Annotated in this window: 51 protein-coding genes and 3 tRNA genes (2 of these 54 cut by a window edge); 21 read left to right on the top strand and 33 right to left on the bottom strand. The window is 70.3% G+C overall.

Going from position 1 to position 57,671, the window contains the following annotated elements:
- Window positions 1–471, top strand: the 3' portion of a protein-coding gene (locus tag FCG67_RS13360) for an AMP-binding protein (RefSeq protein WP_342775485.1). It extends 1,260 nt beyond the left edge of the window; 471 of the gene's 1,731 nt are visible here — the last part of the coding sequence; the start codon falls outside the window, past its left edge; it ends in the stop codon at window positions 469–471.
- Window positions 472–533: 62 nt separating this feature from the next.
- Here FCG67_RS13360 and FCG67_RS13365 read toward each other — a convergent pair whose 3' ends face one another.
- Entirely contained in the window at window positions 534–2,408 is a 1,875-nt protein-coding gene (locus FCG67_RS13365) for a helicase HerA-like domain-containing protein (RefSeq protein ID WP_136910231.1), read from the bottom strand.
- A 117-nt stretch (window positions 2,409–2,525) separates the two neighbouring features.
- Here FCG67_RS13365 and orn point away from each other — a divergent pair, with 117 nt between their 5' ends.
- Both orn and FCG67_RS13375 read left to right on the top strand, forming a co-directional pair.
- The gene (gene orn, locus FCG67_RS13370; protein ID WP_136910232.1) at window positions 2,526–3,125 is read left to right on the top strand and encodes an oligoribonuclease; all 600 of its coding nucleotides are present in this window, start codon (window positions 2,526–2,528) and stop codon (window positions 3,123–3,125) included.
- A gap of 89 nt (window positions 3,126–3,214) precedes the next feature.
- Window positions 3,215–3,287: transfer RNA gene (locus tag FCG67_RS13375), tRNA-His, on the top strand.
- Between the two features lie 149 nt (window positions 3,288–3,436).
- On the opposite strand, the gene FCG67_RS13380 is transcribed toward FCG67_RS13375, so the two are convergent.
- On the bottom strand, window positions 3,437–4,582 hold the full coding sequence (locus tag FCG67_RS13380) for a L,D-transpeptidase (protein ID WP_425467835.1): 1,146 nt from the start codon (window positions 4,580–4,582) through the stop codon (window positions 3,437–3,439).
- Window positions 4,583–4,948: 366 nt separating this feature from the next.
- Here FCG67_RS13380 and FCG67_RS13385 point away from each other — a divergent pair.
- A tRNA-Lys gene (locus tag FCG67_RS13385) sits at window positions 4,949–5,021 on the top strand.
- A 92-nt stretch (window positions 5,022–5,113) separates the two neighbouring features.
- Here FCG67_RS13385 and FCG67_RS13390 read toward each other — a convergent pair.
- Complete coding sequence (locus tag FCG67_RS13390) at window positions 5,114–5,599, bottom strand: SRPBCC family protein (RefSeq protein WP_136910233.1); 486 nt, start codon at window positions 5,597–5,599, stop codon at window positions 5,114–5,116.
- Between the two features lie 8 nt (window positions 5,600–5,607).
- A complete protein-coding gene (locus FCG67_RS13395) occupies window positions 5,608–5,829 on the bottom strand; it encodes a DUF3618 domain-containing protein (RefSeq protein WP_136910318.1) in 222 nt (73 codons plus the stop codon).
- A gap of 127 nt (window positions 5,830–5,956) precedes the next feature.
- Here FCG67_RS13395 and bcp point away from each other — a divergent pair, with 127 nt between their 5' ends.
- Window positions 5,957–6,430, top strand: coding sequence for a thioredoxin-dependent thiol peroxidase (gene bcp, locus FCG67_RS13400; protein WP_027499805.1), 474 nt, complete (start codon window positions 5,957–5,959; stop codon window positions 6,428–6,430).
- A 14-nt stretch (window positions 6,431–6,444) separates the two neighbouring features.
- Here the strand turns inward: bcp and FCG67_RS13405 are convergent, their stop codons facing one another.
- From FCG67_RS13405 to FCG67_RS13420, 4 genes are all read right to left on the bottom strand, one after another.
- Window positions 6,445–7,791 carry a dipeptidase gene (locus tag FCG67_RS13405; protein ID WP_136910234.1) on the bottom strand — a complete coding sequence of 449 codons (1,347 nt, stop codon included), beginning with the start codon at window positions 7,789–7,791 and terminating at the stop codon, window positions 6,445–6,447.
- A 34-nt stretch (window positions 7,792–7,825) separates the two neighbouring features.
- Window positions 7,826–8,302, bottom strand: coding sequence for a hypothetical protein (locus tag FCG67_RS13410; protein ID WP_136910235.1), 477 nt, complete (start codon window positions 8,300–8,302; stop codon window positions 7,826–7,828).
- The gene (gene gadC, locus FCG67_RS13415) at window positions 8,302–9,771 is read right to left on the bottom strand and encodes a glutamate/gamma-aminobutyrate antiporter GadC (protein WP_136910236.1); all 1,470 of its coding nucleotides are present in this window, start codon (window positions 9,769–9,771) and stop codon (window positions 8,302–8,304) included. The genes FCG67_RS13410 and gadC overlap by 1 nt, the downstream gene beginning before the upstream one ends.
- Window positions 9,772–9,942: 171 nt before the next feature.
- Window positions 9,943–10,686, bottom strand: a complete 744-nt coding sequence (locus FCG67_RS13420) for a TetR/AcrR family transcriptional regulator (RefSeq protein ID WP_136910237.1) — start codon at window positions 10,684–10,686, stop codon at window positions 9,943–9,945.
- A gap of 102 nt (window positions 10,687–10,788) precedes the next feature.
- Here FCG67_RS13420 and FCG67_RS13425 point away from each other — a divergent pair, with 102 nt between their 5' ends.
- The 3 genes from FCG67_RS13425 (at window position 10,789) to FCG67_RS13435 (ending at window position 13,318) form a co-directional block, all read left to right on the top strand.
- On the top strand, window positions 10,789–11,760 hold the full coding sequence (locus tag FCG67_RS13425; protein ID WP_136910238.1) for an ATP-binding cassette domain-containing protein: 972 nt from the start codon (window positions 10,789–10,791) through the stop codon (window positions 11,758–11,760).
- Window positions 11,757–12,536: an ABC transporter permease gene (locus tag FCG67_RS13430; protein ID WP_169310516.1), complete on the top strand. Its 780-nt coding sequence runs from the start codon at window positions 11,757–11,759 to the stop codon at window positions 12,534–12,536. Before FCG67_RS13425 ends, FCG67_RS13430 begins: the two co-directional genes overlap by 4 nt.
- A gap of 92 nt (window positions 12,537–12,628) precedes the next feature.
- Window positions 12,629–13,318, top strand: a complete 690-nt coding sequence (locus FCG67_RS13435; protein WP_245220990.1) for a TetR/AcrR family transcriptional regulator — start codon at window positions 12,629–12,631, stop codon at window positions 13,316–13,318.
- Between the two features lie 8 nt (window positions 13,319–13,326).
- Here the strand turns inward: FCG67_RS13435 and FCG67_RS13440 are convergent, their stop codons facing one another.
- From FCG67_RS13440 to FCG67_RS13460, 5 genes are all read right to left on the bottom strand, one after another.
- The gene (locus FCG67_RS13440; RefSeq protein ID WP_136910239.1) at window positions 13,327–14,073 is read right to left on the bottom strand and encodes a MerR family transcriptional regulator; all 747 of its coding nucleotides are present in this window, start codon (window positions 14,071–14,073) and stop codon (window positions 13,327–13,329) included.
- 20 nt (window positions 14,074–14,093) lie between these two features.
- Window positions 14,094–14,573, bottom strand: coding sequence for a DUF6194 family protein (locus FCG67_RS13445; protein WP_211243190.1), 480 nt, complete (start codon window positions 14,571–14,573; stop codon window positions 14,094–14,096).
- Between the two features lie 111 nt (window positions 14,574–14,684).
- Window positions 14,685–15,101, bottom strand: a complete 417-nt coding sequence (gene acpS / locus FCG67_RS13450; RefSeq protein ID WP_077042191.1) for a holo-ACP synthase AcpS — start codon at window positions 15,099–15,101, stop codon at window positions 14,685–14,687.
- A complete protein-coding gene (locus FCG67_RS13455) occupies window positions 15,101–24,400 on the bottom strand; it encodes a type I polyketide synthase (protein ID WP_136910240.1) in 9,300 nt (3,099 codons plus the stop codon). Before FCG67_RS13455 ends, acpS begins: the two co-directional genes overlap by 1 nt.
- 610 nt (window positions 24,401–25,010) lie before the next feature.
- On the bottom strand, window positions 25,011–26,510 hold the full coding sequence (locus FCG67_RS13460; protein WP_246045044.1) for an MFS transporter: 1,500 nt from the start codon (window positions 26,508–26,510) through the stop codon (window positions 25,011–25,013).
- A gap of 141 nt (window positions 26,511–26,651) precedes the next feature.
- Between FCG67_RS13460 and FCG67_RS13465 the strand changes: the two genes are divergently transcribed.
- Together FCG67_RS13465 and FCG67_RS13470 are read left to right on the top strand one after the other, a co-directional pair.
- Window positions 26,652–27,278, top strand: a complete 627-nt coding sequence (locus FCG67_RS13465) for a TetR/AcrR family transcriptional regulator (protein WP_136910242.1) — start codon at window positions 26,652–26,654, stop codon at window positions 27,276–27,278.
- A 13-nt stretch (window positions 27,279–27,291) separates the two neighbouring features.
- Window positions 27,292–27,376 (top strand) — tRNA-Leu (locus tag FCG67_RS13470).
- Between the two features lie 148 nt (window positions 27,377–27,524).
- Here FCG67_RS13470 and FCG67_RS13475 read toward each other — a convergent pair.
- The 4 genes from FCG67_RS13475 to FCG67_RS13490 form a co-directional block, all read right to left on the bottom strand.
- A complete protein-coding gene (locus tag FCG67_RS13475) occupies window positions 27,525–27,893 on the bottom strand; it encodes a hypothetical protein (protein WP_246045045.1) in 369 nt (122 codons plus the stop codon).
- Between the two features lie 89 nt (window positions 27,894–27,982).
- On the bottom strand, window positions 27,983–28,627 hold the full coding sequence (locus FCG67_RS13480; RefSeq protein WP_136910321.1) for a DNA alkylation repair protein: 645 nt from the start codon (window positions 28,625–28,627) through the stop codon (window positions 27,983–27,985).
- A gap of 14 nt (window positions 28,628–28,641) precedes the next feature.
- Entirely contained in the window at window positions 28,642–29,034 is a 393-nt protein-coding gene (locus FCG67_RS13485) for a VOC family protein (protein WP_136910243.1), read from the bottom strand.
- Entirely contained in the window at window positions 29,031–29,315 is a 285-nt protein-coding gene (locus FCG67_RS13490) for an ArsR/SmtB family transcription factor (protein ID WP_136910244.1), read from the bottom strand. The genes FCG67_RS13485 and FCG67_RS13490 overlap by 4 nt, the downstream gene beginning before the upstream one ends.
- A 163-nt stretch (window positions 29,316–29,478) precedes the next feature.
- Between FCG67_RS13490 and FCG67_RS13495 the strand changes: the two genes are divergently transcribed.
- The 3 genes from FCG67_RS13495 to FCG67_RS13505 all read left to right on the top strand — a co-directional run bounded on the left by FCG67_RS13495 (window position 29,479) and on the right by FCG67_RS13505 (window position 31,578).
- Complete coding sequence (locus tag FCG67_RS13495) at window positions 29,479–30,735, top strand: MFS transporter (protein ID WP_136910245.1); 1,257 nt, start codon at window positions 29,479–29,481, stop codon at window positions 30,733–30,735.
- A gap of 91 nt (window positions 30,736–30,826) precedes the next feature.
- Complete coding sequence (locus FCG67_RS13500) at window positions 30,827–31,222, top strand: transcriptional regulator (protein WP_077043785.1); 396 nt, start codon at window positions 30,827–30,829, stop codon at window positions 31,220–31,222.
- Window positions 31,219–31,578: a DUF3817 domain-containing protein gene (locus tag FCG67_RS13505; RefSeq protein WP_027499786.1), complete on the top strand. Its 360-nt coding sequence runs from the start codon at window positions 31,219–31,221 to the stop codon at window positions 31,576–31,578. Before FCG67_RS13500 ends, FCG67_RS13505 begins: the two co-directional genes overlap by 4 nt.
- Before the next feature lie 243 nt (window positions 31,579–31,821).
- On the opposite strand, the gene rdgB is transcribed toward FCG67_RS13505, so the two are convergent.
- From rdgB to clpS, 10 genes are all read right to left on the bottom strand, one after another.
- The gene (gene rdgB, locus FCG67_RS13510) at window positions 31,822–32,439 is read right to left on the bottom strand and encodes an RdgB/HAM1 family non-canonical purine NTP pyrophosphatase (protein WP_136910246.1); all 618 of its coding nucleotides are present in this window, start codon (window positions 32,437–32,439) and stop codon (window positions 31,822–31,824) included.
- On the bottom strand, window positions 32,432–33,220 hold the full coding sequence (gene rph, locus FCG67_RS13515; protein ID WP_136910247.1) for a ribonuclease PH: 789 nt from the start codon (window positions 33,218–33,220) through the stop codon (window positions 32,432–32,434). The genes rdgB and rph overlap by 8 nt, the downstream gene beginning before the upstream one ends.
- Window positions 33,221–33,246: 26 nt before the next feature.
- Window positions 33,247–34,005, bottom strand: coding sequence for a cyclic nucleotide-degrading phosphodiesterase (locus FCG67_RS13520; RefSeq protein WP_136910248.1), 759 nt, complete (start codon window positions 34,003–34,005; stop codon window positions 33,247–33,249).
- A gap of 107 nt (window positions 34,006–34,112) precedes the next feature.
- On the bottom strand, window positions 34,113–34,778 hold the full coding sequence (locus FCG67_RS13525) for a rhomboid family intramembrane serine protease (RefSeq protein WP_136910249.1): 666 nt from the start codon (window positions 34,776–34,778) through the stop codon (window positions 34,113–34,115).
- 15 nt (window positions 34,779–34,793) lie between these two features.
- Window positions 34,794–35,756, bottom strand: coding sequence for a cysteine synthase (locus FCG67_RS13530; protein WP_136910250.1), 963 nt, complete (start codon window positions 35,754–35,756; stop codon window positions 34,794–34,796).
- Window positions 35,757–35,762: 6 nt separating this feature from the next.
- Window positions 35,763–36,035, bottom strand: a complete 273-nt coding sequence (locus tag FCG67_RS13535; RefSeq protein WP_072753433.1) for a MoaD/ThiS family protein — start codon at window positions 36,033–36,035, stop codon at window positions 35,763–35,765.
- Between the two features lie 8 nt (window positions 36,036–36,043).
- Window positions 36,044–36,478, bottom strand: a complete 435-nt coding sequence (locus tag FCG67_RS13540) for a M67 family metallopeptidase (RefSeq protein WP_281282334.1) — start codon at window positions 36,476–36,478, stop codon at window positions 36,044–36,046.
- A gap of 26 nt (window positions 36,479–36,504) precedes the next feature.
- Window positions 36,505–37,584 (bottom strand): P1 family peptidase, encoded by a 1,080-nt coding sequence (locus FCG67_RS13545; protein ID WP_246045046.1) that lies wholly within the window; start codon window positions 37,582–37,584, stop codon window positions 36,505–36,507.
- A complete protein-coding gene (gene aosR / locus FCG67_RS13550; protein ID WP_136910251.1) occupies window positions 37,581–38,156 on the bottom strand; it encodes an oxidative stress transcriptional regulator AosR in 576 nt (191 codons plus the stop codon). Before aosR ends, FCG67_RS13545 begins: the two co-directional genes overlap by 4 nt.
- A 47-nt stretch (window positions 38,157–38,203) precedes the next feature.
- Window positions 38,204–38,539: an ATP-dependent Clp protease adapter ClpS gene (gene clpS / locus FCG67_RS13555; protein WP_077043788.1), complete on the bottom strand. Its 336-nt coding sequence runs from the start codon at window positions 38,537–38,539 to the stop codon at window positions 38,204–38,206.
- Between the two features lie 96 nt (window positions 38,540–38,635).
- Between clpS and FCG67_RS13560 the strand changes: the two genes are divergently transcribed.
- Genes FCG67_RS13560 through FCG67_RS13570 form a run of 3 tightly spaced genes read left to right on the top strand, consistent with a single transcriptional unit; the run spans window position 38,636 to window position 42,641 of the window.
- Complete coding sequence (locus tag FCG67_RS13560; RefSeq protein ID WP_136910252.1) at window positions 38,636–39,964, top strand: nicotinate phosphoribosyltransferase; 1,329 nt, start codon at window positions 38,636–38,638, stop codon at window positions 39,962–39,964.
- 9 nt (window positions 39,965–39,973) lie between these two features.
- Window positions 39,974–40,582 (top strand): isochorismatase family protein, encoded by a 609-nt coding sequence (locus FCG67_RS13565; protein ID WP_169310518.1) that lies wholly within the window; start codon window positions 39,974–39,976, stop codon window positions 40,580–40,582.
- Between the two features lie 25 nt (window positions 40,583–40,607).
- Window positions 40,608–42,641 (top strand): ATP-dependent DNA helicase, encoded by a 2,034-nt coding sequence (locus tag FCG67_RS13570; RefSeq protein WP_136910253.1) that lies wholly within the window; start codon window positions 40,608–40,610, stop codon window positions 42,639–42,641.
- A gap of 6 nt (window positions 42,642–42,647) precedes the next feature.
- Here FCG67_RS13570 and FCG67_RS13575 read toward each other — a convergent pair whose 3' ends face one another.
- The 3 genes from FCG67_RS13575 to glgP all read right to left on the bottom strand — a co-directional run bounded on the left by FCG67_RS13575 (window position 42,648) and on the right by glgP (window position 48,060).
- Window positions 42,648–43,970 carry a diacylglycerol/lipid kinase family protein gene (locus FCG67_RS13575; protein ID WP_136910254.1) on the bottom strand — a complete coding sequence of 441 codons (1,323 nt, stop codon included), beginning with the start codon at window positions 43,968–43,970 and terminating at the stop codon, window positions 42,648–42,650.
- 1 nt (window position 43,971) lies between these two features.
- Entirely contained in the window at window positions 43,972–45,381 is a 1,410-nt protein-coding gene (locus FCG67_RS13580; protein WP_425467828.1) for a DUF2252 domain-containing protein, read from the bottom strand.
- A 90-nt stretch (window positions 45,382–45,471) separates the two neighbouring features.
- Window positions 45,472–48,060 (bottom strand): alpha-glucan family phosphorylase, encoded by a 2,589-nt coding sequence (gene glgP, locus FCG67_RS13585; RefSeq protein WP_136910255.1) that lies wholly within the window; start codon window positions 48,058–48,060, stop codon window positions 45,472–45,474.
- A 130-nt stretch (window positions 48,061–48,190) separates the two neighbouring features.
- Here glgP and FCG67_RS13590 point away from each other — a divergent pair, with 130 nt between their 5' ends.
- The 3 genes from FCG67_RS13590 to FCG67_RS13600 are packed head-to-tail and all read left to right on the top strand — an operon-like array spanning window position 48,191 to window position 53,831.
- The gene (locus tag FCG67_RS13590; protein WP_136910256.1) at window positions 48,191–50,197 is read left to right on the top strand and encodes an alpha-1,4-glucan--maltose-1-phosphate maltosyltransferase; all 2,007 of its coding nucleotides are present in this window, start codon (window positions 48,191–48,193) and stop codon (window positions 50,195–50,197) included.
- On the top strand, window positions 50,194–52,398 hold the full coding sequence (gene glgB, locus FCG67_RS13595; RefSeq protein ID WP_136910257.1) for a 1,4-alpha-glucan branching protein GlgB: 2,205 nt from the start codon (window positions 50,194–50,196) through the stop codon (window positions 52,396–52,398). The genes FCG67_RS13590 and glgB overlap by 4 nt, the downstream gene beginning before the upstream one ends.
- Window positions 52,398–53,831, top strand: coding sequence for a neutral zinc metallopeptidase (locus tag FCG67_RS13600; protein ID WP_136910258.1), 1,434 nt, complete (start codon window positions 52,398–52,400; stop codon window positions 53,829–53,831). Before glgB ends, FCG67_RS13600 begins: the two co-directional genes overlap by 1 nt.
- A 70-nt stretch (window positions 53,832–53,901) precedes the next feature.
- Here the strand turns inward: FCG67_RS13600 and FCG67_RS13605 are convergent, their stop codons facing one another.
- The 3 genes from FCG67_RS13605 to FCG67_RS13615 form a co-directional block, all read right to left on the bottom strand.
- Window positions 53,902–54,795, bottom strand: coding sequence for a tetratricopeptide repeat protein (locus tag FCG67_RS13605; RefSeq protein WP_136910259.1), 894 nt, complete (start codon window positions 54,793–54,795; stop codon window positions 53,902–53,904).
- 83 nt (window positions 54,796–54,878) lie between these two features.
- On the bottom strand, window positions 54,879–55,241 hold the full coding sequence (locus FCG67_RS13610) for a DUF3817 domain-containing protein (RefSeq protein WP_136910260.1): 363 nt from the start codon (window positions 55,239–55,241) through the stop codon (window positions 54,879–54,881).
- Window positions 55,242–55,326: 85 nt separating this feature from the next.
- Window positions 55,327–56,520, bottom strand: coding sequence for an acetyl-CoA C-acetyltransferase (locus FCG67_RS13615; protein WP_136910261.1), 1,194 nt, complete (start codon window positions 56,518–56,520; stop codon window positions 55,327–55,329).
- A gap of 90 nt (window positions 56,521–56,610) precedes the next feature.
- Here FCG67_RS13615 and mce point away from each other — a divergent pair, with 90 nt between their 5' ends.
- Window positions 56,611–57,090: a methylmalonyl-CoA epimerase gene (gene mce / locus FCG67_RS13620; RefSeq protein ID WP_077042211.1), complete on the top strand. Its 480-nt coding sequence runs from the start codon at window positions 56,611–56,613 to the stop codon at window positions 57,088–57,090.
- A gap of 84 nt (window positions 57,091–57,174) precedes the next feature.
- Window positions 57,175–57,671: the 5' portion of a coiled-coil domain-containing protein gene (locus FCG67_RS13625; RefSeq protein WP_136910262.1), read on the top strand. The gene runs 469 nt beyond the window's last position; only the first 497 of its 966 coding nucleotides appear in the window; the start codon lies at window positions 57,175–57,177; the stop codon falls past the right edge of the window.

Here is a 57,671-nt window from a genome sequence, read left to right on the forward strand (position 1 = left end):
GTGCCGCACGGCACCGTCGGCCGTGTCTTCGTCGGCAACGGAATGCTGTTCGAGGGCTACACCCGCAGCGGGAGCGAGAAGGAGATCAGCGGCGGGCTGATGTCCACCGGCGACCTGGGGCACTTCGACCCGACCGGCCTGCTGTTCCTCGACGGGCGCAGCGACGACATGATCGTCTCGGGCGGCGAGAACGTCTACCCGCGAGAGGTCGAGAACCTGCTCAGCGAGCTGTCCGGGGTGCTGGAGAACGCCGTCGTCGGCATCGACGATCCGGAGTTCGGCGCGCGGCTGGCCGCCTACGTGGTGCGCACCGACGACCCCGACGGCGCGGGCCTGACGGAGGATGGGATCAAGTCGCACGTGAAGGCGCACCTCGCCCGGCACTGCGTCCCTCGCGAGGTCGCGTTCCTCGACGAACTCCCCCGCAATCCGGCGGGCAAGGTGGTTCCCCGCCTGCTCCCGAAGGCCTAGGCGGCTCCGCCGCCTGTGCGCGGTTGACGAGTCCAGGGACTCGTCAACCGCGCACAGGTGCGTCAGCGCTTGCGGCGGCGGCCGGTGCCGAAGATCGAGCGCGAGATCTCGCGTCCGGCGACGGTGGCTGCCGACCGCAGGAAGCTCTTGACCGCGCTGTTCTCCATGATCCGCTCCACGGCGCTCGGCTCGTCCGGCGGCGGGGGCGGCAGGTCCGGCAGATCCGGCAGGGCGGGCGGCAGGTCGATGCCGTCCGCGTTCGGCGCCCCGGACACGCTGGCCGTCAGCTTCTCGTAGGCCGATTCCCGGTCGATGGTCTGGCCGTACTTCGCGTGCAGCGGGCTGGCCGCGGCCGCCGCCCTGATCGCCGGCTCACCGATGGTGTCCATCAGCGACCGCGGCGGCGGGATCTTCGCCCACGCCACCGGCGTCGGCGCGCCCTTCTCGGACAGCACGGTCACCACCGCCTCACCGATGCCGAGCGAGGTCAGCGCCTTCTCCAGGTCGTAATGCTCCGTCTTCGGGTAGGTGCGAACCGTCTTGTTCAGCGCCTTCTGATCGTCCGGGGTGAACGCACGCAGGGCGTGCTGGATCCGGGCACCGAGCTGTGAGAGCACGTTGTTGGGAACGTCCGTTGGCAGCTGGGTGCAGAAGAACACACCGACGCCCTTCGAGCGGATCAGCTTGACGGTCTGCTCCACCTGCTGCAGGAACGCCTTCGACGCGTCCGTGAACAGCAGGTGCGCCTCGTCGAAGATGAAGACCAGCTTCGGCTTGTCCACGTCGCCGACCTCGGGCAGCGTCTGGAACAGATCGGCGAGCACCCACATCAGGAAGGTGGAGAACATCACCGGGCGGGCCGCCTGCGCGCCCAGCTCGAACAGCGTGATGATGCCCTTGCCGTCCGGCCCGACCCGCAGCAGATCCTCGGTCTCCAGCTCCGGCTCGCCGAAGAAGGTGTCGCCGCCGCCCGCCTCCAGGTTGACCAGCGCGCGCAGGATCACGCCCGCGGTGGCCGAGGAGACACCGCCGATGCCCTTGAGGTCGGCCTTGCCCTCGTCGGAGGTCAGGTGCGCGATGACCGAGCGCAGGTCCTTGAGGTCGAGCAGCGCGAGGCCCTGGGTGTCCGCCCAGTGGAAGATCAACCCGAGCGTGGACTCCTGGGTTTCGTTGAGCCCCAACACCTTGCTCAGCAGGATCGGCCCGAAGCTGGTGATGCTCGCGCGCACCGGGATGCCGATGCCCTCGGTGCCGAGCGAGAGGAACTCGACAGGGAACCCCGTCGGTACCCAGTCGGTGATGCCGGTCGAGACGGCCCGCGCGACCATCTTCTCGCTCGACTCGCCTGGCGCGGAGAGCCCGGATACGTCGCCCTTGACGTCGGCCATCACCACGGGCACGCCGGCGGCCGAGAGCTGCTCGCAGATGCCCTGCAACGTCTTCGTCTTGCCGGTGCCGGTCGCGCCCGCGACCAGTCCGTGGCGGTTGATCGTGGCGAGCGGGATCCGTACGCGCGCAGCGGGATCCACGACACCGTCGACGATCACCGTGCCCAGCTCCAGCGCCGCGCCCTCGAACGCGTAGCCCGCGGCGATCTCCTGCGCGGCCGGGCTCGGAGCGGCGGCGGTCTCGACCGGGGCGGGGACGGCCTCGGCGGGAGCCGCTGCGGCGGGAGCCGCTGCGGCGGGCGTGGCTTCGGCCGCAGCAGCGGTGGCGGGAGCGGCGTCGACCGGGGCAGGCTTGGCCGGGGTCTTCGCCGCCTGGACCCGCGCTGCCTCCGCTGCGGCCTGCTCCGCGGCCTCTGCCGCCGCGAGCGCCTCCGCGGCCACGCGGGCGGCCTCTTCGGCAGCGGCCTTGGCGGCCTTGGCCTTCTCCTCGAGCGATACCGAGTCCACCTGTGGAGCGGATTCACCGGATGAGGTTGGATCCACCGTCATTCATGCCCTCCTCGGAGCGACAACGTCTGCGAATGTGTCCGCCGCCGCCCAGCCGACCGGGCCCGCGAAGCGACCAGTTGACCTTAACCCGGTCTTCGGCTGACTACTGTGTTCCTGGTGCAGGACAAACTTGTGTGGATCGATTGCGAAATGACCGGACTGCGGCTCGGCACCGACAAGCTGATCGAGGTGGCCGCGCTGGTCACCGACAGCGATCTGAATGTGCTCGGAGAAGGCGTGGACATCGTCATCCACGCCGACGACGCCGCGCTGGCCGACATGCCCGACGTCGTCAAGAGGATGCACGAGCGCTCCGGACTGACCGAGGAGGTGCGCCGGTCGACGGTGACGCTCGAGGAGGCCGAGCAGCAGGTGCTCGCCTACATCCGCGAGCACATCCCCGCCGCGGGCACCGCCCCCCTGGCGGGCAACTCGATCGCCACCGACCGCGGCTTCCTCGCCAGGGACATGCCCGCACTCGACGAATACCTGCACTACCGGATGATCGACGTCAGCTCGATCAAGGAGCTGTGCCGCCGCTGGTATCCCCGGATCTACTTCGGCCAGCCGGAGAAGGGGCTCGCGCACCGGGCGCTGGCGGACATCCAGGAATCCATCCGCGAACTCAAGTACTACCGACGGACCGCATTCGTCGCGGAGCCCGGTCCCACCACCGACGACATCGCCGCGGTCGTCGAGGATCTGGTCGCCGAATAGATATCGATTGGCATTCCGGCGACGAGTCAGGCTAATATCGTGCACGCCGATACGGAGCAGCCCGCGAGGGTGAAACCATGCCGGCAATGGTGACTGTAGTTCAGTTGGTAGAGCACCAGGTTGTGATCCTGGCTGTCGCGGGTTCGAGTCCCGTCAGTCACCCGAAGAGAAAGCCCCCCCGACTCCGGTCGGGGGGGCTTTCTCCGTTTCCGGGGCAGGCAACGGCCCCTGCGACCCGGCACACCGGTCCGTACAACGCGAAGGGCCCCGCACCCTGTTGTGGGTGCGGGGCCCTCGCTACGGCCGCGAGATCAGGCGTTGCCGGCCTTCCAGGTCGCCCACGGGATGTTCCAGTCACCGAGTCCGTCGGTGCCGGACAGCGTGCCGCCCACCGTGTTCTTCACGATCGTCAGGTCGCCGCGCTTGGTGTTCTCGAACACCCACCGCGCGTTGGCCGGGCTCAGGTTCAGGCAGCCGTGGCTGACGTTGGCCGAGCCCTGGTCCCCCACCGACCACGGCGCGGAGTGGAAGAAGATGCCGCTGTAGGACATTCGGGTCGCGTAGTCCACGGGGGTCTTGTAGCCCTGCGGGGAGTTCACCGGGACGCCGTACGTGGACGAGTCCATGATCAGGTGCTCGAAACGGTCGCCGATGATGTAGACACCGTTGTCGGTGGGCGAGCTGTCCTTGCCCATCGACGTCGGCATCGTCATGACCACCTGGCCGTTGCGCTCGAACGTGACCTGCTTGGTGTTGTCGTCGGCGTACGCGATCATCGAGTCGCCGATCCGGAACTCACGGTGCTCGTTCGCCTGGCCGAACAGGGTGCCGCCGAGGTTGCGGCCGAAGACGTTGACGTCCACCGTCACCGCGGTGCCAGGGGCCCAGTAGTTCTCGGGACGCCAGCGCACCTCGCGGTCGTTGACCCAGTAGAAGGCGCCAGGCACCGGCGGGTTGGTGACGACGGTGATGGCGTCCTGCGCGGCCTGGCGGTCGGGGATCGACTCGTCGAACTGCACCGCGACGGGCTGGCCGATCCCGACGACGTCCCCGTCCCCCGGCATCACATACGGCTTGGTGAGGTTGCCGGGCGAGCTGGTGGTGAAGCTCGACACCGTCGTGCTCGCACCGCCAAGCCCGAAGGCGTCGGCCTCCAGACGGTATTCGCCGTTGTACTTGAGCGGCTGCGTGTTCACCCAGGACTGACCGTCCGGGGCGATGGCGCCTGCCACGGGGTCGCCGGACGCGTCGAGCAGCGTCACCTTCGACAGCTTGCCGTCCGCGACCCGGACCGCGACGGGGTCGCCGGGCGAGTGCCCGACCGCGCCGTCCGCCACGACCGACGTCACCTTCGGCTTGATCAACTCGAACACCGGGTTCAGGTCGATGGCCGCCTGTGCGGGCGCCGCCTCGGCATCCTCACCGAACTGCACCGTGCACCCTGTCGCCACGAGCATCGCCGCCGCCGCGAGAGCCACCGCACTCAGCGTTCCCCGTATGGTCGCCACCCTGATCCCCACCCTCATGTACTCGAAGCCACTACACACACCATCCACAACCGGCCGCCACAGGGCGCACACCGGACGCGCAGAGCTGTGAACTGCCATGATGCCAGGCTCGGCGCCATGCCAGCCAACAGCGTCCCGGCCGACCCAATAACGTTCACATTCCAATCGCCGCCCGGGCCGCGAGCGTTACCCCGTACAGGCCCCTGACCAGCCCGTCGAGTGCCGATGGGGGGCTGATTTGCATTCGCTCGGATCGCTCGTCTAATGTTCTCCACGTCGCAGAGAGCGGGGCGCGAGTCCCGAGCGAGTGACAATGCGCCTATAGCTCAGTTGGTAGAGCAAGTGACTCTTAATCACTGGGTCCGGGGTTCGAGTCCCTGTGGGCGCACACGAGAAGGCCCCGACCGTCACGGTCGGGGCCTTCTTTGTCGTTGCAGAGTTCGACATCGTTGCGTGGGAGGGCCGCACGGGGCTCGGTCCTCAGTTCGCGAAGTGCCGTCCCAACTTTCGGTGCCGGTGCGCGAAGAACCGGCCGATCACCCGCTCCAGCAGCCCGGGCAGCCCGGGGACGGCTGCGATCGGACCCCGCGGCTCGAAACGCACCCGGTCGTGCACGAGGGTCCGTCGCGCGCCGTCGGCGGTCAGGGTCCGCTCGTGCTCCCATGTCCGCATCGAGGCCATCGTCGAGCGCTCGAGGAACCGGTGGCCCGGCTCCAGTTCGGCGAGCATCAGGTCGTCATGGTCGAACGGGACGATGCCGAACAGGTACAGCCGGCATCGTCCGACCTTGCGGCCGACCTCCACGGTGTCCACCGTCAGCCCCCGCGCGCCCCTGGGCATCGCCATCCGCAGCAGCGGCATCATCTCGTCGTTGATGCCCCGCGGGGTGACGATCCGCGCCCAGACGGCCTCGCGCGGCGCCTCGACGACCGAGGTCCGCTCGAAGGTGCGGAATCGGGTGGACACCGCGTCGATCAGCGGAAGATCTTGCGCAGCACCAGTACCGCGACCAAGGCGCCCGCGCCGATCAGGGCGAACTTGACCGGCGGCTCGTTGACCTTGGCGACCAGGCCGGCCTTGGCGTTCTCGACCAGTCGCTTCGGGTTGGTGCGGACGCTCAGTTCGTCGAGCGTGCTGGCGAGCTGGTTGCGCGCCTGCTCGATGTCGCGCTCGATGCTCTCGGTGTCCCTGGGCACGTGGATCCCACTTTCTCTCATCGTCGATCTTGCTTGGTCATGACCGTACCGGTGCGGCGCGCGTGGGCGCAGGGAGGAACCGCCGAGGTCCGGTGTCACGGCCGGGGGTGCCAGTAACCTGGTCGGCGTGACCGAGAACATCAGACTCGCCGCCGGGGACACCGCGCCCGGCTTCACCCTGCCCGACGCCGACGGCAAGGAGGTCTCGCTCGCCGACTACCGCGGACGCAAGGTGATCGTGTACTTCTACCCGGCGGCCAGCACCCCGGGCTGCACCAAGCAGGCCTGCGACTTCCGCGACAACCTGGCCGAGCTGAACGGCGCTGGCCTGGACGTCGTCGGCATCTCCCCCGACAAGCCCGCGAAGCTGGCCAAGTTCCGCGACAACGAGGAGCTCACCTTCCCGTTGCTGTCGGATCCGGAGCGCGAGACGCTCAAGGCCTGGGGCGCGTTCGGCGAGAAGACCATGTACGGCAAGACCGTGCAGGGCGTGATCCGCTCCACCTTCCTGGTCGACGAGCAGGGCAAGATCGAGGTGGCCCAGTACAACGTCCGGGCCACCGGTCACGTCGCCAAGCTGCGCCGCGACCTGTCCGTCTGAGCCCGACCCCGCAGTCAGCGGGTAGCGGCGAACCGTCCGAGGAACAGCGCCTCCGCGACCGCGAGGTTCTCGATCTCGGACGGGTCGACGCTCTCGTTGGGGGCATGGATGAGGCAGCGCGGCTCCTCGACCCCGAGCATCACGATCTCCGCACCGGGGACCATGGTCGCGAAGACGTTGCAGAGCGGGATGGAGCCGCCCTGCCCCACCGTGCCGAGCGGCTTCCCGAAGGCCTCGGCCATGGCGTCGGCGAGGGCCGCGTAGCCGGGCCCGTCCGTTTTGGCGCGGAACGGCGATCCGATCTGCTCCGGTTCGACCGTCACCCGCGCGCCCCACGGCGCGGCGGCCTCCAGGTGTGCGATCAGCGCGTCCTGCGCCTTCTGCGGGTCCATCCCGGGCGGCACCCGCAGGTTCAGTCGCGCCGACGCCCTCGGCTGGATCGCGGCGGCCGACCCCACGACCGGCGGGCAGTCCATCCCGAGGATCGTCAGCGCGGGCCTGGCCCACACCGAATCCGCGACCGAACCCGATCCGGGCAGGCCGACCCCGTCGAGCACCCCGGCGTCGGTGCGGAACTGCGCCTCGGCGTATTCGGCACCGTCCCACCGCTGCCCGGAGTCCAGACCCTCGACCACGGTGTTGCCGTCCTCGTCGCGGAGCGTCGCCAGCATCTGCACCAGCGCGGCGAGGGCGTCGGGCGCGGGCCCGCCGAACATCCCGGAGTGCACCTCCCCTGCCATCGTCTCGACGTACACGACGACATTCGCCATCCCACGCAGGGTGATCGTCGCCGTCGGCTCGCCGACCTCGGCGTTGCCGGTGTCCACCACCAGGATCATGTCGGCCTCGAACAGTTCGGGGCGCTGTTGCACCAGCTCCTCGAGGCCACCGGTACCCATCTCCTCGGAGCCCTCGGCCACCACCCGGATGCCGACGGGGAAAGGCGTGCCGAGCGCGCGCAATGCGAGCAGGTGCATCACGATGTTGCCCTTGCAGTCCGCCGCACCGCGCCCATACCAGCGGCCGTCGCGTTCGGTGAGCTCGAATGGCGGGGTGTGCCACAGCTTCTCGTTGCCCGGCGGCTGAACGTCGTAGTGGCAGTAGAGGAGAACCGTCGGCGCGCCCTCGGGCCCCGGCTGGTGCCCGACGACGGCGTTCGAGCCGTCCGGGGTCTCGATCAGCTCGACGTGGCCGATTCCGGCCGCAACGAAGGCGTCCCGCACCCAGTTCGCCGCGTCCGTGCACCCCTGCGGCGGGAACTGACGGGGATCGGCCACCGACTTGAAGCCCACCAGCGTGGCGAGCTCCGTGCGCGCCGTGGGCATCAAGTCCCTTACCTTGGAGCGAATCTCGTCTGGCATTGCCACCTCCTTGGCTGTCACCGACGGCTGCCGCTCAGCTGCCGTCGACAAGTTTCAGATCGTTCAGGGTTTCCTCGAACTCGGCCGACTGGTCCGGGCAGTAGACCTCGATCACCAACCGCGCCCCATCCACCGCATCGTGGGTCGCGAGAATGGGGCGCTGGCCGGGGCCGGCTGCGCCGCTGACGAGTTGCTGATTGAGCACACCGGTCCTGAGCGCGTTGCCCGGGTCGGTGCACGCGGCACCGCCGTCCGATCCGAGCACCCGCGCGGTCGCCTCGACGTCGAGAGCGCCGAGGCCCGCCGCCTCGAACTGCGCCGCGAGCTCGGTGGCCTTGGCATCCGCCTCGTCGGAGCGTTTGTTCTCGTTGAAGGTGACCAGACCCCAGGCCGCCAGCCCGACGAACACCGCGAAGGCCGCCAGATAGAGGATCCAGTGCGTGTTCTCCGGCCGCTTGTGCAGATCGTCGACGGCGGCCACGTTGACCTCGCCCTTCTCCGGTGTGGTCATCACGCCTCCTCCGCCAGCGGGTCAGCCGAAATATCCTGCTTCCAAGACGGTTTGCGCATGGCCAGGATCAGGAGCGGGACCCCGATCCCGACGATCCCGAACCCGCCACCGACGATGAGGATGTAGACGAAGACGCTGCCGCCTCCGAACTGTGAGGGCGGCACGAACCCGATGCAGAACGCCGCGAGGCTCGAGATGATGCCGACCCAGCAGAGCAGGAACAGCGCGGGCGCGCGGTAGCCCCGCGGCTGGTCCGGCCGGTTCTTCCGCAGCCGCATCGCCGCGACGAACATCAGCACGTACACCACGAGATAGACCTGGGTGGTGATCACCGACAGGATCCAGTAGGCGCTGGAGACCTCCGGGATGAAGGCGTACAACAGCGCGATGAGGGTGGTCACCACGCCCTGTGCGACCAGGATGTTCTGCTGGACCCCGTGCTTGTTCAACCGCTGCAGGATCGGTGGCAGGAACCCGTCCTGCCTGCCGATCATCAGCAGCCCCTTGGAAGGCCCGGCCAGCCAGGTCAGCATGCCGCCCAGCGACGCGGCGATCAGCATCAATGCCAGAATCGGTGTCGCCCATCCGAATCCGAAGTGCGCGAAGAAGATGTCGAAGGCCTGCATCACGCCCGCGGTGAGCGAGAGCTTCTCGGCGGGCACCACCCAGCTGATCGCGATGGCGGGCAGGATGAAGATGGCGAGCACCAGGCCCATCGCGACGAACATCGCGCGCGGGAACTCCTTGGCCGGCTTGCGCAGGCTGGAGACGTGGACGGCGTTCATCTCCATCCCCGAGTACGACAGGAAGTTGTTGACGATGAGCACCAGGCTCGCGATCCCGGTCCACGCGGGAAGCAGCGCGCTGAACTCCATCGGCGCCGCGGAGGGGTTGCCCTGCCCGAGGAACACCACGCCCATGACGATCAGCAGCACGCCCGGGATCAGGGTGCCGAGAACGAGTCCGGCGCTGGAGAGTCCGGCCACGGCCTTCATCCCTCGCGAGGAGACGAAGACCCCGGTCCAGAACAGGGTGACGATGATGATCGCGGTGTAGAGCCCGTTCGAGGCCAACGCCGGATTGATCACGTAGGCGAAGGTGCTGGCCACGTAGGCCAACAACGTCGGGTAGTAGAAGATCGTCATCGCGAACTGGCACCAGACGGCGAGGAAGCCCGCCTTGTCGGAGATGCCCTCGCCCACCCAGCGGTAGACCCCTCCAGACCAGCCCGACGCGAGCTCGGCCGCCACCAGCGAGGTCGGCAGCAGGAACACGATCGCCGGGACGATGTAGAGGAACACGCACGCGAGGCCGTAAATCGCCATCGACGGCGCGGAGCGCAGGCTGGCGACCGAGCTCGTGGTCATCATCGCCAGCGCGATCCAGGTGATGTACTGCTGCCGGGGGGCGACGGGGAGTCGCCTCGGCGTCGCGGCGCCGTCCGGCGGACCCTCTGTGTCAACGCTCATCGGTTCCCACCAATCGACGTCGGACCGGGTCACCGACGCGACCGCGGGCTTCCCCTTGCACTATTCCCCCGGCGCAACGGATTTGCAGCGGATCACGCGCTTCCCTGGCGCGAATTCACCCGGTTCGGATGAGGGGTGCGCGCCCGCAAACGACGGCGGAGCACCGGCCCCTCAGCGGTGCGCGTCGACCAACTTCTCGATGCCGTCGAGCAGCAGGTCGAGGGCGAACCGGAAATCCGCGTCCGCCCACCCGAGGTCCTCGTCCTGGGGATCGTCCTCGAACGCGCCTTCCGACACCGCCCGGAGCAGGTGCGGAAACCGGTCCGGGTCGAGCAGCGCGGGCAGGATCGAGGCGTACTCGCCGTCCTCGGCTGCGGCTGCGGCCGCGATGTCGCTGGAGAACCGGGCCCGGCCGACGACGTAGAGCGAGGTGTTCAGCACCACCTTCACCCTGAGCGCCTCCGGGAGCGGGGTCTCGCTCAGGCGCGCCAAACCCGCGTCGAGCCACAGCATGTTGTTCGGGCCGGTCGGCGGCGCGACGATCGGCAGCTGCAACCACCACGGGTGCCGCAGCACGCCCTCGCGCTCGGCGATCGCCCACTGTTGCAGGCCTTCCCGCCACCCCAGCCCCTTCGCGAACTCGGGCGGCGGACCGAGGGCCCGATCCGAGATCAGCTCGATCAGCTCGTCCTTGCTCTCGACATAGCGATACAGCGACATGGTGGTGAACCCGAGCGCCTTGGCGACCCGGCTCATGGACAGCGCGGCCACCCCCTCTCTGTCCGCGAGTTCGATTGCCGCATCGAGTATCTGCTCGAGGCTCAGTCCGCGGCGCGGTCCCCGACTCCCCGGTTCGGCCAGCCCCCACGCGAGCTTGATCTTCCGCGGAAGCTCCGGGCCGCCACTGGTTTCCATCCGCGCTGTGCTCCTGTCCTCGAACTCTTGCGCCCATCCTAAAACTGTGTATGGTCTACACAACGGTATACGACATACACAGTTTTACGAAGGGCGGATCCCATGACCAGACCCGAATCCACCGGCGCGATCTCCGTCGCCGGGCTCACCAAGTCCTACGGCGACCACACCGTGCTCGACGGACTCGACCTGTTCGTGCCCGAGGGCGGGGTGTTCGCCCTGCTCGGCGCCAACGGCGCGGGCAAGACCACCACCGTCCGGATCCTGTCCACCCTGCTGCCCTTCGACTCCGGCACCGTGAGGGTGGCAGGGCACGACCTGCCCCGATCGGCCCAGGAGGTGCGGCGCAGCATCAGCGTCACGGGTCAGTACGCGGCGGTCGACAAGCTGCTCACGGGCCGGGAGAACCTCGCGCTCATGGCCGAGCTCCATCACCTCGGCAGGCGCGAATCGCGGCGCCGCGCCGCCGAACTCCTGGACCGCTTCTCGCTCACGGACGCGGCGGACCGGCGGTCCGAGACCTACTCGGGCGGCATGCGACGGCGCCTCGACCTGGCGATGAGCCTGGTGGCGAACCCGAAGGTGGTGTTCCTCGACGAGCCGACGACCGGACTGGACCCGCGTAGCCGCCGCGACATGTGGATCGTCATCCGCGAACTGGTCGCGAGCGGAGTGACCATCTTCCTCACCACCCAGTACCTCGACGAGGCCGACGAGCTCGCCGACCGGATCGCCGTCATCGACGGGGGCCGGATCGTGGCCGAGGGCACCGCCGACGAGCTCAAGCGGCTCGTCCATGGCGGCCACATGGAGCTGCAGTTCACCGATCCCGCCCAGTTGGACCGGGCCGCGGGCGCGTTGCCCGGGTCCGTCACGCGCCCCGAGACCCTCACCGTCGAGGTGCCAACCGACGGCAGCATCGCGTCACTGCGGGCCCTGCTCGACCGCATCGACGACGACATCTCGGTCGAGAAGTTCGCCCTGCACACGCCCGACCTCGACGACGTCTTCTTCGCCCTCACCGGCTCGCCCCGCGACGCCGACGCCCCGACCACGAAAGCAGCAGCCCGATGAGCACCCAGACCCTGCCCCGCACCGCCGTCGCCGCCGACTCGCTTGCGATGCTGCGCCGAAGCCTCAAACACCTGCTGCGCAGCCCGGACTCGATGATCATGGCGGTCGCGCTGCCGATCATGCTGATGCTGCTGTTCGTGTACGTCTTCGGTGGCGCGATCGACACCGGCACCGCGTACATCAACTACGTGGTGCCCGGAATCATCCTGCTGTGCGCCGCCTTCGGCGCCTCGACGACCGCGGTCGGGGTCTCGTCCGACATGACCGAGGGCATCATCGACCGGTTCCGGACGCTGCCCATCGCCCAGTCCTCGTTTCTGACCGGGCACGTGCTCGCCAGCGTGGTTCGCAACCTGCTCACCACGGCGATCGTCTTCGCGGTCGCCCTGCTGATGGGCTTCCGCCCGACCAGCGACCCGATGAAGTGGCTCGGCGCGATCGGGATGATCGCGGCCTTCGTCTTCGCCCTGTCGTACCTGTCGACGGCCCTCGGCCTGCTGGCGAAGAACCCGGAGGCGGCGGGCGGGTTCACCTTCGTCATCATGTTCCTGCCATACGTCAGCAGTGCCTTCGTGCCGGCCGAGACGATGCCGACCTGGCTGCGGTGGTTCGCCGAGAACCAGCCGATCACCCCGATCATCGAGACGGTCCGCGGCCTGTTGATGGGTACCCCGATCGGCAACAGCGCCTGGCTCGCGGTGGCCTGGTGCGCGGCGATCGCGGCGGTGGGATTCGTCTGGGCGAACGTCCTGTACCGCAACCGCGTCACCCGGTAGCTCCCCAGGTATCCGGTACCCCGGGAAACACCCAGAACCCGGGGTTCATCGGATCCGGCGACAAAGACGGATAACCTGGACAAGTGGAGTCCATGACCAGCAGCCGAACCTCGCGCCGCGCGGACCCGGCCCTGGAGGCTGGTGCCGACCCAGCCGCGCTGGAGGAACTGCTCCCCCGCAAGCGGCCGACCCAGGAGCGCAGCCGACGCAAGTTCGACGCCCTGCTCGCCTCGTCGCGGGACCTGCTCACCGATGTCGGGTTCGAGTCGTTCACCTGCGAGGAGGTGGCGTCGCGGGCCGATGTCCCCATCGGCACGCTGTACCAGTTCTTCGCCAACAAGTACGTGATCGTCTGCGAACTGAACCGGCAGGACTTCACGTCGGTGCGCGACGAACTCGAGCAGTTCAACGGCGAGGTGCCCTCACTCGACTGGCTGCGTTTCCTGAACAATTTCGTCGATCACCTGGCGAAGCTGTGGACCTCGGACCCGTCGCGGCGCGAGGTGTGGCTGGCGATGCAGTCCACCCCGTCGACGCGGGCCACCGGAAAGATCCAGGAGCGCCAGCTCGCCGAGCAGATCTCCCGGATGCTCGCCCCACTGACCCCGCGCACCGAACGCGACCGCCGCACGATGATGGCCGAGGTCCTCGTCCACGTCGTGTACTCGATGCTCAACTTCTCGGTCCAGGACGGGCAGAGCCACGCCGACGCCGTCGACGAGCTGAAGCGGCTGATGGCCGCGTACCTGCTCGTCGCCGAGAAGGAATCACGCTCCACCTGAGCGGGCGGTCACGAACCGGCGCGGTCGGCGTTCGCCACGATCGCGTCGTGCACGTACCACGCGAACCCCGGTGCGATCTCGTCCCACTGCGCGACGGTCGCCGGGTCGGACACGTAGTGCGCGGCCACCTTTCGGTGCTGCCGATGGCTGCAGGGGAAGAACCAGCGCGCCAGGTGCATCCGGTGATCCTCGGCGGCCCGCATCGCGGCCTCGCCGTCGGCCGGCTCGCCCGCGGCCAGCGCCGCCGCGAAGGCCGCGATGTCGGCGTCGGCCTCCGCCTTGATCGCCGACCAGTCCTCCTTCGTGTAGGCCGCCGCGTGGGCGTCGACCCCCCACTGCTCCTCGACCTCCGCGAGGGCATCGCCGAATCGGTCGGTGTCGAAGATCTCGAGCTGCTCGGCGGCCGTCAGCGCGATGCCCGAGCCACGCGCCCGCAGTTCGTGTTCGACGGCGTCGAGCAGGCCGTCGATGCGGGCCCGGCGCTCGCGCAGCAGCCGGTGCTGCCTGCGCAGGTGCGAGTCCGGGCGCACCGCGGGATCGGCCAGGATCTCCGCGATCTCCTCGAGGCCGAACTCGAGCTCCCGGTAGAACAGGATCTGCCGCAGCCGCGCGACATCGGCGCCTGAGTACCGCCGGTGGTTGGCGGTGCTGCGCGCGTGCGGCGTCAGCAGCCCGATGGCGTCGTAGTGGTGCAGGGTCCGCACCGAGACGCCGGACAGCCGCGCGAGCTCCCCGACCGTGTACCCGTCGTCCATCACCCGATCATCCGCTTACGTCACCCGGTCCGGCGGCGGCGCGCGGCGTGCGCGTGGGCCCGGTCGAACAGGTCCTCCACCAGCGGGAGGCTCGCCCGCGTGGGACACACGATCGACACCCAGGACTGTGCGGCGTACGTCGGGTGCGGCAGCAGCCGGTCGCCGACGGTGAAGTCGATCCCGTCCGCGTGCGCGGCGTGCACGGCCGGCGGGTAGCCGAGCAGCTCCTCGAACCCGGCCCGACCGACGCCGAAGTTGACGCGGAAGGCACCGTCACGATCCAGCGCCGAGTAGGTGTCCCAGCCGGGCACGTCCTGGGTGACGATCGTCGCGAAAGGGAACTTCCGGTCCGGGTCGAGGTGGGCGAACGAGTCACCCCAGGAGGCTTCGGGCGCCCCGCTCGGCTCGTCGGCGGTCACCACGACCACCCCCGGCAACCGCGTCGCCGCGTCGATCACGTCCTGCTCCGTCAACATCTCGACGTTCTCGTCTGCGCTCATGCCGCCACGCTAGGACCTCACGCCGCGTCAGGTGCAAGGCCGCCGAACAGGGACGAGGCCGGCCCGCGGATCGCTCCGCGGGTCGGCCTCGTCAATCCGTCGTCCGTTCGCCTAGTCGGCGACCGGCACCACCAGGTCGGGTTCCTCGATGACGACCATGGCGCCCGCCATGTCGCCGTCGTGTGTCAGCGACAGGTGGATGATGGCGCCGGGCAGGAACTCCGCGGCCTCGTCGTGCAGCTTGATGCTCGGCCGGCCCCACGCGTCGTTGACCACCTCGATCTGCGCGTAGGCGTTGTCACCCACTGACGGCGGACGGGCGAACCGGGACGACGCCCAGGCCTTGATCACCGCCTCCTTCGCCGCCCAGCGCACCGCGTAGTGGCGGGCCGGGTCGGGGCTCTTGGACTCCGCGTAGCGGCGCTCCCCCGGCCGGAAGCTGGACAGCATGGCAGTTCCCGGACGGTTCATCTGCTCCGCGAACTCGGTGACGGTGACCAGGTCGTATCCGATTCCCAGGATGGCCATCACTTGCACCCCGGCAATCCGGATCGGTAGACATCGTCGGCGCCGAGCCGGGCCTGCTCGTGCAGCAGCATGTCCGCCTCGAGCTGACGAGCCGCCTTCGCGGGCACCGCATCCCCGCCGAAGCGACGGTCCGCGGGCCGCTCGTACAGGTCCGCTCCCCCGCACATCGCCGACGCGAGTCGACGCTGCCCGGCGATCGTGCGCTCCTGAGCCTTCGCCAGGTAGTCCGCACGCGCGGCCGCCGGGATCGACTCGACGAACGCCTGCGGGTGCACCACCGCGATCAGGCCGGACACGTGACCGAAGCCGAGGCTGGTCAGCAGGCCCGCCCGGAGCGGGAGCCGCTCGCCGAAGCGAAGCGGTTCGCGCGGCCAGACCAGGTGCGAGAACTCGGCCATCTTGTCGTCCACGCAGTCCAGGCTGCGGTTCGGCGGAATGACGCCCTGGGCCAGCACCTGGCACAGGCCGATCAGCTGGAACGCCGCGGCGCCGCCCTTCGCGTGCCCGGTCAGGCTCTTCTGCGAGACCACGAACAGGGGGGCTCCCGCGCTGCGACCCAGCGCCGCCCCGAGCCGCTCGTGCAGCTCGGCCTCGTTCGGATCGTTTGCGGCCGTGGAGGTGTCGTGCTTGGACACCACGGAGATGTCGTCCGCGGTGACACCGAGCGCGTTGAGCGAGAGCGCCAGCTGCGAGTCCTGGCCGCCGCGTCCGGCACCGAGCGCGCCGATTCCGGGGGCCGGGATCGACGTGTGCACGCCGTCGGCGAACGAACCGGCCCACGCGACCACGCCGAGCACCGGCAAGCCCATCTCCAGCGCCAGGTCGCCCCGCGCCAGCAGGATGGTGCCGCCGCCCGCGGACTCGACGAAGCCGCCGCGACGACGGTCGTTGGCGCGGGAGAACCGACGCTCGTCGATCCCCTTCGCCAGCATGTCCTCGGACTTCGCCGTCGCGGACATGTCGCCGAAGCCGACGATGCCCTCGATGCCGAGGTCGTCGAATCCGCCCGCGACCACCAGCTGCGCCTTCCCGAGCCGGATCTTGTCGACGCCCTCCTCGACGGACACCGCCGCCGTTGCGCAGGCCGCGACCGGGTGCACCATCGCGCCGTAGCCGCCGACGTAGGACTGGACGACGTGCGCCGCGATGACGTTCGGCAGGGCCTCCTGCAGGATGTCGTTCGCGCGGGACTCGCCGAGCAAGGTGTCGATGTAGAGCGAGCGCATGGACGTCATGCCGCCCATGCCGGTGCCCTGCGTGTTCGCCACCGAGGAGGGGTGCACCCAGCGCAGCAGCTCCGACGGGGTGAAGCCCCCGGTGAGGAACGCGTCCACCGTGGTGACCAGGTTCCACAGGCCGACCCGGTCCACCGATCCGGCCATGTCCGCGGGGATGCCCCACTTGGTGACGTCGAATCCGGTCGGGATCTGCCCGCCCACCGTGCGGGTGAGCTTCGCCTTGCGCGGTACCCGGATCTCGGTGCCTGCCCGGCGGGTGACCTGCCAGTCGCCGCTGTCGGGCACGGCCGCCGCGACGGTGTGCTCGGGGTCGGACTCGACGAAGGCCTTGGCCTCCGCCTCGCTGCCGACCACGAAGGTCAGGTCGTTGTCCAGGAACACCGACGTCAGCAGCGGCGCGGTGTTGTCGACCATGGCGCCCTCGTCGACGTAGGTGCGGATGCCGCACCGCTCGACGACCGCGTCGTGGTAGCGCTCGGCGATCTCCGCCTCCGGCACGAGTTCACCGGTCTCGGTGTCGTACCAGCCCGCGACCGGGTCGTTCTCCCAGGTGACCAGACCGGTGTTCCATGCCAGCTCGAGAACGCCTGCCGCCGAGAGCTGCTCGTCGACCTCCATCTCGAAGCGGGTACGGGACGAGCCGTAGGGTCCGAGCTCACCGGCACCGACGATGACCACCAGGTCGGACGGGTCTACGTCCAACTCGGGCCACGACGGCGCGGCAGGGGCGTCCCCGATCCGCGGCGGCGCGGGCAGCGCGTCGACGGTGTCGGCCGTGTCCTCCTCGGGCTCCTCGGCCGCCGCCTTCTCGGCGTCGGCTGCCTCGCGGGCAAGGGCCACCAGGTCGAGGTCGACCTCCGCCAGGCCGCCGGTCAGGTCCAGCTGGACCGGCGCCGCGGCGGCCGCGGTGACGGTCTCCTGCGTGCAGGCGGCCAGCAGCTGCTCGGCCATCTCGTCGGTGGACCAGGTGCGCACACCCTTGGCCTCGACTGCCTCGACCATCGGGTCGTTGCCGCCCATCAGCCCGGTGCCGCGCACCCAGCCGATCAGCGCGTGCACGAGGGTGACGCGCTCGGCCCAGGTCCGCTCCGCGTTCCAGCGCATGACCACCGCATCGAGCGCGGCCTTCGACTCGCCGTAGGCGCCGTCACCACCGAACAGGCCCCGGTTCGGGGAGCCCGGCAGCACCACGTGCAGGTGGGTGTCGACGTCGCGGTCGTAGCCGATCTTCGACAGCCCGCCGATCAGCCGCTCGACCGACCACAGCAGGACCCGCATCTCCATCTCGGCGCGGGCGCCCGCGTCGGAGAGCTCGCCGCCGACCCGGGGCGCGGCGAACGGGAAGAGCATCGTCGGGGTGACGGCCTCCTTGACCAGCTTCTTGGCTCCGCCTGCGGTCTCCGTCTGCTCATCGCCGATCCAGGAGATCAGCGCGTCGACGTCCGCGTAGGACGCCATGTTGGCGGGCACCACCCAGAGGGCTGCACCGGCACGGGCGTTGGCGCGGTACAGCTTCCGGTAGAAACCGAGCCGCTCGGAGTCCAGGCGCGAGGTGGTCACGAAGACCGTCGCGCCGCCGCGCAGCAAGCCACCCGCGACCGAGGCCGCGATGGAACCCTTGCTGGCTCCCGTGACGACGGCCACCTGGTCGGCCCAGATGCCGGGCTGGTCGTCGGCGACGGCGGCCGCCGTCGCGATGTCGGCGTACGCCTGGACGAGTTCCTCACGGCCCTCGGCCTCGGCGCGCTGACGCCACCAGTCCGCATGTGCGGCCACGGCGCTGCCCGCGCCGGTGAAGTCCGCCTCGGTCACGGAGACCACGGTCGCGTGGTCGCCGATCCACAGCCGGGCCAGGTCCTCGCGGGCGGTCGCCCACCGGTCATCGATCAGGACGGCCTTGCGCGCGTCGAAGGCAGGCGCGACCAGTCGCGGCCAGTCCGAGCCCAGCTCGGCGGACACCAGGTCCACCAGCTCGGAGTCGGTGTCGGCGGGGCCGGAGGCGACCTCGTCGACCAGTCCGAGCTGCTCGAGCACCAGCCGGGCCGCGGAGGCGAGCACGCCGTTGCGGCCGGTGATGTGCTCGGTGAACTCGCCGAGCGCGGCGGCGTCCACGGTGCCGCCTGCCCCGCCACCGGTGGCGGGCAGCGACACGGCGACGCCCCGACGGGAGGCGACGGACTGGACGGCGGCGTCGATCACCGCGTCCACCGCGGCGCCGTCGGAGAGGGCGCCCTCGTGCAGGCCGCCGAGCGCCCCACCGCGAACGCTCGACCCGTCGCGGGTGCCGAGCGCCACCTCAGCGGTGACGTGGCTGGCCCAGCCGGATCCGAGCTCCCACACCTTCGCGACCCGCTCCGCGATGGCGGCGGGGCGACGGCCCGAGGGTCCGAACACCTTGCGCAGGTGGTCGTTCACCGAGTCGGTGAGCACCGGGCCGAACGGCTTGTAGGTGCGAGCCAGCTTGTTGACGGTGACCGCGAGCGAGCCCATGTCGGCATCCGCCGCGCCGTCGATGGCGCCGAGGGACAGCTCCGCGCCGAGGTCGACGAGCAGCTGGTTGCGGCGCGAGGACACGCCGTCGCAGAGCGCCTCGATGGTGTCGACGGGGCCGATCTGGTCGGGGCGCAGCTTGGTCCACAGCCCGATGAGCACGGCGGTGGCGTCCGAGGCCGAGAACGCGATGTCGTCGGGGCGCGGGCCGCCGGTGGCTGCCGCAGGGGCGGCGACGGGTGCGGGGACCGCTGCGGCGGCGGGTGCCTCCGCGGCCGCTTCCGCAACCGGCTCGTCGTCCTCGACGGGCGCCGGGTCGGTGTCGGTCGAGAAGACGATGCCCGCCTCGCGCTCGATGTTGAGCACCTCGACCGGGTTGCCGAAACGACCGGGCAGCTTGAGGGTCTGCGAGGCCAGGTTCGCCACGGTGGGCACCGCGCCGAGACCGATCTCGACGAAGCGCTCGACCCCGAGGCCGCCGTCGGCCTCGTCGCGGAAGAGCAGGTCCTGCGTCTCGATCCACCGGACCGGGCTGGCGAACTGCCAGGCCAGCAGCTCGGCGAGCACCACGCGGGTCAGCGCGGACGGGTCGGCGGCGTGTGCATCGAAGTCGGCGAGCACGACGGCCAGCTGCTCCGAGGGCACCAGGTCCGCGATCTCCTGCACGAACTCACGCTCGAGCGAGAAGGGCTTCGGCACCAGGTTCGGGATGTACCGCCCGATCAGGATCGCGGGATCGATCTCCTGCGGCAGCAGCGCGAGCAGCCGTTCGCGGAAGTCGTCCACGCCGCCGCGCAGCACCGTGGAGTGGAACGGCACGTCGATGCCGGGGATCTGGATGTAGGCCCGCTTGCCGCCGAAAGCCTCACGGAGGGTGTCGATCTCGACCTCGAGGGCGTCCAGACCGGCGACGGTGCCTGCTATCGCGTACTGCGAGCCGCGCAGGTTCAGGTTCACGATCTCGAGGAACTCGCCGGTCTCCGAGGCGACGCCAGCCACGAACTCCGCGAGGTCCTCGTCCGCGACGCCGATCTGCGACGGCCGGATCGCGGCCAGCCGGTAGTTCGAGCGCCCTGCCTCGTCGCGGGGCACGAGGGCGTGCATCGCGGACCCGCGCTGGAAGACGACCTCGAGCACCGCCTCGAGCGGCAGCACCCCGGCGACCGCCGCGAGCGCGTTGTACTCGCCGACGGAGTGGCCGGCCAGCAGCGAGTCCTCCACGAAGGCGCCGGCCTCGCGCAGCTCCGCCACCTGGGCGACGCCGAGCACGGCCATGGCGACCTGGGTGAACTGGGTCAGGTGCAGCACGCCGTCCGGGTGCTTGTGGGTGACCCCACGCGCCTTGAGAACGGTCGGGTTGTCGCGGACAACGGCCAGGATCGAGAAGCCGAGCGCCTCACGGGTGTGCTTGTCGGCGCGGTCCCAGATCTCCCGCGCGGCCTTGGACCGGGCACGGGCGTCGAGGCCCATGCCGGGGCGCTGGATGCCCTGGCCGGGGAAGGCGTACACGGTCTTCGGCGCGGCGGTGCGGCCGGAGGCGACCATCACCAGGTCGCCGTCCACCCGGCAACCGACCTCGATGACCTCGGCGCCGCCGTCATAGGCGATGCGGTCGACGCGGACGTCGATCTCGGCGCCGGGGCGGACCATGCCGAGGAAACGAGCGGTCCACGCGGTCAGCCGGCGCGGCGGCACGACCGCCGACGGGTCGATGGCGGTGACGACCTGCTGGGCCGCGGCGGAGAGCCACATGCCGTGCACGATCGGGCTACCGAGCCCGGCGAGCAGCGCGGCCGCGTCGGAGGTGTGGATCGGGTTGTGGTCTCCCGAGACGCCAGCGAAGGCGCCCATGTGCCGCGGCGCGACGATCGTGGCCTGGCGGCGACGGCGACGCGGGGTGTCGGTGGCCGCGTCGGTCAGCGCGCCGCCTGCCCGCGCCGGGTCGGCAAGCTCACCGGCACCGGTGCGGCCGCGGATCGCGAAGCGCTCCACCAACTTTGCGAAGGTCGGCGCGGCGGTGCCGTGCTCGCGCATGGCCCCCACCTCGACGTGCACCTCGACGACGCGACCCATGTCGGTGTCGACGACGGCGACGGACTCGGCCTTCACGGTGAGCACGCTGGTCTCGGTCGGGATCGCCCCGACGAGGTCAACGCCGTGGTCGAGGTGGACCAGGTCGAGCATGCCCTCGATGACGTGCGCGCCCTCGGCCGTGGTGGCGGCACCGAGCACCGCGAACACGGCGGGCCAGCAGGCACCGACGACGACGTCCGGCACCGCGCTGGTGCCGATGGCGAGCGACTCGGGCAACCCGGCGCCGGTGACGCCCGCGTGGTCGGCGACCCGGTCGGGCACCCAGGCGAGGTTGACGCGCGCCACACCGTTCTTGACGGCGGGCAGGTCCTGGCCTGCCGCGACCCCGAGCAGCGCCGACATGGCGGCCTCGGCGTCCGCCGCGGTCACCACCGGGGCGCCGCCGTCGCGGGTCGAGGCGGGCACGGTGATCCGGATCCGCACGGCGCGGCCGGCGAGCAGCGGAACGGTCAGCTCGGCGTGCTCCGCGTCCACGGCGTGCAGGGTGGCGCCGGTCCGGGCGTGCGTGGCGCTGTCGCCGTCGACCGTCCAGTCGGCGAGGTCGCCGAGCCGGTGCACGGGGTTGCGGGTCAGGCGCGAGGCCCACAGCACGTCGGGCGCGGACAGCACGACACCGAGCAGACCGCGGGCCGTGGCCGCGTGCCTGCGGCTCGCGACGGCGGTCGGCGCGGCACCCTCGGCCAGCAGCTCATCGGTGGTGGCCCGCTCGAAGCGGTCGAGCAGGTCACCGACCGGCTCGTCCACCTCGGTGATGCCCGCGACGGCGACGGTGCCCGGGATGATGCACACCTGGTCGGCGGTGTAGCGCGGGTCGTGCGCCTGCCACAGGGAATCCGATCGCCACCAGCGGCGGACGTCCTTGTCGATGACCGGCACGAAGTTGACCGGCTTGCCCGGGGTCTTGCACAGGGCGGTGAAGAACGGCACGTCGGCCGGGTGCAGCACGACGGAGCCCGCGTCCGGGTAGGCGGCCTTGAGGGCGCACAGCGCGGCCTCGGGGCGCTCGAGGACCAGCTCGTCGTTGAACAGGGTCCGGATCGGGCCGCGGTCGTTGCGGTGCAGCCGGGCCTCGGCGCGGCGCAGCATCTCGGCGAAGCGGTCGCGCCAGGTGCCGTCGAGCCAGACCGACTCGGTCGCGTCTGCGTACGCCTCGGCCCAGTCGGTGCCGCAATCGAATGTCTTGGCCGAGTCGATCCCGACGGCCAGCTCCAGGTAGCGACGCAGCCAGCGCTCGTAGGTCATTGTGGCGACGTCGCCGAAGTACGGCTTGGCCGTGATGTCGAGTGCGGCGATGATCTCGTCGCGGCGCTGCGCGACCGCGTCGGCGTCACCGGCGACCTCGTCGAGCAGGCGGCCGGTGCGCGAGGCGGCGTTGTCGATCTCGTGGATGTCGGCGCCGAGCTGGCTGCGGCCGGAGGCCATGCCGCCGGTCGCGGTGCCCGCCCCGACCCAGTCGGGGGTGCCGGGGGTGTCCACCAGCAGCTGCTTCACACCGGGGGCGGTGGTGGCCTCGAGCGTCGCCATGGCCGCGGTGCCCACGAGGATGCCGTCCACCGGCATCGCCGGGTAGCCGGCCTCGGTGGACCAGCGTCCGGTCAGGTAGTCGGCGGCCCGCTCCGGGGTGCCGATGCCGCCGCCGACGCAGATCACCAGGTTCGGCCGGGCACGCAGCTCGGCGTAGGTGCTGACGAGCAGGTCGTCGAGGTCCTCCCAGGAGTGGTGCCCGCCTGCCTTGCCGCCCTCGATGTGCACGATCACCGGGAAGTCGGGGACCTCGTTGGCGATCCGGATGACCGAGCGGATCTGGGCGACCGTGCCGGGCTTGAATGCGACGTGGCCGATGCCGACCTCGGACAGTTCCTCGATCAGCGCGACGGCCTCCTCCAGCTCGGGGATGCCTGCAGTGACGATGACGCCGTCGATCGGGGCGCCCGCGGAGCGCGCCCGCTGCACCAGCCGCTTGCCGCCGAGCTGGAGCTTCCACAGGTACGGGTCAAGGAACAGCGAGTTGAACTGGACCGCGCGGCCGGGCTCGAGCAGGGTCTGCAGCTCGGCGACCCGGTCGGTGAAGATCTTCTCGGTGACCTGGCCACCGCCGGCCAGCTCGGCCCAGTGGCCCGCGTTGGCCGCCGCGGCGACGATCTTCGCGTCGACGGTGGTCGGGGTCATGCCTGCGAGCAGGATCGGTGAGCGCCCGGTCAGCCGGGTGAACGCGGTCTCGACGCCGACCTTGCCGTCGGGCAGCGACACCAGGGTCGGCTTGAACTCGCTCCAGGCCTTCTCCACCTCGGGCGCCGCGCCCGGGGTGATGAGGTGGCGCTGGCCCACGCGCGTGGACGCCGCGACGATGCCGACGCCGTGCCCGCGCAGTGAACCGGCGGTCATGCGGGTGAGCAGGTCGCCGGGACCGAGGTCCAGGACCCAGGCCGCGCCCGCGTCGACCACGGAGTCCACGGCTGCGACCCAGTCGACCGGGTCGACGAGGCAGAGGCCGGCCAGCTTGCTGGCGAGCTCGGGGTCGAGTCCGCAACGGACGGCCCAGGCACCGACCGTGTCGACCGCATCCGCGAGCGCCGGGTGGTGGAAGCCGATCTCCACCGCGAGCGGCTCGAAGACCGGAGAGAACACGGCGCCGCCACGCTTCTTGGCGTCGCGCTCGCGCGCCTCGTCCTCGGCGATCTGCTCGGCACGCTGCTGGACGCGGGCCAGCTGCGCCGGGGTCCCGGAGACCACGACGCGGCGACGGCCGTTGCGGATGGCCATCACGGCGGCGCGCTCGGCGTCGACGCCCGCGGCGACCTCGTCCACGATGGCCTGGATGCGATCCGGGTCCACATCGGAGATGGCGAGCATGGGGGCGCGCTCGGCGCCGCCGATGACGCCCCGACGGCGGCCGACCAGGACCGCGGCCGCGCCGATCAGCTGCGCGATGGCCAGGAGGGAGCCATCGGTGGCGCCGCCGTCGGCGACGGCCTGCACGCCGAGCATGCCCTGCGAGTGGCCGATCACGGCGACCGGCGGGTTCTGGACGGGGTCGAGGCCCTGCAGGCGCAGCGACCGCAGGGCGGCGAGCTGCGCGAGGAAGACGCCGGGCAGCGAGACCGAGGCGGAGGTGAGCGCCGCGGCAGAGGGACCAGCCGGGGCGACGTCCTCGTCCACGACGTCCCGCTCGAGGATCCAGCCGATGGGGTCGAAGCCCGCGGGGCGGACCACGAGCAAGTCCTGCGCGACGGGCGCGAGAAGTGCGGCCGCCTCGTTGACGAGGTCGGTCATGTCGGGCTCGAGGCCGTTGTCGCGGATCAGCTCCTCGAGAGGGGCCAGCCACCCCGCGCCCTGGCCGCCGAATGCAAGCGCGTACGGCTCACCGGCCACGAGCCGATCGCGCAGCGCGGACTTCGGAGACCCGGCGCGCGCAGAGATCCGCGACCCTCCGGTGCCGCTTCCCTTACCCACCGGCGTGCTCTCGTCGATCGTCACGATTGACTGTCCTCTCCTGGTCGATGCCCACCGAGATCTCGGGCCACACGCGGCCATCGGCAGGCCACGGACGGATCTTCGGGGACGCGATCAGGCTCGCACAGAATGGTGAGGATTTCCTCACGTTTGCGACCTGGACAAGCGTTCTACCAGGTAGTAGGCGTGATGCAGCTCACAAATCGGCTTCACAAGTGACTCGCGGGTAAGGAGAGAACGCGCTGGCCGGGCCGAGAACGACCCGACACGAAACCTGAGGAACCCCTCATATTGATCGTTACCAACTCGTTATAAAAGGCTCCGCCGCGCGAGGCCTGCGGATCGTCGATTCCGACCACGAGCGCGGCGAACGGCTGACCCGCCATGTCGACCGCACCGCCGGCTGTCCTCTGCGCACATCGGCGAACTCGCGGCGACCCCGCGCGCGCCAGGTGCCGAGTTTGCGCCATCCAGGCACCCCCAGCCCCGGCGCACGTATCCCACGCGGCGCCGAGAGGGTCAGGCAGAGAGCGCTGTCGGTGACCGTGAGTGTTCCCATGCCGTCAGCTCTACCAATTCGGGCGCGGCCCCGACCGCGCAACACGGCCGGGACCACGCCCCGTTGACCGGAACCTCAGACAGGGACCGCGGTCGCGCGCTCGCCCGACTCCAGTTCCCCCGGCGCCTCGACGAAGTCGCGGGACCGGATGAGCAGCAGCGTCGCGACCGCCGCCAGCGCCGCGGTCGCCGAACCGATCAGCAGGATGCTGTCGAGCGCCTCCGCGTATCCGGTGCCGGCGGCCTGCGCCGCGAGCCCTCGGAGTTCGGGCGGCATCGAACCGATCGCCGACGCCGTGCTGCCGCTGCTGACCGCGTCCGCGAACTCCCCCGCTCGGCCCGCGAGCGGACCCTCGGACAGCGCGGTACGCACAGAGTCGTCCATCCGCGAGGCCAGCAGGCTGCCGAGGGCTGCGACGCCGGTTGCGATGCCGACCTGTCGGAATGTCGAGTTGATGCCCGAGGCCATGCCCGCACGGTCCTGCTCGACGACGCCGACCGCGGTCGAGGCGAGCGGCGGGTTGATGAGCCCGGCCCCCGCGCCGGCGACGAGGAAGCCCGGGACGAACTGGGTCCAACTGCCCGCCGGGTCGACGTCGCGCATCAGCCACAGTCCGGCCGCGACCAACACGAACCCGGGACCGATCAGCCAGCGCACCGGGACCACATCACTGAGCCGGCCTGCCACTCCCGCGGTCACGAAGATCGCCAGGGTCAGCGGCAGGAACCGCAGCCCGGTCTCGACCGCCGAGTAGCCCTGGATGCCCTGCAGGAAGATCACCAGGTAGGTCAGCAGCGAGAACAGCGAGGCGGAGATGGCCCACGCGGCGATCAACCCGCCGCCGAAGGTCGGCACCTTCAGCAGGCTGAGGTCCAACATCGGTGCGGCCGTGGTCTTTTCGATAATGACGAAGGCCACGAGGAGGACCACGGAGGCCACCAGCGAACCCGCCACCGTGACCGACCCCCAGCCGTCGACGTGGCTACGGATCAGCCCGAACACCAGCGCGCCCAGCGCGGCACTGAAGGTCACGCAGCCAGCCCAGTCCACCCGGTGCGCGGTCGGCGCCCGCGACTCGTCGACCCGCAGCAGCGTCACCGCCAGCGCCGCGATCCCGATCGGGAGGTTGACGAAGAAGATCCACCGCCAGGACAACCCGCTCGTGAGCGCCCCGCCTAGCACCGGACCCACCGCCACCGCCACACCGGTGACGGCGCCGAACACGCCGAAGGCGACGCCCCGCTCACGCGGCGCGAACGCGCCCGCCAGCAACGCCAGGGACGTCGCGAACATGATCGCGCCGCCCACGCCCTGAACCGCCCGCGAGGCGGACAGCAGCACCAGCGAGTTGGCCACCCCGCACAGCAGCGAACCGACGGTGAACACGACGAGGCCGACCGCGAAGACCAGCCGCCTGCCGTACTTGTCCGCGATCGTCCCCGCGGTGAGCAGGAAGGCCGCGAGGGTGAGCGCGTAGGCGTCGATCACCCATTGCAGATCGGTGAGCGAGGCGCCGAACTCGCGCTGGATGTCGGGCAGCGCGACGTTCACGATCGTCACGTCGAGCAAGAGCATGAACACCCCTGTGCATACGGCAATCAGGGTCCACCATTTCCGAGCCATGACCCACCCCTTTCCTGAGTGTGCACTCAAAAATAGCATCATTTCTGAGCGTTTACTCAATAATCTTTTCGTGCCCGGTAGGCTCGGCTCACCATGACCACCGCACCCGCCCCGCGCCGCGGCCGGCCACCCTCAGGCGGCCGCGAGGAGATCCTGTCCGCGACCCTCGCTGTGCTGCGCGAACGCGGCGTCGCGAAGCTGACCACCCGCGAGGTCGCGAGGCGGGCCGGGGTGTCCGAGGGCAGCATCTACTACCACTTCACCGACCGCTTCGGCCTGCTGCTGGCGGTGTTCGAGCGGGGGCTGCGCCCGCTGGCCGACCTCAACCAGCGGGGATACGGCGGGACCGACCTGCGCGGCACCCTTGCCGGGTTCATGGCTGCGGTCGAGGCCTTCCTGGACCCGGCCGTGGATGTGCTCACCGCGGCGCAGTCGGACGCCGACCTGCGTGATGCGCTCGGCGCACACATGCGGGAGAATGACCTCGGCCCGCATCGCGGGATCACGATGTTGGGCGCCTACCTCGAGCAGCAGCAGCGCCTCGGCGTCGTGCGCGCCGACGTCGAGCCGGACACGGTCGCCTACACGCTGGTCAGTGGCTGCTACATGCGCGCCTCACAGGAGCGGATGGTCGGTCACACCCTCGGCGTCGCCTCACGCGAGCAGCAACTGGACCTGCTCATGACGCTGCTCGTGCCCACCGAGGACGCCGTGAAGTAGTCTGTTTCGGCACGCGCGAGTGGCGGAATTGGCAGACGCGCCAGGTTTAGGTCCTGGTGTCTCAGGACGTGGGGGTTCAAGTCCCCCCTCGCGCACCACGAGCAGTTCCACGAACTGCACACACGAGGCCACGAACTCGAAAGAGGTCGTGGCCTCGCTTCTTCTTGGCGACAAGCCGCGGGGCGTTCGCCCCCGAGATTCGGGGAGTTGAGGTTCACGCCTCCGCTCGAACTGCGCGAATTGCACCTATTGACCGAAGGTGAACCGCAAGTTGGCGTTGATGAGTTCGTTCAGCCGCTTGCGCATTCGAATGATCGTCGCGACGTCGGGGACCGGATTCTCGAGGATCAGCGTCCAGGTCAACGTTGCACTGCCACGCGGCGGTCCGTCGATGTCGAATCGAATGTTGGCGTCTGGGCGCAGTAGCCAGAGCGAGGTCCACACGACGAGGTTCGGCTCGACGGATTCGGCGATCGAGGGGCGTTGTTCGTCGTCGTGGAGAAGTAGCCATGGACGGGTCGGGTCGCGATCGGGATTGGTCAGGGCTTCGTAGAGGACATGGGGCGGTGGCGGTTGGGTGCGGCGCTTGCGAGCTACTTCAGGCACCTGAGCCATTCTTCCTTTGTGACGTGTGGGCGCCTAGCCAACTCCATGGAGAGTCACGAACTCGAACAGTTCGTGACCACGCGTCGTTTCCAGACGAATCACCGGAGCTGCTGCCGCCGCACCATCTCGGTGATCCAGATGGGCGCGAACGGCGACGTGCAGTTCGGCGGCGTCGGGTAGTCCATGAGCACCTCCAGGCGCTCACCGATATCGATTGCCCGAGTACGGAACTCGGCGTGCTCGATCCCGATCTGAGCAAGGCAGTGGTTCATCGCCCACTGCAGCCGAGCCGGGGCGTCGCTCATCTCCGCCTCGATGATGTCCAGTAGTCCCGGCAGGTCGAGACCCTCAGGCTTCTTCGCAACCCGTTCGGTGGTCAACGCCCAGCCGGCACTCGCAACAACGGGATCCGGATCGGCGAACCAGGCCACACGCAACTCTTCGCAGTGCGGGTTCTTCTTCACCACATAGTTCACGAGCCAGTCGTGCACCTTGGGGGTGCGCGCCTCACACAACATGCCGTCCAACTCGTCACGTTCGAACGCCTTCGGGCGGCAGATCAGGATCGCCAGCAGTCTCGCCGCGGTGTCCCCCGTCGCCCAGAACTGGCGCGAGAGTTCCTGTTGCGTCTTCAGCCGCTTCGCGATCGCGCGCAGTTTGCCGAGGTTCACACCGTGATCGTCACCGTGCTTCTCGTTCACCGCGCGCGCCTTCGGGTCCTCGAGCGCGGCGAGCTCGGACATCACCTCGGCCAGGGTCACGCCGACTTCTCCGTGATGATCTGGATGAGGTTCCCGCAGGTGTCGTCGAAGACGGCCACGACCGCGGACCCGATATCGGTCGGCGGCTGTGTGAACACCACGCCCCTTCCGGTCAGCCGGGCATGCTCGGCCTCGACGTCGTCGACGGCGAACTGTGCGAGCGGAATACCGTCCTCGGCGAGTGCATCCCGGTACGGCTTCACCGCCGGGTGGCGCGCCGGCTCCAGCAGGAGTTGCGGGCCGTCGGGCGATTCGGGCGACACGACCGTGAGCCACGAATCGTCGCCGAGCGGAATGTCGTGGTGCTTCGTGAAGCCGAGCACCTCGGTATAGAAGGCGAGGGCCGCTCGCTGGTCGTCGACGAACAAACTCGTCAGATTGATTCTCATTGATCGTCGCTCTCTCGGACAGGCCATCGTCTGCTGATCTCGGCGAGTGGCTCGGAATTGAAGTAATGAAATTTGGATCGTCCACGCCGCTCCGTCACGACCAGCCCCGCCGACTCGAGCACGCCGAGGTGCTGAGAGATCGCCTGACGCGTGAGGCCGAGACCGTGCCGCACCGTGAGCAGGGAACAGATCTCGAACAGCGTCTGGCCGTCGCTCGCCGCCAGTTCGTCGAGGATGACGCGCCTCGTCTCGTCGTCGAGAGCGCGATAGACGTTGACCACGACCCCACCATAGGCAAGTCAACGCTTGCATATCAAGCCCTCGTGGACCCTTTGCCCGGTAGGTAACATTTCTATAACGTCACCTACCGCACACTCGGCCCATTAGCCATACTCCGTTGCGGTGTCGAGCGCGGCACCGCCGAATCGAAGCGGGAGATGCCGAATGACAGCCGTTGGTGCCGAGGGGCTCGAAGCCAGTCAATCGGATCTGGGTGGGTCACCGCGGGCGTTTCCCGCCAGGCTGGCGATGGCGAACCTGGGACTCTTCCTCTCCGTGCTCACGCCGGTGGTTGTCACGCTGCAACTGCGCGTCGAGCACCTCGATCCGGCACAGAAGGAGAACACCCTCGGCCTGGTACTCGGGGTCGGCGCCTTTCTCGCACTGATCGGGAACCCGCTCGCCGGCCGCCTCTCCGATCGGACGTCCTCGCGTTTCGGACGGCGCAGGCCGTGGCTGATCGGCGGTGCCGTGGTGGGCACGGCGGGCCTGACGATCGTGGCGTTCGCGCCGTCGATCCCGGTGCTGCTCGTCGGATGGTGCCTGGCGCAGCTGGCCTTCAACGGGGTGATGGCCGCGTTGACGGCGACCATCCCCGATCACGTTCCCCCCGCCCAACGAGGATTGGCCTCGGGCGCAATGGGATTCAGTCAGATGCTGGCGCTCATCGTCGGCGTCGCGCTGGTCACCGTGGTGCCGGGAACCGCGAAGATTCTGGTGCCCGCCGTGGTCGGCCTGATCCTGATCACCGCCTTCGCGGTCACCCTCCCCGACCCGCAGGCGCCCGCCCCCCGGGATCGGTTCTCGCTGCGGATGTTCGCGGGCAGCTTCTGGGTCAATCCGCGGCTCCACCCGGACTTCGGATACGCCTGGCTCACCAGGTTCCTGGTCATGCTCGGCGTCTCGATGCCGATGACGTTCCTGTTGTTCTTCCTGCAGGATCGGCTCGACCTCTCCACCGACGAGGCAGCCACCGCACTCGCGACCCTGGTCGGCGTCAGCTACACCTGCACGGCGATCGCCGCTGCCGTCGGCGGCTACATCTCAGACCGGGCGGCACGCCGCAAGGCCTTCGTGATCGGGTCGGCACTCATGCTGTCGGCCGGACTCGCGGTCCTGGCCATCGCGGACAGCTTCGCGATGGTGATGGTCGCCGAGCTCCTCCTCGGGATCGGCACCGGTTTGTTCTTCGCGGTGGACATGGCGCTGGTCACCGAGGTGCTTCCCGATCCGAAGACCGCGGCGAAGGACCTCGGCGTCATCAACATCGCGAACACGCTGCCGCAGTCGCTGGCGCCTGCCATCGCGCCGCTGATCCTGGCCGTGGGGCCCGACAAGAACTATCCGCTGCTCTTCACCTTCGCCGCGATCAGCGCGCTGATCGGGGCCCTGCTGGTCACCCGGATCAAGGGAGTGTCCTGACCACGGTCCCGCTCGCGGGGCCGGGAGGAGGGTGATCCACGCCTCCCCGGCTCAGTACCGGCGGCTCCGACGGCTCGGGTACCGTCGTTGTGTGGCCAGTTCACCCTCCCGTCGCAGACCAGCGCTGATTCTCTTCGTCGTCATCGCTGCGGCCGGGTGTCTCGCGCTCGGCTGGTGGCAGTGGACTCGCTTCGAGGCCGTCGGCGGCACCGGGCAGAACCTGGGCTACGCCTTCCAGTGGCCGCTGTTCGCGGCGTTCGTGGTGTACGCCTATCGGCGGTTCGTGCAGCTCGAGGACCGCGACCCGTCCGAGGACGCGGCCTCCGCCTCGGAGGTCCGCGAGATCCCCGCCGACGTGCTGCCCACGCGCACCCGGTCGGGCGACCAGAAGCTGGATGCGGACAACCCGGACGACGAAGCCCACCAGGCGTACAACAACTACCTCGCGCAGCTCAGAGCCGGCGAGGCCGATAGGAGCAGCACGTGAGCACGGCCCCCGACGAGACCGTCACCGCGACCGAAGTTCGCGACACCAAGAAGATCGCCTCGGCGCTGCTGCGCTACCGCGTCCTCGCCTACGCCACCGGCATCTGGCTGCTCGTGCTCACCGCGGAAATGGTCGCGAAGTACGTGTTCAAGGTGGACAACCTGCCGAGCTGGATCGCGATCGTGCACGGCTGGGTCTACTTCGTCTACCTGATCCTGACGATGGACCTCGCGGTGAAGGTGCGCTGGCCCGTCGGCCGGACCATCGGCACCCTGCTCGCGGGCACCGTCCCGTTCCTGTCGTTCTTCGTCGAGCACTGGCGCACCCAGCAGGTCAAGCGCGACTTCGGCGTCTGATCGCCCGGCGGCGATGCCCTAGGACCCGCCGCCGCCCAGGATCACGGGCTGACCCGTCAGGTACGCGATCAGGTACGTGATCCAGCCCTGCGGCGTCACGGGAATCATCATCGGCGACATCTGCACGTCCTCACAGCGATGGTCGGGGCGCAGGCCGCCCCGCTGGCCCGTCGAGTGTGCACCTTCCGACGCATCGCCCGAAAGGGGACGCGCGGAACTGCACACTCGACGGACGGGCGGAACCTAGCTGCCGGCCAGCGCGGCGATCGCGGGCACCAGCTGCGCCAGCGCCCGGCCGCGGTGCGAGGCCGCGTCCTTCTCCTCGGGGGTCAGCTGCGCCGCCGAGCGCGACTCCCCCTCCGGCACGAACACCGGGTCGTAACCGAATCCACCGTCGCCGCGGGGCTCCCTGGCGATGGTGCCTGGCCACGTTCCGCGCACCACCGACTCGTCGCCGCCGGGCACCACGAGGGCACAGGCGGAGACGAAGGCCGCTCCCCTGCGCTCGTCCGGCATGTCGGACAGCTGCGCGAGCACCAGTGCGGTGTTCGCCGCGTCGTCACCGTGTCCGCCCGACCACCGCGCCGACAGCACCCCCGGCATCGCGTTCAGCGCGTCCACCTCGAGCCCCGAATCGTCCGCGACGCACGGCAGCCCGGTGGCCGCGGCGCCGTCGCGGGCCTTGGCCAGCGCGTTGCCCTCGAAGCTCGCCGCGGTCTCCGGCGCCTCCGGGAACGGCGGCACCTCGTCGAGGCCGACGAGGTCGATGCCGCTGACCCCGGCCGCCTCGAGCACGCGCCGAAGCTCCTTGAGCTTCTTCGCGTTTCGGCTCGCGACGAGTAGTCGGACGGCCTCAGGCACCGAACTTCTTCTTCGCCGCCTCGGACTCCTTCGGCTCGGGCAGCTCGCCCGGGTACGGCAGCGCGAGCGCCTGCTTCTGCACCTCGAACAGCTGCTCGCAGCCGGCCAGTGCCGAGTCGAGCAGCTTGTCCAGCGTGGTGCGCGGGAAGGTCGCGCCCTCTCCGGTGCCCTGCACCTCGACGAGAGTGCCGGTGTCCGTCGCGACGACGTTCATGTCGACCTCGGCGCGCGAATCCTCCTCGTAGGGCAGGTCAAGCCGAACCCGGCCGTCGACGACGCCGACGCTGACCGCGGCGATCGCGCAGGAGAGCGGCTGCGGGTCGGCCAGCCGGCCGGCCGCACGCAGGTAGGTGACGGCGTCCGCCAGCGCGACGTAGGCGCCGGTGATCGCGGCGGTCCTGGTGCCGCCGTCTGCCTGCAGCACGTCGCAGTCGATGGCGATGGTGTTCTCGCCGATCGCGGCGAGGTCGATGCAGGCGCGCAGCGAGCGGCCGACCAGCCTGCTGATCTCCTGGGTGCGTCCGCCGACCTTGCCCTTGACCGACTCGCGGCCGCTGCGGGTGTGGGTCGCGGCGGGCAGCATCGCGTACTCGGCGGTCAGCCAGCCGAGGCCGGAGCCCTTGCGCCAGCGCGGCACGCCCTCCTCGACGCTCGCGGTGCACATCACGCGGGTGCCACCGAATTCGACGAGAACCGATCCGGCCGGATGGCTCGTGAAGCCCCGGGTGATCCGTACCTCGCGGAGTTCGTCGTCCGCCCTGCCATCCAGTCGTCTGCTCACGGGCGCAAGCCTAGACGTCCCGCGACTCAGATCTCGAAGACGTCCCCGGGCGAGACGGCGTGAACGGGTCCGGGGAACTCGGCCTTGGCCTCGGCGATGACGTCCTCGCGGGAGGTCCACGGCGGGATGTGCGTGAGCAGCAGCTCGCCGACCCCCGCCCTGGCCGCGACCTGTCCGGCCTCGGTACCGGAGAGGTGGATGCCCTTCGGGCGGTCGGGGTGATGCGTCCAGGAGGCCTCGGCCAGCAGTACATTCGCGTCGCGGGACAGCTCGACCACCTCGTCGCACATCCCGGTGTCGCCGGTGTAGACGAGGGTCCGGCCCGCGGGGTCGCTGATCCGCAACCCGTACGCCTCCGGCGGATGGAACACCCGGCGCGAGGTGACGGTCAGCGCGCCGTGGCTCATGGATCCGCCGTCGGTGAAGGCGCGCAGATCGATCGTGTCGGAGATGTCGTCGTACTCGCCGCCGCACTCCGAGGACGCGGCGCCGATCCGACAGGCGGTGTCCGTCGGTCCGCAGACGACGGCCCGGCCGGCAGGCGGATTGGGGTGGTACCGACGCCACACCAGCAGCCCCGGCAGGTCGAGGCAGTGATCCGCGTGCAGGTGGGTCAGGAAGATCGACACCTGACCGGGGTCGGCGTAGCGCTGCAACGCTCCGAGCACGCCGGGGCCGAAGTCGAGGACCGCGGGAGGGGTGTCCGGAGCGGTCAAGAGGTAGCCCGAGGCGGGCGAGTCGGGACCCCCGACGCTGCCCGAACAACCCAGGACGGTGATGCGCATGTTTCCCATGCTGCCACGACCACCTGATCCGGAAAAAGCTTCGGGTGGAATCGAGACCAAATGCGGCCCCGTGATCCGCTGCGCCGGGCGTCACACCTGCGCGTTCGCTACCGGTTCAACGCCTTCGCCTCGCGCGCCTTGCGGACATCGGAGGCCAGCACCCAGGCGGCGACGACGCCGCCGATCGCGCCGAACAGGTGCCCTTCCCAGGAGATCCCGGGCTGGCCGGGCAGCACGCCCCACAACGCCCCGCCGTAGATCACCAGAACGACCAGCCCGAGGGCCATCTGCCCGAAATGCCGGGCGAAGATGCCGCGGGTGATCAGGTAGGTCAGCCAGCCGAACACGAGCACCGAGGCGCCGAGATGGTTGTTCACCGAGCCGAACAGCCACACCCCGACACCGCCGATCACCCAGATGATGCCGGTGGCCGCGAGCCCGCGTCCGATGCCCGACAGCATGACCAGGAATCCGAGCACGAGCAGCGGGATGGTGTTCGCGACCAGGTGCGCCCACCCGCCGTGCAGCACCGGCGCGAAGACGATCCCCCACAGACCGTCGACGGTCCGCGGCTGGATGCCGCCGTTGTCGAGGCTGCCCTTGACGAGCATGTCGATGAACTCGAGGACGTACAGCCCGATCACGAAGCCGCCGATGACCGCGGCCGCCTGCTGCCACGCCGGGCGCTCGGCCGCCTGCTTGGTCGCGGGCGGGTTCGACGGCACCGACAGAGCGGGGTTGGTGTACTTGAACGGGTCACCCGGGGTGCTCATCCGAACCTCTTTCCCTCACGCCCACAGCTGCCCTTCCAGGGCCGCCTCCGCCTCCTCGAGGGTACCGGCGTACGCACCGGTGGACAGATACTTCCAGCCGCCGTCGGCCACGATGAAGGCGATGTCGGCGCGGGCCCCCGCCTTGACCGCCTTGGCCGCGACCCCGAGTGCCGCGTGCAGGACGGCCCCGGTGGAGACGCCCGCGAAGATGCCCTCCCGCTCGATCAGTTCCCTCGTCCGCCGCACCGCGTCGAACGGGCCGACAGAGAACCTCGAGGTGAGCACCGACTCGTCGTACAGCTCGGGGATGAAGCCCTCGTCGATGTTGCGCAGGCCGTAGACCAGTTCGCCGTAGCGCGGCTCGGCGGCCACGATCTCGATCCCCGGCACGTGTTCGCGCAGAAAGCGTCCCGTACCCATCAGGGTGCCGGTGGTGCCGAGGCCGGCCACGAAATGAGTGATCTCCGGCAGGTCGCGCAGCAACTCCGGTCCGGTGCCCTCGTAGTGCGCGGCCGGATTCGCCGGGTTTCCGTATTGGTAGAGCATCACCCACTCGGGGTGCTCCGCGGCGATCGCCTTCGCGCGCGCCACAGCCTCGTTGGAGCCGCCGCGCGCGGGCGAGTCGATGATCTCGGCGCCGAACATGGTCAGCAGCTGCCTGCGCTCGATCGAGGTGTTCTCCGGCATCACACAGATCAGCCGGTAGCCCTTGAGCTTGGCGGCCATCGCCAGCGAGATCCCGGTGTTGCCGCTGGTCGGCTCCAGGATGGTGGCGCCGGGCGTGAGCAGTCCGTCCCGCTCGGCCTGCTCGATCATCCGCAGCGCGGGCCGATCCTTCACCGAGCCGGTGGGATTGCGATCCTCCAGCTTGGCCCACAGCCGCACCGGCGCCTCGCCGGTCCAGCGCGGGGACAAGTGCGGCAGCCCGACCAGCGGTGTGTCGCCCAGGGTCTCGATCAGCGAGTCGTACCGGGCCACCTCGGATCAGCCTCCGGCGACGGCGGGCAGGATGGTGACCGAGTCCCCGTCGGCCACCTCGGTGTCGAGTCCGCCGGAGAAGCGCACGTCCTCGTCGTTGACATACACGTTGACGAACCGGTGCAGCTTACCGTCGTTGATCAGCCGGTCCTTGAGCCCGGCATGGTTGGCCTCGAGGTCGTCGATGACCGCGGCCAGGGTGGAACCCGTTGCCTGCACCCGCTTCTCACCGTCGGTGTGGTTGCGGAGGATGGTGGGGATGGAAACGATGACGGCCATCGGGGCTCCTAGTTGGGGTTCTGTGCGTACGGGTAGCTCGGCACCACGTCGACCGGTTCCTCGGTGACCACGCCGTCGACGATCCGGTAGCTGCGCAGCTCGTGCGCCTCCGGATCGCGGGTGGAGATCAGCACATAGTGCGCGTCGGGTTCGGAGGCGAAGGAGACGTCGGTACGACTGGGATAGGCCTCGGTGGCGGTGTGCGAGTGATAGATGACCACCGGAGCCTCGTCGGCCGCCTCCATCGCACGCCAGAGCCGCAACTGCTCGCCGGAGTCGAAGCGGTAGAAGGTCGGCGAGCGCTCGGCGTTGATCATCGGGACGTGCCGAAGCGGCCGATCGCTGCCCTCGGGGCCGGCGATGATGCCGCAGGCCTCATCCGGGTGATCGGCACGAGCGTGCGCGACCATCGCCGCGACGAGGTCGGATCTGATCACCAACACCTGCGCCTCCGATGTGTACGCCCAGATTAGACGTCGAATGCTGACGGGAACAGCTCCCGGTAGCTCGGTATTCCCGCGACCGGCGTTGCCGCGAGGACCGCACCGACGATCGCCCGCGACACCGCATCGGCCGCGGCGGCGCACACCGCGTCGAGCAGCGCCAGCTCCGCGGGGAAGGCGGCGGGCATCGAGACCGGGGCGGGCGCGGTGGCCTTGATGCCGGTCGCCAGGGCGAACAGCGTGTCCCCGTCGAGCGGCGAATGCGCGGGCCGGATCGCCCGTGCCAGGCCGTCGTGGCCCGCGACGGCGACGCGCCTGCATCCCGCCTTGCTCAGCGCGGCATCGGTCGCCACCACCCCGATGGTGGTGTTCAGCACCGTGCCCTTCTGCCCGAGTTCGATCGCCGTGGCCAACTCGGCGGCATCCGGGACCCGCAGGCCCCAGCTCGCGGCCTCGGCCACCCCGACCCCCCACGGCAGGCCGGTGCCCGGATCAAACACGGAGCCAACGGGATTGGCGACGATCAGTGCCGCGACCGTGACGCCCTCGGCCGCCCCGGCACCGAGCACGAGGCTGGCGGTGCCGACGCCGCCCTTGAGCACACCGGCGCGCGCACCGACCCCGGCACCAACCGATCCGACCGCGAACTGCTCGGCCGCCGCTTCCGTCGCGAGGAAGCCGTGATCCGCGGTCGGCCGCACCGACCAATCCCCCACCGGCAGATCGAAGATCACCGCTCCCGGCACGATCGGGACGACATGACCGTCGGCGTCCATCGGGATCCCGCGGCCGTGCTCCTCGAGCCAGCGCATCACCCCGTCCGCGGCGGCCAGCCCGTAGGCGCTGCCCCCGGTCAGCAGCACCGCGTCCACCTGCTGGACGGTGTGGCTCGGATCGAGCAGGTCGGTCTCGCGGGTGCCGGGTCCGCCGCCGCGCACATCGACGGACGCGGTGGCTCCCCCTGGTGCCAGCACCACGGTGCAGCCCGTCGCCCGGCCGGAGCCGAGTCCGGCGTCCCGATCCAGCTCATGGTGGTGCCCGACCAGCAGGCCCTCGACGTCGGCCAGCGAGTTCCGCGGCCCCGTGCGCACCCCCGCGCCCGTCACGGGACCAGGACCTGTACCAGGGAGTCCTGCATCCAGGTGAGCCAGTGGTAGACGTCCAGGTGCGGAGCTCGCGGGTCGTCGGGCTCGAGTTCGTCCGGGGTGTCGGCATCGATGCCGATCGTGGTCCCCAGCGCCAGGCGCACGTCGTTGAGTCCGGCAAGCCACGCGTCGGCCTGTTCTGGGGTCAGCGAGACCTTGCCGCCCTCGGGCGGCACCGTCTGCAGGATCACCGAACCCGCCGCAAGCTTGGCGTCGATGATCTCCGGCTCGTGCAGACTGCGCAGTGCCGCATTCATATTCGCGCCCTGCGCCTCGGTGCCCTCGCGGTCGGCCTCCGCCCGGTAGAAGTTGGGCAGCAGGCGGGCCAGCGTGGCATCCGTTGGGGCGACACTGTTCCCGGTGCGCAGACCGGTCAGTTCGGCGAGGTCGTCCTGCGGCACCGCGGCCGCCCGGTCCTCGAGCAGCGACAGGACGGACGAGACCAGCGACCGGAGGACCGAGGCCTCTCGTGCGTCCATCTCGGAGCGAATCTTCACGCCGCCCAGCGAATTCTTTCGGCTCCATGTGCGCACGTTGCGTACCTGCGGGTCCTTTCAGGATCGGTGGTCCGGGATTGCCGCTAGCTGTCGCGCTGCATCGTCGCCCACAACCCGGCCTGGTGGAGGCGGTTCACATCGTGCTCCATCTTGTCGCGGGATCCGGACGACACGACCGCCTTGCCCTCCTTGTGGACCTGCATCATCAGGTCGGTGGCCCTCGCCTTGCTGTAGCCGAACAGCTTCTGGAAAATGAAGGTCACGTAGTGCATGAGGTTCACCGGGTCGTCCCAGACGACGGTCACCCAGGGCTTGTCCTCCGCTTCCAGGATCTCCTCGACCTCGGATTCGGCTGGCGTGACCTGCGGCGACGCTGCGGGCATCCTCGCCATCGGGATAGTTGTAGGGCACTGGGCCATGACTCCAGAGTACGACGTGCTCAGGAAAGAGAAAACCTCCGAACGCAGGACGGGCACGCACGCGCATCACGGGTCGGCTACTCGTATGGTGGGCGCGTGACGAACAACGCCTCGGACTGGTCCCAGCCGAAGACGAGCACCGCGCTGCTCACCGACCAGTACGAGCTGACGATGCTCTCGGCCGCGCTCGGTGACGGTTCGGCCCACCGCCGCTGCAGCTTCGAGGTCTTCGCGCGCAGGCTGCCTGCCGGGCGCCGGTACGGCGTCGTCGCCGGCGTCGGCCGGTTGCTCGACGCGCTGCCCCGCTTCCGGTTCGGCGAGCCGGAGCTGGCCGTCGTGTCCGAGTTCCTCGACGAGCGGACGGTGGACTGGCTGCGGGACTACCGCTTCTCCGGCGACATCGACGGCTACCGGGAGGGCGAGTTGTACTTCCCGGGCTCGCCGATCCTGTCGGTGCGCGGCACCTTCGCCGAATGCGTGCTCCTCGAAACGTTGACGCTTTCGATCCTCAACCACGACAGCGCGATCGCCTCCGCCGCCGCACGCATGGTCAGCGCCGCCGCCGGCCGGAGGATGATCGAGATGGGCTCGCGGCGCGCCCACGAGGAATCGGCCGTGGCCTGTTCCCGCGCGGCATACCTGGCCGGGTTCACCGCCACCTCGAATCTGGAGGCCGTCCGCCGCTACGGCGTGCCGGGCGCAGGGACCAGCGCGCACGCGTTCACGCTGCTACACAACACCGTCGCGGGCCCGGACGAGGCGGCCGCCTTCCGGGGCCAGATCGCGGCGCTCGGGCTGGGCACCACGCTGCTGGTGGACACCTACGACATCACCGAGGGCGTCAAGACCGCCATCGCCGTCGCGGGCCCGGAGCTCGGCGGCGTCCGGATCGACTCCGGCGATCTCGGTGTGTGGGCCCGCCAGGTGCGCGCGCAACTCGACGACCTGGGCGCGACGAAGACGAAGATCGTGGTGTCCGGCGATCTGGACGAATACGCGATCGCGGCGCTGCGGGCCGAACCGGTGGACACTTATGGGGTGGGCACCGCGCTGGTCACCGGCTCGGGCGCACCCACGGCGGGCATGGTCTACAAGCTGGTGGAGGTGGAGGGCATTCCGGTGGCCAAGCGCAGCAGCCACAAGGAGTCGCGCGGCGGGACCAAGCGCGTGCTCCGCTTCGCCCGGCCCACCGGCACCGCGGTCGAGGAGGTCGCGTTCCCTGCCGACGCGCCCGCGCCCGAGAGCGGCGGGCTGATCGCGCACGACCTGCTGGTCCCGATGGTGCGAGGCGGCGAGGTCGTGGCCGGTCTGCCCACCCTGGACGAGGGCCGCGACCTGCTCGCCCAGCGGCTCGTCAGCCTGCCGTGGGAGGGACTCAAGCTCTCCCACGGCGATCCCGCGATCCCCACCCGGTTCGTGGGCTAGGCGGCGGCGATGAACCCCACCGACTCCCCCGCGCCCCTGAAGCGGGCGCTGATCGTCGTCGACGTGCAGAACGACTTCTGCGAGGGCGGCTCGCTGGCCGTCGCTGGCGGCGCGGCGGTGGCGGCCGACATCTCCGCCCTGCTCGGATCCCCCTCGGCCGACGAGTACGACGCGATCGTCGCCACCCGGGACTTCCACGTCGACCCCGGCGCGCACTTCTCCGACGAACCCGACTATGTGGACAGCTGGCCGCCGCACTGCCGGGCCGGGACGCCGGGCGCCGGGTTCCATCCCGCCCTCGACCTGCGATCGGTCCAGGAGGTGTTCTCCAAGGGCGCCCACTCGGCCGCCTACTCGGGCTTCGAGGGCTCGGCGGCGTCCGGGCAGTCCCTGGCCGACTGGCTGTGTGGGCGCGAGATCGCCGCCGTCGACGTGGTCGGCATCGCCACCGACCACTGCGTCCGCGCGACCGCGCTCGACGCGGCGAGGGAGGGCTTCGAGACCAGGGTGCTGCTGCGGTACACGGCCGCGGTGTCCCCCGACGCCGTGCCGTCGGTGCTCGAGCGGCTCCGCGGCGCGGGCGTCACCCCGGTGGGTCAGGTCGCTGCGGCGAACTGACGGCAGCGCCGAGTAGCCTTGGTCGGTGCCTGAACTCCCCAACGTGCCCGACCTGCTCTCCGTGGCGGTGCAGGCGTTGGGCGGCGCCGAACGCATCAACCAGCTGACGATGGCGTCGGCGGTCGCGCACGCCATCGACACCGGCGAGCACCTCGCCGTGCAGGCGGGCACCGGTACCGGCAAGTCGCTCGCCTACCTGGTGCCCAGCATCCGGCACGCCGTCGAGAGCGGCCGCACCGTGGTCATCTCCACCGCCACCATCGCGCTGCAGCGTCAGCTCGTCGACCGCGACCTGCCCCGCCTGTCCGATGCCCTCGCGGGCGCGCTGGGCAGGCGGCCGGAGTTCGCGATCCTCAAGGGCCGCAACAACTACCTGTGCCTGAACAAGATCCACACCGGGGCATCAGAAGACACTGTGGAATCGGCGGAGCTGTTCGACGCGTTCGCGATCTCCCGGCTCGGCCGCGAGGTGCAGCGGCTGACCAAGTGGTCCTCCGACACCGAGACCGGCGACCGGGACGAGCTGGTGCCCGGCGTCAGCGATCAGTCGTGGCGCCAGGTGAGCGTCACCTCGCGCGAGTGCCTTGGCAAGTCGAGCTGCCCGGTCGGCGAGGACTGCTTCGCGGAGCGGGCGCGGGCCGAGGCCTCGAAGGTCGACGTGGTGGTCACCAACCACGCGATGCTCGCGATCGACGCGATCACCGGCATCGCCGTCCTGCCCGAGCACGACGTGGTGGTGATCGACGAGGCGCACGAACTGGTCGACCGGGTGACGGGGGTGGCCACCGCCGAGCTGGCGCCGTCGACCATCAGCGCCGCCGCGCGCAGGTGCGTCAAGCTCGTCGAGGAGCAGGACGCGGACCGGTTCGAGGCGTCCGCGGAGGGCTGGGACGCGGTGCTCGAGGAGCTGCACGCCGGCCGCTGGGAAGGACTGCCCGACGGCGCGGGCCACGCGCTGGCCGCCGTCCGCGATGCGGCCTGGGCCGTGCGCACGGCGATCGGGCCTGCGCGGCCGGGGATGAACGCCACCGATCCCGAGGCGGCCGCCGCCCGCAACGCGGCGCTCGCGGCCGTCGACGAGGTGCACGACAACGCCGTCCGCGTGCTCACCGCGTTCGACGAACCGGACCCGGCCAAGCGCCGCGACGTGGTCTGGCTCGCCGACGAGGAGCGGCGGGGCAAGCTCGTCCGGATGGCGCCGCTGTCTGTCGGCGGGCTGCTGCGCTCGCGGCTGTTCGCGGAGTCGACCGTGGTGCTCACCTCCGCGACCCTCACGGTCGGCGGATCGTTCGACGGGCTCGCGGTGAACTGGGGCCTGCCCGCCGAGTCCGGCACCCGCGTCGATCCGGCGATGGCGACCGGCACCGAGGCGCCCGCGGACGAGGCCGCCATCCGGTGGAACTCGCTCGACGTCGGCTCGCCGTTCGACCACGCCAAGGCGGGCATCCTCTACGTCGCCAAGCACCTGCCCGCACCCGGCCGGGACGGGCTGGCACCGAGCTATCTCGACGAGATCGCCGAACTGGTGACCGCGGCCGGCGGCCGCACCCTCGGCCTGTTCTCCTCGATGCGCGCCGCGAAGGCCGCCGCCGAGGTCATGCGCAAGCGCCTCGACACCCCGGTGCTGTGCCAGGGCGACGACGCCACCGGCCAGCTGGTCCGCGCGTTCGCCGAGGACGAGGCCACCTCGCTGTTCGGGACGCTCTCGCTGTGGCAGGGCGTGGACGTGCCCGGACCGTCGCTGAGCCTGGTGATCCTGGACCGGATCCCGTTCCCGCGTCCCGACGATCCGCTGCTGGTGGCCCGCCAGCGCGCGGTCGAGTCCCGCGGCGGCAACGGCTTCCTCTCGGTGGCGGGTAACCACGCCGCGCTGCTGCTGGCGCAGGGCGTGGGTCGGCTGCTCCGCAGCGTCGACGACCGCGGCGTGATCGCGATGCTGGACTCGCGGCTCGCGACGGCCCGTTACGGCGGCTACCTTCGCGCCTCGCTGCCCCCCTTCTGGGAGACCTCCGATCCCGAGGTCGTGCGCAAGGCGCTCGCCAGGCTGACGGCGGGCTGAGCCCCGCTACCTCGGCCGGTGCGCCCACCCGGCCAGCGCGCGTAGCCGAACCCAGTCGACCGCGACCTTGAAGGGCGGCACCCCAGGGCGGTCCCTCGGCAGCCGCACGCGCAACGCCCCCGGCCTGATGGTGCACCGCACCGGCGTGGCGAGCATGAGCGATTCGCCGTCGACCCCGACCGGTATCTCCGGCGCGTCGGCGTCGACGGTCACCTCGCGGACCGTGTGCTGGGTCATGCCGCGTACGTGCGCACGGTTGAGCAAACCGACGGCCTGGCGCGCGCCCTCCACCGCCACCGTCACGACCCCGAGCACGCCGCGGTCCAGTCGCGCCCGACGGCCCAGACCCGCGAGGTCACTGGTCTGATACGGCCCGTTGCTCACCAGCACCGCCTGCGGGCCCTCGACCGTGAGGCCGCCCGTTCGGGCGGTCAGCCGCGCCCCCGCGCTCCCGCTCAGCAGGTCCGGCAGCATCCGGAGCACGGTCCCGGTCTTGTCGTCCCGGTACGCCGGACTCTGCACCACCTCGGCATACACCCCGAACGACGCGTTGTTGACGAAGGTGCGCCCCGCGATCTCACCGAGGTCGACGCGGACCTCGACACCGTCCCGCAATGCCTCCAGGCCGGCGGCCGGATCGTCGCGATCGAGCCCGAGATCCAGCGCGAAGTGGTTGCGGGTACCCGCACTGATCACCAGGAACGGTATGTCGTGTTCGGCCGCGACCCCGGCGACGAGCGCCTGGGTCCCGTCCCCGCCCGCCACCCCCAGCAGGTCGGCACCCCTGCGCACCGCGTCGCGGGCCAGCGCCTCCACATCGACGGTGTCCGGTCCCTCGAGCAGCGCGACCTCCGCGCCGAGCTCCTCGGCCTTGCGCTGCAGCCCGAACCTGGCCACCTTGCCGCCACCCGAGTGCGGATTCATCACCAGAAAGGGCTGCCGGGGCGGCGGAACGGTGCGCTCGTCCATCACGGACTCGGCACGCTCGGCCTCGAGCGCGGTGCGGGCGCACAGGGCCGCGAGGAGCACGAGCACATACGAGACCACCACCACCCACAGCAGATTCGCGCTCACGAACGCGGAGAGGACCGCGATCGGGACGAGCACGGCCACACCCAGCCAGATCCACCGCGGCACACCGCGATGGGTGAGGAACCAGTACAGGGCCGCCACCATCACCACGACCCCGCCGATGCCCGCGGCCAGCAGCACCAGCGTGCTCAGCACGCCCGCTGCCACGATCGGGACCACGGCCGCGGCCACGGCGGCCGCGAAGGCCGCCCTCGCCCACCAGCGCCGACTCCGGTCCGGGTCGTCGTGCCCCGCCATCTCAGAGTCCGGACCGCGCCGCGACCCGCCCACCGGCGATCGCCTCGAGCAATGCCGCGTGATCGTGCGCGGTCTGCGCGGCGTAGGACTGTGCGAACGACGCGATGGCCTCGTCGAACTCGGCGCTGGACCCGAGGTACTCGGCGATCGCGATCCGGTCGCCCGACCTGGCGTGCGCATAGGCCAGCGCGCGCCCGCACAGGCGCCCGTAGAGCGTCATCCCCGTCGGCGTCATCGCCTCGATCACCGCTGACCCCTTGCCATCTCGCAACTGCCGCAGATAATAGTCGCGCCGCACACCGTCCACCCCGATGCCCTGCTGCCACCCCAGGAAGATGTCGCTGGCGGCCTGCATCAGCCGCTGACCGTGGACCACCCGCTCGCCCTCGTTCTCGAACGAGGGCCCCTCGAGGTAGTCCGACAACACGGACGGCACCGCCTCCTTGGCCTGCAGGAACAGCGGGTCCTCGTCGTCGACGCCGCGGAACAGGATGATCCAGCATCGCGTCCCGACGCTGCCGACCCCGACCACCTTGCGCGCCACCTGGACCAGCTCGAACTGCTCGAGCGGCACCCGGCGGTCCCACTGCAGCGTCGAGCGGTAGTCGCTCAGACGCTGGCGCAATTCGCGATCCAACTCGTCGGCATCGGCGTCGGCGAAGACCTCCTCGATCGGGACCAGCAGGGGCGGATTGCTGAGGATCTTCCGTCTGCCGTCGACCACCGTGGTCAGCTTCCCCAGCGCCTGGACACTGTCGCGGTTCCACGACTTCTCCAGCGTCTTGCGCATGCGCTTGCTCGACGACGAGTCCAGTTGATCGGCCAGCTCCACCAGCTCCTCGGTGGGTTCGATGTGGGAGTACCACACCGCCAGGGTGCCCCGCTCCGCCTGGAGCGCCATCGTCTCCCGATACTCGGCGGCACAGCCCCTGGCGATCCTGGCCCGCTGCTTCGTGCTGAATCCGGTGTCCCGCGACGCGACCTCGAGGCTGGCGACCAAGCGCTTGACGTCCCACTCGAAGGGACCGGGATACGTCTCGTCGAAGTCGTTGATGTCGAACGCCAGCCTGCGCTCCGGCGTCGCGTAGATCCCGAAATTGCTCAGGTGCGCGTCCCCGCACAGGTGTGTGCTCAGACCCGAGGACGGGGCGCGCGAGAGGTCGTCCGCCATGACGAGGGCGGAGCCACGGAAGAAGGCGAACGCCGAGGTCGCCATCCGCCCGTATCGAACCGGGACGAGCTGCGGGATGCGGGCCGCCGCCTGGGTCTCGAGCAAGCCGACCGGATCACGCTCGGCTCCGGGGTGGTGCTCCGCGAGCGCCGCAAACGGCGTCTCCCGACGCGCGGCGCGACCTCGCTCCGCGCGCTCGGCCCTGCTCGGGTGTGCACCCGATTCCGCTGCCGGCGCCACGACTTCGATTGTCCACCCCGCGGGCCGTCCCCACGTCGGGTTCGCGCGCATCCGTGGCCGGTGGCGGCGTGGCGCGGCGCCGCCCTCCGACTACAGGTGCGGCACCGCCAGCAGGCCCAGTTCGGCGTCGGAGGCCAGCAACGGGTGGTGCGGCAGCACCCGCACCGTGTAGCCGACCGCACCCGAGTGCGGGACCGTGGTGTCGGCGACGAACAGCTCGCCGAGCTCGTCCGAACCGGCGTGCCGCATCGGCACGGTGACCACGTCGGTCAGCTCCTCGTCCGCCCCGACCCGGCCGAGCACCGCCTGCACGGTGACCTCGGCGACGGCGAGACCGGCGAGCCGCACGTACGCGCGCAGCGACAGGTCCGCACCGATCACCGGGGTGTCCGGCAGCCCGGAGCTGTCGACCTGAACCACCTGCACGTCGGGCCAGGCCGCCTCGACGCGGCCGCGGTACTCCGCGACCTGCCGAGCCGCCGCGAAACCGTCAGCGACCACGGCCCGCGCTGACCGGGCGGCAGGCGCGTAGTAGTCGACGGCGTAGTCGCGAACCATCCTCGACGCCAACACCTTCGGGCCCAGGTGCTGCAGGGTGTGGCGGACCATCTGCACCCAGCGGGCAGGCACGCCGTCCGCGTCCCGGTCGTAGAACTTCGGCAGCACCGACCGCTCCAGCAGCCCGTACATCGCGCCCGCCTCGAGGTCGTCGCGGCGCACCTCATCGGTCACACCGTCCGCGGTGGGAATCTCCCAGCCGTTCTCGCCGTCGAACATCTCGTCCCACCAGCCGTCGCGGATGGACAGGTTCAGCCCGCCATTGAGCGCCGACTTCATCCCCGACGTGCCGCAGGCCTCCAGCGGGCGCAGCGGGTTGTTCAGCCACACGTCGCAGCCCCAGTACAGGTACCGCGCCATCGACATGTCGTAGTCGGGCAGGAACACGATCCGGTGCCGGACGTCGGCCTCGTCCGCGAAGCGCACCACCTGCTGGATCAGCGCCTTGCCGCCCTCGTCGGCCGGGTGACTCTTGCCCGCCACCACCAGCTGCACCGGCCGGTCGGGGTCGAGCAGCATCGCCCGCAGCCGGTCCGGATCGCGCAGCATCAGGGTCAGCCGCTTGTAGGTCGGGACCCGGCGGGCAAACCCGACGGTCAGCACCTCGGGATCGAAAACACCCGAAACCCAACCGAGTTCGGCGTCGGTGGCGCCGCGCTCGAGCCACGATGCCCGTACCCTCCTGCGGACCTCCTGCACCAGCTGCTCGCGCAGTGTGTTGCGGGTCGACCACAGGTCGGCGGGCGCGATCTCCTGCAGCCGCTCCCATCCGCGCGCCTCCTCGACCAGCTCGGGTCCCACCGCGCGGCGGGCCAGGTCCATCCATTCCCGCGCGGCCCAGGTCGGCGCGTGCACGCCGTTGGTCACCGAGCCGATCGGGACCTCGGCGGCATCGAATCCCGGCCACAGGCCGTTGAACATCTCCCGGCTGACGATCCCGTGCAGCTTCGAGACGCCGTTGGCACGCTGGCCCAGCCGCAGTCCCATGTGCGCCATGTTGAACACCGACGGGTCGTTCTCGCGGCCGAGGTCGATGATCCGGTCCACCGTCAGCCCGGGCAGCAGGGCGGACTCGTTCTCGCCGCCGACCCCACCGAAGTAGTGCCGGACGAGATCGGCCGGGAACCGGTCGATACCGGCGGGCACCGGCGTGTGCGTGGTGAACACGGTGGCCGCCCGTACCGCGGCGAGCGCGGAGTCGAAGTCCAGGCCGGACCCGGTGATCAGCTCCCGAATCCGTTCCACCCCGAGGAAACCCGCGTGGCCCTCGTTCATGTGGAAGACCTCGGGATCGGCGAGCCCGAGCGAATGGGTGTACGCGCGCACCGCGCGCACCCCGCCGATGCCTGCCAGGATCTCCTGCTTGATCCGATGGTCCTGGTCGCCGCCGTACAGCCGGTCCGTCACCCCCCGCAGCTCCGGGTCGTTCTCGGCGATGTCGGAGTCGAGCAGCAACAGCGGCACCCGCCCCACCTGGGCGATCCACACCCGGGCCCGGAGCACCCGGTTACCGGGCATCGCGACCCGCAACAGCACCGGCGCGCCGGAGTCGGGCTCGGTGAGCAGCCGCAGCGGCAGGCCCTGCGGGTCAAGCGAGGGATAGTGCTCGGCCTGCCAGCCGTCGGCGGTCAGCGACTGACGGAAGTAGCCGGACCGGTAGAGCAGGCCGACACCGATCAGCGGCACCCCGAGGTCCGAGGCGGCCTTGAGGTGGTCGCCTGCCAGGATCCCGAGCCCGCCCGAGTAGTTCGGGAGCACCTCGCTGACGCCGAACTCCATTGAGAAGTAGGCGATCCCGCCGGCCAGGTCGGCGCCCTTCGCCTGCTGGTTCTGGTACCAGCGCGGTTGGCCGAGGTAGGTGTCCAGGTCCTGCTCGAGCCGGTCGAGCTCGGCGACGAAGTCGTCGTCGACCGCCAGTTCGTCCAGGCGGGCGGGCGAGACCTCGCCGAGCATCCGGATCGGGTCGTGGCGGACCTGCGTCCACAGCGCGGGGTCGATCCGGCCGAACAGATCCTGGGTCTCGGGATGCCAGGACCAGCGCAGGTTCGTCGACAGCTGCTCGAGGGCGGCCAGCCTGGCGGGAAGGTGGGCACGGACGGTGAACCGACGCAAGGCTTTCACCCTGCGAAGACTACCCATCGCAGGCATTTTTGGGAGGCCGGCCTGCGGAGCGACCCGGGCTTCCGACGCGTTGCGAGGGACGCGAGATTCGGCCAGCGCTTCCCGTACAACTACCCGTAAGGTCTAATCCATGACCGGGCGGATAGGCATCGACGACGTCGCCCCCGAGATCTCGGGGGGACGCCACCCCGCGAAGGCGGTCGTCGGCGAGACCTTCCCGGTGTCGGCGACGGTGTGGCGCGAGGGGCACGACGCGGTTGCGGCGACCCTCGCCGTCCGCGGGCCGGAGTCGAACACCACGTTTCGGATCCCGATGTCCCCCGGCCCGTTCCCTGACACGTTCGCGGCCGTGTTCACACCCACGAGCGTCGGGGCGTGGAGCTTCCGTGTCGAGGGCTGGGGCGATCCGATCTCCACCTGGCGGCACAACGTTGAGGCCAAACTGTCGGTCGGCCAGGGCGCCGCCGATCTGGCGAACGATCTCGAGATCGGGGCCCGACTGTTCGAGCGGGCCGCCAAGGCGGTGCCGCGCGGGGACCGCCCGCGGTGCGCCGCGGTCGCCGCCGCACTGCGCAGCGATCAGCAGCTGCCCGCCCGGGTCGCCCCCGCCTTCGCGGCCGACATCGCCGAACTGCTGCGGGTGTACCCGCTGCGCGACCTGGTCACCAAGGGCCGCACCATCCCGGTGTGGGTCGACCGCAAGCGCGCCCTCGTCGGCGCCTGGTACGAGTTCTTCCCCCGCTCGACCGGAGGCCGTGCCCCCGACGGCACCCCAAGGCACGGCACCTTCGCGACGGCGGCGGACGACCTCCCGCGCATCGCCGCGATGGGCTTCGACGTGGTCTACCTGCCCCCGATCCACCCGATCGGCCGGGTGAACCGCAAGGGCCCGAACAACTCGCTGACGCCGGGCCCCGATGATGTCGGATCGCCGTGGGCGATCGGCGCGGAAGAGGGCGGCCACGACGCCGTGCACCCCCGCCTCGGCACCATCAAGGACTTCAGGAACTTCGTCGCCAGGGCGCGCCGGCTGCGGCTCGAGGTCGCGCTCGACCTCGCCCTGCAGTGCGCACCCGATCACCCGTGGGCGCAGCAGCATCCGGAGTGGTTCACGGTGCTGCCCGACGGCACCATCGCCTATGCCGAGAACCCGCCGAAGAAGTACCAGGACATCTACCCGGTCAACTTCGACGACGACCCCGATGGTATCTACGCCGAGGTGCTGCGGGTGGTGCGGTTCTGGATCAAGAACGGTGTCAAGATCTTTCGGGTCGACAACCCGCACACCAAGCCACCGGACTTCTGGGAGTGGCTGATCGCGGAGGTGAAGCGGTCCGATCCGGACGTGCTGTTCCTCTCCGAGGCTTTCACCCGGCCCGCCCGGATGTACGGCCTGGCCAAGCGCGGATTCACCCAGTCCTACACCTACTTCACCTGGCGGGTGAACAAGCACGAGCTCACCGAGTTCGGACTGGAGATCGCCGCCAAGGCCGACGAGGCCAGGCCCAACCTGTTCGTCAACACGCCGGACATCCTGCACGAGAGCCTGCAGCACGGCGGTCCCGGCATGTTCGCGCTGCGCGCCGCACTTGCCGCGACCCTGTCTCCGACCTGGGGCGTCTACTCCGGATACGAACTGTACGAACATGTTCCGCTGCGACCGGGCAGCGAGGAGTACCTCGACTCCGAGAAGTACGAGCTGCGACCCCGCGACTTCGACGGCGCCCGTGCTCGCGGTGAGTCGCTGGAACCCTGGCTGGCGACCCTGAACCGGATCCGCCGCGCCCACCCCTCGCTGCAGCAGCTGCGCAACATCACCTTCCATCACACCGACAGCGACGCGCTGATCGCGTATTCGAAGTTCGACCCGACCACCGGCGACGCCGTGCTCACGATCGTGAACCTCAACCCGTACGGGGCGGAGCAGGGCACCATCTGGCTCGACATGCCTGCTCTCGGGCGCGACTGGCACGACCACCTGACCGTTCTCGACGAGGTCAGCGGCGAGCAGTACCACTGGGGCCAGGCCAATTTCATCCGACTCGAACCCTGGCGCGCGGTCGCCCACATCCTCGCGTTGCCCGCCGTTCCCTACCCCGCGCGGCTACCCCTCGCCCACCGCGCACCGCGCACATGAGCGCGGATCGGGTCGCGCAGGTCGCGGCGCCCGCACCCGCCGACCTCGCCCGGCTCGCCGAGGGCACCCACCACAACCCGCACGCCGTCCTCGGTGCGCACGCGCATCCCGGCGGCACCGTGATCCGGGCGCTGCGCCCCCACGCGGGCGAGGTGTCGGCCCGCATCGGGGGCGTCGACCACCCCCTGCAGCCGGTCTCGGACGGGCTGTTCAGCGCGGTCGTCCCCGTCGAGGACCTCATCGACTACCGGCTGGTGGTCGAGTATCCCGGCGGGCACACCGTCGTCACCGCGGACGGCTACCGGTTCCTGCCGACCCTCGGGGAGCTCGACCTGCACCTGTTCGGCGAGGGCCGGCACGAGCGACTGTGGGAGATCCTCGGCGCGCACCCGCGCAGCTACACGACCCCGGACGGCGAGGTGGCAGGCACCTCCTTCGCGGTGTGGGCGCCCTCGGCGCGCGGCGTCACGGTGATCGGCGACTTCGACGGCTGGGGCGGGCAGACCGCGCCGATGCGCATGCTCGGGTCCAGCGGGGTCTGGGAGCTGTTCGTCCCCGGCGTCGGGCCGGGCGACCTGTACAAGTTCCGCGTGCACGGCAGCGACGGCTCCGTCCGGGAGAAGGCCGACCCGATGGCGTTCGCCACCGAGGTGCCGCCGCGCACCGCCTCCGTGGTCGGCGTGAGCACGCACAGGTGGGCCGACGCCGAATGGATGGCCGTCCGCGCGCGCACCGACCCGAACCTGGCCCCGATGAGCGTGTACGAGGTGCACCTGGGGTCCTGGCGTCCCGGCCTGAGTTATCTCGAGCTCGCCGACCAACTGTCCGCCTATGTCGTCGAGCAGGGCTTCACGCATGTCGAACTGCTCCCGGTGGCCGAGCACCCGTACGGCGGATCCTGGGGTTACCAGGTCACCTCCTATTACGCCCCGACCGCCCGCTTCGGCTCCCCGGACGACTTCCGGGCCTTCGTCGACCGGATGCACCTCACAGGCGTCGGTGTCATCGTCGACTGGGTGCCCGCGCACTTCCCGAAGGACGACTGGGCGCTGGCCCGGTTCGACGGCGGCCCGCTCTACGAGCACGCCGATCCCCACCGCGGCGAGCAATTGGACTGGGGCACCTACGTCTTCGACTTCGGCCGACGCGAGGTGCGCAACTTCCTCGTCGCCAACGCCCTGTTCTGGATCGAGGAGTTCCACATCGACGGGCTGCGCGTGGACGCGGTCGCCTCGATGCTCTACCTCGACTACTCGCGACCCGAGGGCGGCTGGACGCCGAACATCCACGGCGGTCGGGAGAACCTGGAGGCCGTGGCGTTCCTGCAGGAGATGAACGCCACCGTGCACCGGCAGCACCGCGGCGTGGTCACCATCGCGGAGGAGTCAACCGCGTGGCCGGGCGTCACCCGCACCACCAACGTCGGCGGCCTCGGCTTCAGCATGAAGTGGAACATGGGCTGGATGCACGACACCCTCGGCTACCTCGGCCGAGACCCGGTGCACCGCAGCTTCCACCACCACGAGATCACGTTCTCGCTGATGTACGCCTGGAGCGAGTGCTACCTGCTCCCGATCAGCCACGACGAGGTGGTGCACGGAAAGGGCACGCTGTGGACCCGGATGCCGGGCGACGACTTCGCCAAGGCCGCGGGCCTGCGCACACTGCTGGCCTACATGTGGTCACACCCCGGCAAGCAGCTGCTGTTCATGGGTCAGGAATACGGCCAGCGCACCGAGTGGTCGGAGGAGCGCGGGCTCGACTGGCATCAGCTCGACGAGGGACACGTCGCCGAGCTGCACCGCGGGATCCTCGCGCTGGTGCGCGATCTCAACGCCACCTACCGGCGCCACCCGGCACTGTGGACGCTCGACAACTCCCCCGGCGGGTACTCCTGGATCGACGCGAACGACACCGAGAACAACGTGCTCAGCTACCTGCGGTACGGGTCCGACGGGTCGATCGTGGCGTGCCTGTTCAACTTCTCCGGCTCGGCCCACTCGGAATACCGGGTCGGCCTGCCCGAGCCCGGCCGGTGGGTCGAGATCCTCAACACCGATGCCGACGCATATCGCGGCGCCGGCATGGGTAACTTCGGAGCCGTGACCGCGACCCTGCTGCCCTGGCACGGGCGACCCGCGTCGGCGTCGGTCGCACTGCCCCAGAACGGTGCGATCTGGCTGAGCCTGGAGCGCGGCTGATGCGCCGCCGCCGATCCGTGCTCACGGTCGCCTCGCTCGTCGCCGTCGCCGCGGTCGTCGCCGGCTGCTCCGGGGCGATCGACGGACGCGCCGTGTCGATCTACGACAATCCCTTCACGGTGGCGGGCCTGCCCGCGACCTCCGGCCCCAGTGGCCCCCGCGAGGGCGTGCCCGACGCCCAGCTCCCGGTTCGCGGCGCGGACGGATCGGCGGCCGACGTGCTGGCCACCAACGCCGTGGACGACATCGCGGCCTTCTGGCAGTCCGAGTACCCCCGCGCGTTCGGCGGCGACTTCAGGCCCGTCACCGACCTGCTCTCCTGGGACCCGGACGCGGATCGGGCCCAGGCCCCGACGTTCTGCGGCGACAACACCCACGGATTCGCCAACGCCGGCTACTGCACCCGCGACGGCTCCATCGGCTGGGACCGCACCGTGCTGCTGCCCTCGCTCATCGAGACCTTCGGCCCGATGTCCGTGGTGATGGTCATGGCCCACGAGTACGGGCACGCGGTCCAGTACGGCTCGGGGCTCGCGGGCGACGACGACCTCACGCTGGTGCTCGAGCAGCAGGCAGACTGCTTCGCCGGGGCCTACATGCGGCACGTCGCGCAGGGCGATTCCCGGCACTTCACCCTGAACACCTCCGACGGGCTCAACTCGGTGATGGCGGCGATGGTCGCGGTGCGCGACAGCGACCCGAACGACCCGGAATCGGTGCACGGCTCGGCGTTCGAGCGGATCACCGCGTTCCAGATCGGCTTCACCGACGGCGCCAAGTCCTGCACGAAGATCGACGAGACCGATGTGATGTCGCGGCAGGCCGAGCTGCCCCAGCAGTTCACCACCGAGGGTGACACCGGCGAGATGCCGGTCACCGAGGAGTCCGTGCAGCTGACGGTGGATTCGCTGCAGGCGCTGTTCGACCTGCCGCAGAAGCCGGCCGTCGACTTCGCGGGGGCGGACACCGGGTGTCCGGACGCGGAGACAACGGAACCGGTCTCCTACTGCCCGGCGACAAACACGATCGGAGTCTCGCTGCCCGAGCTGATCGAGCGCGGCACCCCGAACCCGGAGTCCGGGGACGAGTTCACCGCCGACGTGCGCGGCGACTTCGGCGCCTACGTCCTGGTGGCCTCGCGCTTCACGCTGGCCGCGCAGGCGCACGCCGACAAGTCGCTGACCGAGGCCAAGACCGCGGTGCGGGCGGCTTGCCTGTCCGGGGCGTGGACCGCGGCGACCGCGGTGGGCGAGGCCGGTGGGCTGACGCTCTCCCCCGGCGACCTCGACGAGGCGGTGTCCGGGCTGCTGAGCGACGGGCTGATGGCGAGCGACGTGAACGGGAACACCGTGCCGAGCGGCTTCGCCCGGGTGGACGCGTTCCGCTCGGGAGTCCTCGGCGGCGAGCAGGCCTGCGAGAACCGCTACGGGTGATGCGGCTCCGCCGCGCCTGTGCGCGATTCCCACCCCCACTGGGATGAGAATCGCGCACAGGCGCGCAGCGCTAGTAGAGGGCGGACGCGAGCTTGCGACGGGCGGCGATGACGATCGGATCGGCGGGGTCGAACAGCTCGAACAGCTCGAGCAGTCGGGTCCGGGCTGAGTTCCTGTCGTCTCCCGCGGTGCGGCGGATCGTCTCGATGAGACGGGCGAAGGCCGCCTCGGGCTGCTGGCTGTAGAGCTCCATGTCGGCCGCGTCGAGCTGGGCGGTCACGTCGGCGGGCTCGGCGTCGGCCCGCGCGACGGCGTCGGGGTCGAGGTCCTGCACGCGGGCGATGAACCGGACCTGCCGGATCGCACCGAGCGCCTGCACGTTCGCGGGCTCCGCGTCGAGGATCACCTGATAGGCGGCCTCGGCGCCGGCCAGGTCACCCTCGCTCAGCGCGGTCTCCGCCGCGACGAACCGCGGGTCCTCGGGCTCCTCGGGCTCGCCCTCGCCCTCGCCCTCGGACTGCGGCGGGCCGGAAAGCTTGCCCGCGGTCGCCTGCAGCACGGCGTCGATCCACTGTCCGAGTTGCGGCTCGTCGCCGTCGAAGTCCGCCAGCGGACGTCCGGCCGCGACCGCGACGACGGCGGGCAGCGCCTGCACGCCGAAGGCCTGCGCGATCCGGGGATCGCTGTCGACGTTCACCCGGGCCAGCACCCACGACCCGTTGCCCGCCGCGGCGAGCGAGTCCAGGGTCGGGGAGAACACCGCGCTGGCGGGCATCGACGCCGCATACAGCTCGACGACGACGGGAACCTGGGTCGAGCGGGCGAGCACCTCGGCCTCGAAATTGGCCTCGGTCACCTCGACGACCGCCGAGGACGCGGCACTCACGCCGTTCGCGGTCGGCGGGCCTGCGGGCGCGGCCTGCGCTCGTTCCTTGAGGGCGGACAGATCCACCGCGCCGGTCATGGCGGCGGCCGCCGCGGCCGATGGACGTGAGGGTGGGCGGGAACCGGGTCGAGTCACATGTTCAGTTTGTCACGATCGACGGCTCAGCTCAGCGCGGGTGCCGGTTCCTTGGCGCTGTCGGCCGAGAGCTCGGCGAGACGGCCGGTGCGCACGGCCCAGGCCTCGAACACGATCGTGCCGAACGGCGGGACGCTCGCGACCAGCGCCCAGAAGGTGGTGACCAGCGACCACGAGAGCTTCTTCGCCGTGACGATGGCCACCAGGACGTACAGCACGAACACCGCACCGTGAATGGGCCCGAAGACCTTCACGCCGATCTCGTTGCCGTCTGCGGGCAGGTACTTGAAGGCCATGCCGATCAGCAGGCCGAGCCAGGTGATCGCCTCGAGGACCGCCACGAAACGGAAGCGCTTGGCCCACGTGCTGAGATCGAAGATGTTCGCCATGGGCCCCATTGTGCCCGACGCACTACGACGCCCCGTAGTTGAGGCGGTCGACCTCGACCACGGGGCGCCTCGGCGCCGCCCTCGGCTACTGCTTGGGAACCCGGATGATCAACGCATCACCCTGACCGCCGCCGCCACACAGCGCGGCCGCGCCGACGCCACCGCCGCGACGGCCCAGCTCGAGCGCCAGGTGCAGCGCGATCCGCGCACCCGACATCCCCAGCGGATGTCCGATCGCGATCGCCCCACCGTTCACGTTGACCTTCGACTCGTCGAGTCCCAGTTCCTTGGTCGAGGCGATGCCGACGGCGGCGAAGGCCTCGTTGATCTCCACCAGGTCCAGATCCTTCGGGTCGATGCCCTCACGCTCGCAGGCCTTCGCGATCGCGCGCGCCGGCTGCGACTGCAGCGTCGAGTCGGGGCCCGCCACCACGCCGTGCGCGCCGATCTCGGCGATCCAGCTCAGGCCAAGCTCCTGTGCCCTGGCCTTGCTCATCACCACCACCGCGGCGGCGCCGTCGGAGATCTGCGAGGCCGAGCCCGCGGTGACGGTGCCGTCCTTGCTGAACGCGGGACGGAGCTTGCCCAGCGACTCGACGGTCGTGTCGGCGCGGATGCCCTCGTCCTCGGCGAATACGACCGGCTCACCCCTGCGCTGCGGGATCGACACGGGCACGACCTCCGCCTCGAAGAGCCCGTCCTTCCAGGCCCGCGCGGCGTTCTGGTGCGAGGCGGCCGCGAACGCGTCCTGCGCCTCACGGCTGATCCGCTGGTCGTCGGCCTGGTTCCGCTGCTCGGTCAGGTTGCCCATCGGCTGGTCGGTGAAGATGTCGTGCAGGCCGTCGTAGGCCATGTGGTCGCGCAGGGTCACGTCGCCGTACTTGAAGCCCTCACGGCTCTTCTCCAGCATGTGCGGTGCGCGGCTCATCGACTCCTGGCCACCGGCGACCACGATGTCGAACTCGCCCGCGCGGATCAGCTGGTCGGCCAGCGCGATCGCGTCGACGCCAGAGAGACACACCTTGTTGATCGACAGGGCGGGCACGTCCATCGGGATGCCCGCGGCCACGGCCGCCTGGCGCGCGGGCATCTGACCGGCGCCCGCGGTCAGCACCTGGCCCATGATCACGTACTCGACACTCTCGGGCGCGACGCCCGCCTTCTCCAGCGCGCCCTTGATGGCGATGCCACCCAGATCGGATCCCGAGAAATCCTTGAGCGAGCCGAGCAAACGACCCACCGGGGTCCGGGCTCCGGCGACGATGACTGAACTGCTCACGGCTTCCTCCAACGATCAACACGGGTGGTCAGCGACCAAAAGCCGCATCCCAAAGAGAACTACAAAGACGGTAGCGCTACCGTCATCGACATGACGAACTCCGCCCCCAACGCCGCCGCGTCCGTACTCGCTTCCGACCTGGTGACGGCCATCGACCACGTCGGCATCGCGGTGCCCGATCTCGATGCCGCCATCGCCTGGTACGGCGAGCACCTCGGCCTCGTGTCCACGCACGAAGAGGTCAACGAGGAGCAGGGCGTGCGCGAGGCCATGCTGTCCGTGCCCGGCAGCCCGGCAGGCGCCACCGCGATCCAGCTGCTCGCCCCGCTGAACGACGACTCGACCATCGCCAAGTTCATCGCCCGCAGCGGCCCCGGCCTGCAGCAGCTCGCCTACCGGGTCAGCGACCTCGATGCCATCTCCGAGCGCCTGCGCGCGGGCGGCGTCCGGCTGCTCTACGATGCCCCTCGCCGCGGTACCGCGGACTCGCGGATCAACTTCCTGCACCCCAAGGATGCGGGCGGCGTGCTGGTCGAACTGGTCGAGCCGGCCGCAGACCCGGCACACTGATACTGCGCCACCCCCTTTTTCAGCACAGTGGTTCGCCCGAGCGCACAGACCACATCACCACCGGAGCGACGGTAAGTTATGACCATGCCCAACGAGATCCAACTGCCCTTCAACATCGTGCGGAAGGGCTACGACCGCGACGAGGTACGCAACTACTTCGAGCGCTTCGACGCGGAACTCCGGGTCACCGCGACCGATCGTGATGCGGCGGCGGCGCAGGCCCGAGACCTCGCCCAGCAGTTGGAGGACGCCCGCGACGAGATCGACGACCTGCGCAAGGACGTCGACCGGCTGTCCGTTCCGCCGACGACCGCGGAGGGCATGAGCGAGCGCATCTCCCGGATGCTCCGCCTCGCCTCCGATGAGGCCTCGGAAGTGCGGGCCACGGCCCAGTCCGAAGCCGCCGAGATGGTGTCCATCGCCGAGCAGGACGGCGCCGCGCTGCGCGGCAAGTATGAGGGCCTGCTCGCCGAGCTCGAGGATCGCCGGAACGCCATGGAGGTCGAGCACACGCAGACCATGGCGACCGCACGCACCGAGGCCGCCCGTCTCGTCGAGAAGGCGCAGTCCGAGGTCGCTCA

The sequence above is a fragment of the Rhodococcus oryzae genome (assembly GCF_005049235.1).
Classification (GTDB): domain Bacteria; phylum Actinomycetota; class Actinomycetes; order Mycobacteriales; family Mycobacteriaceae; genus Rhodococcus_G; species Rhodococcus_G oryzae.

Bases quoted from the DNA above. Each gene is read 5' to 3' on its own strand.
- FCG67_RS13365 (WP_136910231.1), bottom strand. From the start codon at position 2,408: ATGACGGTGGATCCAACCTCATCCGGTGAATCCGCTCCACAGGTGGAC.
- FCG67_RS13380 (WP_425467835.1), bottom strand. From the start codon at position 4,582: ATGCTCGTGGCGACAGGGTGCACGGTGCAGTTCGGTGAGGATGCCGAG.
- FCG67_RS13405 (WP_136910234.1), bottom strand. From the start codon at position 7,791: ATGCCAGACGAGATTCGCTCCAAGGTAAGGGACTTGATGCCCACGGCG.
- FCG67_RS13410 (WP_136910235.1), bottom strand. From the start codon at position 8,302: ATGACCACACCGGAGAAGGGCGAGGTCAACGTGGCCGCCGTCGACGAT.
- gadC (WP_136910236.1), bottom strand. From the start codon at position 9,771: ATGAGCGTTGACACAGAGGGTCCGCCGGACGGCGCCGCGACGCCGAGG.
- FCG67_RS13420 (WP_136910237.1), bottom strand. From the start codon at position 10,686: ATGGAAACCAGTGGCGGCCCGGAGCTTCCGCGGAAGATCAAGCTCGCG.
- FCG67_RS13425 (WP_136910238.1), top strand. From the start codon at position 10,789: ATGACCAGACCCGAATCCACCGGCGCGATCTCCGTCGCCGGGCTCACC.
- FCG67_RS13430 (WP_169310516.1), top strand. From the start codon at position 11,757: ATGAGCACCCAGACCCTGCCCCGCACCGCCGTCGCCGCCGACTCGCTT.
- FCG67_RS13435 (WP_245220990.1), top strand. From the start codon at position 12,629: ATGACCAGCAGCCGAACCTCGCGCCGCGCGGACCCGGCCCTGGAGGCT.
- FCG67_RS13440 (WP_136910239.1), bottom strand. From the start codon at position 14,073: ATGGACGACGGGTACACGGTCGGGGAGCTCGCGCGGCTGTCCGGCGTC.
- FCG67_RS13445 (WP_211243190.1), bottom strand. From the start codon at position 14,573: ATGAGCGCAGACGAGAACGTCGAGATGTTGACGGAGCAGGACGTGATC.
- acpS (WP_077042191.1), bottom strand. From the start codon at position 15,101: ATGGCCATCCTGGGAATCGGATACGACCTGGTCACCGTCACCGAGTTC.
- FCG67_RS13460 (WP_246045044.1), bottom strand. From the start codon at position 26,510: ATGCTCTTGCTCGACGTGACGATCGTGAACGTCGCGCTGCCCGACATC.
- FCG67_RS13465 (WP_136910242.1), top strand. From the start codon at position 26,652: ATGACCACCGCACCCGCCCCGCGCCGCGGCCGGCCACCCTCAGGCGGC.
- FCG67_RS13475 (WP_246045045.1), bottom strand. From the start codon at position 27,893: ATGGCTCAGGTGCCTGAAGTAGCTCGCAAGCGCCGCACCCAACCGCCA.
- FCG67_RS13480 (WP_136910321.1), bottom strand. From the start codon at position 28,627: ATGTCCGAGCTCGCCGCGCTCGAGGACCCGAAGGCGCGCGCGGTGAAC.
- FCG67_RS13485 (WP_136910243.1), bottom strand. From the start codon at position 29,034: ATGAGAATCAATCTGACGAGTTTGTTCGTCGACGACCAGCGAGCGGCC.
- FCG67_RS13495 (WP_136910245.1), top strand. From the start codon at position 29,479: ATGACAGCCGTTGGTGCCGAGGGGCTCGAAGCCAGTCAATCGGATCTG.
- FCG67_RS13520 (WP_136910248.1), bottom strand. From the start codon at position 34,005: ATGCGCATCACCGTCCTGGGTTGTTCGGGCAGCGTCGGGGGTCCCGAC.
- FCG67_RS13525 (WP_136910249.1), bottom strand. From the start codon at position 34,778: ATGAGCACCCCGGGTGACCCGTTCAAGTACACCAACCCCGCTCTGTCG.
- FCG67_RS13535 (WP_072753433.1), bottom strand. From the start codon at position 36,035: ATGGCCGTCATCGTTTCCATCCCCACCATCCTCCGCAACCACACCGAC.
- clpS (WP_077043788.1), bottom strand. From the start codon at position 38,539: ATGGCCCAGTGCCCTACAACTATCCCGATGGCGAGGATGCCCGCAGCG.
- FCG67_RS13565 (WP_169310518.1), top strand. From the start codon at position 39,974: ATGAACCCCACCGACTCCCCCGCGCCCCTGAAGCGGGCGCTGATCGTC.
- FCG67_RS13575 (WP_136910254.1), bottom strand. From the start codon at position 43,970: ATGGCGGGGCACGACGACCCGGACCGGAGTCGGCGCTGGTGGGCGAGG.
- FCG67_RS13590 (WP_136910256.1), top strand. From the start codon at position 48,191: ATGACCGGGCGGATAGGCATCGACGACGTCGCCCCCGAGATCTCGGGG.
- glgB (WP_136910257.1), top strand. From the start codon at position 50,194: ATGAGCGCGGATCGGGTCGCGCAGGTCGCGGCGCCCGCACCCGCCGAC.
- FCG67_RS13600 (WP_136910258.1), top strand. From the start codon at position 52,398: ATGCGCCGCCGCCGATCCGTGCTCACGGTCGCCTCGCTCGTCGCCGTC.
- FCG67_RS13605 (WP_136910259.1), bottom strand. From the start codon at position 54,795: ATGACCGGCGCGGTGGATCTGTCCGCCCTCAAGGAACGAGCGCAGGCC.
- FCG67_RS13610 (WP_136910260.1), bottom strand. From the start codon at position 55,241: ATGGCGAACATCTTCGATCTCAGCACGTGGGCCAAGCGCTTCCGTTTC.
- mce (WP_077042211.1), top strand. From the start codon at position 56,611: ATGACGAACTCCGCCCCCAACGCCGCCGCGTCCGTACTCGCTTCCGAC.